At 64.5% G+C, this 45,064-nt stretch carries 30 protein-coding genes and 1 riboswitch; of the genes, 15 read left to right on the plus strand and 15 right to left on the minus strand.

Annotated elements, in window-relative coordinates:
- Positions 1-125: 125 nt before the first annotated feature.
- The 7 genes from BSZ40_RS12520 to BSZ40_RS12110 form a co-directional block, all read right to left on the minus strand.
- Positions 126-446 carry a helix-turn-helix domain-containing protein gene (locus tag BSZ40_RS12520; RefSeq protein ID WP_124913399.1) on the minus strand — a complete coding sequence of 107 codons (321 nt, stop codon included), beginning with the start codon at positions 444-446 and terminating at the stop codon, positions 126-128.
- 346 nt (positions 447-792) lie between these two features.
- Complete coding sequence (locus tag BSZ40_RS11730) at positions 793-1,785, minus strand: hypothetical protein (protein WP_124913397.1); 993 nt, start codon at positions 1,783-1,785, stop codon at positions 793-795.
- A gap of 1 nt (position 1,786) precedes the next feature.
- Positions 1,787-3,361, minus strand: coding sequence for a prolyl oligopeptidase family serine peptidase (locus tag BSZ40_RS11380; RefSeq protein ID WP_158020903.1), 1,575 nt, complete (start codon positions 3,359-3,361; stop codon positions 1,787-1,789).
- 510 nt (positions 3,362-3,871) lie between these two features.
- Entirely contained in the window at positions 3,872-4,993 is a 1,122-nt protein-coding gene (locus BSZ40_RS10585) for a YcaO-like family protein (RefSeq protein WP_073826213.1), read from the minus strand.
- A gap of 10 nt (positions 4,994-5,003) precedes the next feature.
- Positions 5,004-6,224 (minus strand): nitroreductase family protein, encoded by a 1,221-nt coding sequence (locus BSZ40_RS11385; RefSeq protein ID WP_143180958.1) that lies wholly within the window; start codon positions 6,222-6,224, stop codon positions 5,004-5,006.
- A 66-nt stretch (positions 6,225-6,290) separates the two neighbouring features.
- Positions 6,291-7,385 carry a HesA/MoeB/ThiF family protein gene (locus tag BSZ40_RS10595; protein WP_084542814.1) on the minus strand — a complete coding sequence of 365 codons (1,095 nt, stop codon included), beginning with the start codon at positions 7,383-7,385 and terminating at the stop codon, positions 6,291-6,293.
- Positions 7,386-7,898: 513 nt separating this feature from the next.
- Positions 7,899-8,147: an integrase core domain-containing protein gene (locus BSZ40_RS12110; RefSeq protein ID WP_222842782.1), complete on the minus strand. Its 249-nt coding sequence runs from the start codon at positions 8,145-8,147 to the stop codon at positions 7,899-7,901.
- A gap of 54 nt (positions 8,148-8,201) precedes the next feature.
- On the opposite strand from BSZ40_RS12110, the gene BSZ40_RS10605 reads away from it, so the two are divergent.
- Positions 8,202-9,062 (plus strand): MFS transporter, encoded by an 861-nt coding sequence (locus tag BSZ40_RS10605; protein WP_169832941.1) that lies wholly within the window; start codon positions 8,202-8,204, stop codon positions 9,060-9,062.
- Between the two features lie 33 nt (positions 9,063-9,095).
- Positions 9,096-11,633, plus strand: coding sequence for an RCC1 domain-containing protein (locus BSZ40_RS10610; protein WP_073826222.1), 2,538 nt, complete (start codon positions 9,096-9,098; stop codon positions 11,631-11,633).
- 104 nt (positions 11,634-11,737) lie between these two features.
- Here BSZ40_RS10610 and metE read toward each other — a convergent pair whose 3' ends face one another.
- The 4 genes from metE to BSZ40_RS10630 all read right to left on the minus strand — a co-directional run bounded on the left by metE (position 11,738) and on the right by BSZ40_RS10630 (position 16,797).
- On the minus strand, positions 11,738-14,071 hold the full coding sequence (metE, locus tag BSZ40_RS10615) for a 5-methyltetrahydropteroyltriglutamate--homocysteine S-methyltransferase (RefSeq protein ID WP_084542815.1): 2,334 nt from the start codon (positions 14,069-14,071) through the stop codon (positions 11,738-11,740).
- A 13-nt stretch (positions 14,072-14,084) separates the two neighbouring features.
- Positions 14,085-15,056, minus strand: a complete 972-nt coding sequence (locus tag BSZ40_RS10620; protein WP_073826226.1) for a methylenetetrahydrofolate reductase — start codon at positions 15,054-15,056, stop codon at positions 14,085-14,087.
- 5 nt (positions 15,057-15,061) lie between these two features.
- A riboswitch (SAM riboswitch) is annotated at positions 15,062-15,144 on the minus strand.
- 53 nt (positions 15,145-15,197) lie between these two features.
- Positions 15,198-16,430, minus strand: a complete 1,233-nt coding sequence (locus BSZ40_RS10625) for an endonuclease/exonuclease/phosphatase family protein (protein ID WP_143180960.1) — start codon at positions 16,428-16,430, stop codon at positions 15,198-15,200.
- A gap of 4 nt (positions 16,431-16,434) precedes the next feature.
- Positions 16,435-16,797 carry a nucleotidyl cyclase domain-containing protein gene (locus BSZ40_RS10630; RefSeq protein ID WP_073826230.1) on the minus strand — a complete coding sequence of 121 codons (363 nt, stop codon included), beginning with the start codon at positions 16,795-16,797 and terminating at the stop codon, positions 16,435-16,437.
- Positions 16,798-17,263: 466 nt separating this feature from the next.
- Here BSZ40_RS10630 and hrpA point away from each other — a divergent pair, with 466 nt between their 5' ends.
- The 3 genes from hrpA (at position 17,264) to BSZ40_RS10645 (ending at position 24,871) form a co-directional block, all read left to right on the plus strand.
- The gene (gene hrpA / locus BSZ40_RS10635; protein ID WP_245794023.1) at positions 17,264-21,952 is read left to right on the plus strand and encodes an ATP-dependent RNA helicase HrpA; all 4,689 of its coding nucleotides are present in this window, start codon (positions 17,264-17,266) and stop codon (positions 21,950-21,952) included.
- A 265-nt stretch (positions 21,953-22,217) separates the two neighbouring features.
- Positions 22,218-23,981, plus strand: a complete 1,764-nt coding sequence (locus BSZ40_RS10640; protein ID WP_245794026.1) for an ATP-binding protein — start codon at positions 22,218-22,220, stop codon at positions 23,979-23,981.
- Between the two features lie 131 nt (positions 23,982-24,112).
- Positions 24,113-24,871, plus strand: a complete 759-nt coding sequence (locus BSZ40_RS10645) for a Rossmann-like domain-containing protein (protein ID WP_073826234.1) — start codon at positions 24,113-24,115, stop codon at positions 24,869-24,871.
- A 69-nt stretch (positions 24,872-24,940) separates the two neighbouring features.
- Here the strand turns inward: BSZ40_RS10645 and BSZ40_RS10650 are convergent, their stop codons facing one another.
- On the minus strand, positions 24,941-26,158 hold the full coding sequence (locus BSZ40_RS10650) for a pentapeptide repeat-containing protein (RefSeq protein ID WP_073826235.1): 1,218 nt from the start codon (positions 26,156-26,158) through the stop codon (positions 24,941-24,943).
- A 325-nt stretch (positions 26,159-26,483) separates the two neighbouring features.
- Here BSZ40_RS10650 and BSZ40_RS10655 point away from each other — a divergent pair, with 325 nt between their 5' ends.
- Genes BSZ40_RS10655 through BSZ40_RS10665 form a run of 3 tightly spaced genes read left to right on the plus strand, consistent with a single transcriptional unit; the run spans position 26,484 to position 32,007 of the window.
- A complete protein-coding gene (locus BSZ40_RS10655) occupies positions 26,484-28,739 on the plus strand; it encodes a DUF5682 family protein (protein ID WP_073826238.1) in 2,256 nt (751 codons plus the stop codon).
- Positions 28,739-29,833, plus strand: a complete 1,095-nt coding sequence (locus BSZ40_RS10660) for a VWA domain-containing protein (protein ID WP_073826239.1) — start codon at positions 28,739-28,741, stop codon at positions 29,831-29,833. The genes BSZ40_RS10655 and BSZ40_RS10660 overlap by 1 nt, the downstream gene beginning before the upstream one ends.
- Complete coding sequence (locus tag BSZ40_RS10665) at positions 29,830-32,007, plus strand: SWIM zinc finger family protein (RefSeq protein WP_073826242.1); 2,178 nt, start codon at positions 29,830-29,832, stop codon at positions 32,005-32,007. Before BSZ40_RS10660 ends, BSZ40_RS10665 begins: the two co-directional genes overlap by 4 nt.
- Before the next feature lie 186 nt (positions 32,008-32,193).
- Here BSZ40_RS10665 and BSZ40_RS11735 read toward each other — a convergent pair whose 3' ends face one another.
- The 3 genes from BSZ40_RS11735 to BSZ40_RS10685 all read right to left on the minus strand — a co-directional run bounded on the left by BSZ40_RS11735 (position 32,194) and on the right by BSZ40_RS10685 (position 35,820).
- Positions 32,194-33,660, minus strand: coding sequence for a hypothetical protein (locus tag BSZ40_RS11735; protein WP_143180961.1), 1,467 nt, complete (start codon positions 33,658-33,660; stop codon positions 32,194-32,196).
- 61 nt (positions 33,661-33,721) lie between these two features.
- Complete coding sequence (locus BSZ40_RS10680) at positions 33,722-35,152, minus strand: sensor histidine kinase (protein WP_245794028.1); 1,431 nt, start codon at positions 35,150-35,152, stop codon at positions 33,722-33,724.
- Positions 35,149-35,820, minus strand: a complete 672-nt coding sequence (locus BSZ40_RS10685; protein WP_073826251.1) for a response regulator transcription factor — start codon at positions 35,818-35,820, stop codon at positions 35,149-35,151. Before BSZ40_RS10685 ends, BSZ40_RS10680 begins: the two co-directional genes overlap by 4 nt.
- Before the next feature lie 150 nt (positions 35,821-35,970).
- Here BSZ40_RS10685 and BSZ40_RS12320 point away from each other — a divergent pair, with 150 nt between their 5' ends.
- The 7 genes from BSZ40_RS12320 to BSZ40_RS10720 all read left to right on the plus strand — a co-directional run.
- Positions 35,971-36,459, plus strand: a complete 489-nt coding sequence (locus BSZ40_RS12320) for a hypothetical protein (protein ID WP_245794030.1) — start codon at positions 35,971-35,973, stop codon at positions 36,457-36,459.
- A complete protein-coding gene (locus tag BSZ40_RS10695; RefSeq protein ID WP_073826254.1) occupies positions 36,456-37,547 on the plus strand; it encodes an efflux RND transporter periplasmic adaptor subunit in 1,092 nt (363 codons plus the stop codon). The genes BSZ40_RS12320 and BSZ40_RS10695 overlap by 4 nt, the downstream gene beginning before the upstream one ends.
- The gene (locus BSZ40_RS10700) at positions 37,544-38,248 is read left to right on the plus strand and encodes an ABC transporter ATP-binding protein (protein WP_073826256.1); all 705 of its coding nucleotides are present in this window, start codon (positions 37,544-37,546) and stop codon (positions 38,246-38,248) included. Before BSZ40_RS10695 ends, BSZ40_RS10700 begins: the two co-directional genes overlap by 4 nt.
- Entirely contained in the window at positions 38,238-39,437 is a 1,200-nt protein-coding gene (locus BSZ40_RS10705; RefSeq protein WP_073826259.1) for an ABC transporter permease, read from the plus strand. The genes BSZ40_RS10700 and BSZ40_RS10705 overlap by 11 nt, the downstream gene beginning before the upstream one ends.
- A gap of 316 nt (positions 39,438-39,753) precedes the next feature.
- Complete coding sequence (locus BSZ40_RS10710) at positions 39,754-40,200, plus strand: hypothetical protein (protein WP_143180962.1); 447 nt, start codon at positions 39,754-39,756, stop codon at positions 40,198-40,200.
- A gap of 74 nt (positions 40,201-40,274) precedes the next feature.
- On the plus strand, positions 40,275-43,256 hold the full coding sequence (locus tag BSZ40_RS10715) for a DUF4132 domain-containing protein (RefSeq protein ID WP_073826264.1): 2,982 nt from the start codon (positions 40,275-40,277) through the stop codon (positions 43,254-43,256).
- 124 nt (positions 43,257-43,380) lie between these two features.
- On the plus strand, positions 43,381-45,064 hold a 1,684-nt coding region (locus BSZ40_RS10720), incomplete at its 3' end, for a hypothetical protein (RefSeq protein ID WP_143180963.1).

Genomic DNA, 45,064 nt, shown 5'->3' on the forward strand with positions numbered 1-45,064 from the left:
ATCGCCACCGCATCAACCTTAAAATCAGCAGAATACCGCTTACGCGGCCTTCCCCTCAAAAACCAGACATCAAAAATCCTCCTCAATCAACCACCTGTCCACAAACCAGCATGCACCTCCGTCAATCAACCTTTCGAAGATCGACCACTTACACAAACAATCTGACACCTTCTCTGCCGCGGCGAGCAAGAACGGGCCAGATCTTGGCGTACTCGTGCTTCTGGCACTGGATTGGCTGCAACTTTGCGCGCCTTGGGGCGACAACGCCGCTTCCTAGCCCACGTGTTGACAGCAACGATCCGGTACCCGCCTGCCGCAGTCCCATTACGCTTAATCTCCCGGCAGACCACCGACGGATCCCGACCGATCCGCCTCGCGATCTCACGCACCCCCAGACCCGCCTGCAAACCAGCCCCAATCTCAACCCGATCCTCAAACGTCAACATCCTGCACACAACACCTCCCACCAAAGCGTTGCTTCCACACTATGACACCACCCTATCCTAGCAATACACGCCCCCAATCACACCTGAATAGCCCTCAACATTGAGCGATCAACTCCAACAAAATCAATAGAATCCACAAAGCACATAAACAAAAAATTATCACAACTTGCGAAAAGTCCTGCAAGAGACAATGGCACAAATCGCAATTTACAATATTGACACCTCGACATCCCTCAAGACCCTAAAATACAAGCAACCCACCACCAGCCCCCAAAATCTCTACGAAAAAATAACCAAAGAGCTGCAGGGTGCCCGTCGACAATGGCGTACATCAAAACTCAACAAGTCACAAAGAGTAATTATTGCAGCCCCCATCAACAACCTTCTTAACAAGACGCATGACCCTAGTAAATTCGCGCCTCCCCTGCAAAGCGTAGTGCCGAAAGCCGGGATTGCTATTAACATCTATCACTACACAATCGGAAATAATGTCTGCGCCACGTGCAAAAAAATCAATCGCGCAAAGTCGCAATCCAAGGCCTTCAGCAACTCTTTTACCTAATTCGCGCCAACTTTGCTCGACCCTATCACTAGCATCCACTGCCAAGCCCCCCAGACTCAAATTTGCAATTTTGGATGGAGACCATCTCACACCTAAATCAAGAACCTCCCCGTAATCATGCGACATTCCTTCAACAATTAAATCTGCCGCAAGAGAATTGCCTACCTGCCTTCTAACAAGCTCTTCTTTGGAATGGACTCCATCACCAAAGATGGTCACCACGTCCTTGGCGTAAGCAATTTGGACCTCATCCTCAAACACAATAATTCGATACTCGGGCCACGATATATAAGATTCTACTAAAGCCTCCCCGTAGCCGGCATCAAAAATGTTACTCAACGCTATAATAAGCTCATCAATACAGTTTACGATACTTACACAGTGGCCTAAGGAACCGCAGGCGGGCTTAGCCACGACAGGGAAGGCAATCGCACTTACAAAGCACTCGATCCTTTCCTTAACGTTAAAGTCCATACCCTCCTCAGCACATACTGTCACAAAGTCTGGGACTGCTACATTGCAATCAGTTAACCTGCGATTCGCACTAATTTTATTCTCAGCAACAAGGCAGGCTGCAGCAGAATTGATGAAAAAGCCGCCATTGGCTACAAGAAGCGACCTAACGCCGTCCCCTGAACAGACATACAAAAAGCCTGCCTCCTCGTCCCATTCAATCGACTTAACACTAGACAAAAACCCATTGCAAAACATCCAATAAACCAAATCCGACAAAAAACATTTGCCTGCCCATGGAGCCATAATCCACTCTACACCCACACTAGACCTCGATATTTAAAGTCTTGCAAATAAATGCCTTCTGAATCGCCCAAGTCATGTAATGACAAGTTCGCGATGAAGGACCTTCATGCCCTCCATCATAAAGAACAATAATCCTCGCCACATACTTACAACTTCCACTGCTCGAGCTGTCAATATTTCTACACCATTCCAAGACATCATTTAGTCGCACTTTGGTATCACTCTTACCAGCAACAACCAAAATCGGAGGATAGCTGCAATTATTACGAACGTTTAGCAAAGGGTCGTATGCCTCTATAGTCTCACAACCTTGAAGATCGCTACTAATACCAAGTTCAGCCCGCTCAAATTCCACGTAAGCGTCGGACTCATTTCTAACAGTTCTTAAAGGGCACACGTAAGGAGCGGTCAATATTACCGAATCAAACAAGTCGGTACGAATATTTATTGCGGCCGCAACCAAAAGTCCCCCCGCCGACCCAGCTTCGACCGCCAGCATCGGCCTGCAATTTTTGTATTTCTGCCGTAATCTGTCCACAATCTGAATTAGATCTAGGACTCCCCTGATCTTATTCTTCCCCGAGCCAGCCGCGTGCCATGAACTTCCCCGATCGCCGCCACCTCTAACGCGGGCAATCGCATACACAACCCCTCTCCTGATAAGGGACTGCCGATGTGAGGCATAACTAGACACAATGGTTACACCGTAAGCACCGTATACTGTAAGCATCAAGGCCTTAGGTGCAAGCATGTCCTCAGAGTTACCAAATAGTGTTACTGGAAGTTTTTCACCATCATCAGCCAACACTGTGTCCTCAACTACTATTCTCCTATGCTTCTCGCTGTCGCATTGTTCGAAATATATCATCTCCGATGCGCAGTCGACAAGCGCTGGCTCCGGGGAATCAACAAACGACTCACATCGAACCTCAAGCCTGCACGCATGAAAATCAATATCTGTACAGGAGACTGATTCATCCCAAGGATATCTGCGAATCTCCTGCCATTCATAGCCAGCGCGTTGCAGCTTCAACTGCCCGATACACCTTCTCTGAAAAAATGTGCCAAACGTTAATATATGATCCCCGAGCGCAACAGCGCGACTGATATTAACCTCCCCGAATTGCCTTATGATTTGCTCTTGGATCAAATTTATGCCTCTAAGTATAAAGACTATATCCTCTGCACCCATCCGAACTGTACAGCACACCATCTCACTAGTAGCGCTCACCGATTTTAGCTTGCCCCTTATGACTTCATGCGACACGGGACCCAAACCATCATCGGACAATCCATAAATATTCAACTCATTTTCTCTCTGCTCCATGAACACTACGCCGGTGGCTAGCGAGATTGCCTCATATGCATTTCCTTTTACAGCAACTCCCTCCTTGCACAGAAGAACAGCACCGCCGTCGTGGTGTACTACGTTAATAAGAAGCTTGCCATCACCACTTATACAAAAACACCTAGAGACTCTAGCGCCACTCGACACTATTTTTGCGTCTTTGGGTACCAGATGTTCACCGACCAAAACCACGCCCCCACAGCCAATTAGATAGCCCCATGCCATTATATGCCGCTTATCGTTCACTGCTTGAAATAACAGAGTAATACCTGCTGTGGGCCAGTAAACGTCTACGCTGATAAGAATCAGATCTCGTCGCCTAGCGGCACTAATCGAAGGCAGATACCGCACGCGCAAACGTCGGTCGTATAACCGAAAATGTTCCGGGCCGTTAATCCGGCCACTGATTGCAAGCCCCCGATAGAATCCTTTTTTATCGGTAAATGTGCGAAACGATCCCCACCTTTGCTTCATGAAGCTTAGCTGCTTGTCTCGGACTGGAATGGTTGTCGGAGTCACCTCCCGGTACAGTTCATCGGCCATCTTCATCAAGAAATCGACGTGAGACGTACCGGAAATATTTTCTCCTGAAAAGGACATAATTTGCAGATTGCAGTGCGCCGCTTTCCGATGGCACTCTAATGTTGGCGAGTTAATCAATTTCAGTCTCCTTATTTACGCATTCCGAGAACCAAACGGCAAACTATCATAATAGACAGGCATATATGCTTAACTGGGACTCAGGTTTCGTTCGTTTCAGTAAATGGGGTGCGGGCTCAGTCCGTCAAAAAAGCAAAGGCTCGATCTGGATACGTCACACCCTGCCCCATCCGGAAACACATTTATTGGGTCAAGATCCAATGGAATATATCGTGGACACAAAGCTCTAAGAACGTAAGCGCCGCACGCGCGGCCTAGATCTAGGAATATCAAATCTTCCGGCAGTCCCGGCACACTCTTCTCGCTGTCAGATCGATCTTGTAACAATCCACCTCGAACTGGGCTTACAGCGAATTTAAAAGGGAGCAGATGACGACGATTATGATAGAACTGTCTTTCGGAGAGAGACTTCGGCCTAGCAGCAATCCATGGGATTTCTTCATTCCTGGATACCACGTATGCTAGCACAGCCTCCTTTAGAGCTTTATTTAAAGCAGTTTTTGTACTCCATCCAGAACCCGAGCCAAAAAAGGATAACCGATCCTTTCTTAGGGTTACCACCACAGTGAGGACATCGTTTTCGGCACCGATAACAAGTGCATCGAAAGCCTCGAAGTTTTCTGATGGTTGATCAAGCCCTAAGCTAGCAAGATCAGCTTGGCCAATCCGTGCCCCTTCTTGCAAACCCCACCACCACCGCAGCACCGCATCGCGTTCAACCAATTCGTGAAATGCGTTTTCCCTCGCCATCTGTAGAGTATTTCCCGCCGCTAGCCCATTTGAAGTTCTTCTAACGCTTTTTAATTCAACACCGTTTTTAAAAGTGTCAAGCCAGACTAAGTCTGCAGGTATATCAACATCTTTATCTCGGCCATAAAAGTATCCAGGCATCCAAGGAATAGCTACTTCCTCTCGAGCGACCTCAGAATTTACGCTGCTCAATAGCTGCATTTGCATGTCTGAAAGAACAAAGCAATTACCCGCCTTCAGCACTGACGCAACAGTCCTCCATTGAAATTCCTCAGCGTTCCAATTCAGAGCCAATCTTCGCTCAATACATTCACCTATGAAGCTATTTTCACATTCTTCTTCACTCCATCCCGAGCCGAAAATTAAGGCTTTTGATCCAGTGATAGTTCCGTCACGTAGAGTCTGTATTGCAGAGATTTCTGCCAGTCTATAATACAAATTCCATTCCGGCGCAAAACCGTACTCCATGATGCTATTATTAACTAACATACCCAAACGCCATTTCGCCAACTAGTTGCAGTTCAGCATCCTGGTGCATCAAGCTTTCTTCAAATAGGTCTGTCGGCGAGGAGCCCAGGGGACATAATCCTATATTTAGCTGTCTACCGACCAGCTGCAGCGCCATCATTAGCGCCCCGACCTGTTTCAGCATGGACGCATACGAAATTCCGCTATATTTTTTACGTAGCTCCTCTAGATTTCCAGCAATTAATAATATGCCTGGTGGACATGTCTTAATATTTAAGCTCGCAGACGCAAACTTGTTTAGACGACGCAGGAGCTCATCTGACATAATGTCAAGGCGTTTCAACTCGTGGGTCCGCCAATCATAACGATATGATAAGGCCTCTGGCCTTGAATTTAAGAGCAAAAATACCTCGATTGCGGCTAAGCCCCCTGCGCCTGGTATACCTCGGTGAACAATTTCCAGTCCCTGTTCATTACACCAAACTTTTCTAGCGAACATTATTGGCCCAAGAAGATACCCTAGATCTTCCAAATTTATGTCTTTGTCAAGATAGTCTCTCCGAGACATTCTGTCATCTAGCAGGTCGCTTTTTCTTCGCCAATCTGGCAGCTTAATGCTTTTAAGATCACTTCGATCCTGATATTGCGTCTGTACTTTTTCTAGTTCAGAGTACGTCGCTCCGTACTCGATGCCAAGCTGCGTTGAGCGCCATAAACGTGAATATACATGAAATAGCTGTTCGGGCCAGCCATGGTCCGGAGTCTCAAGAATCGCTCTAGATGCTCCAAAGCTAACGTTAAACATGAGGTCAATTAGTGTTGACATGGTATCAATTTGTCGCGTTTCACTATCAGCTATCAAGTATTGGAAAGCTTCGATAGGTATTTCCACCCAACCTGTGTGCCCTACTCCCTGAATTCGAACGCGATCATTTATTCGATATACAATATGTCCACAGTTTTTAGATCTAATTATTTGGCCGAGGGGAGATGGCAGGCAGCTAATTTTTATAAGTTCCTCCGACCACCCCTTTTCTTCAGTGATCATTATATGCATTTCTGCTAACCCTGTTTGTAATAGCCCCTGCAGCAATTCTACTTTACTGATTAGGTCCGGTACAGAATCGACCTTTACTTCTATGGAACGAGGGCTATTGTGCCATCGTAAGGCTTCCCATATTGCGGAAAGATTTACTTGCACTGGTGAGTAGGGCCAGTTTTCTAGCTCCACTGTTTCTTCTCTGATTCTTACCTTTACCTGTACCTGCGGACGCAGTATTATTGTGCCTGTCAAAGTTCACGCCTCTTCCGGGTGGTTGACGCACTCCGGGTGCCTAAATATTTTTTCCTGCACTACAGTGGAGGTGCCCGGCTGCCACGCTAATATGGTTCCTAATGTGTTTGGTTCTTGGATTGAAGTGATCAACTTTATCATCTCCGTAGTCAGGAGTCCGGCCATCATAGAATGATAACCCGGCATGATAGGCTGAGGCAGCCCATTCCGGCTGGGGGCATCCAACTCTTGCATCCAGTTTTCAACTTCAGGATAGAGAGATTCTAGGTACTTTTTTTGGCATTCCCAACAGGGTGTTTCATGGTTGGGAATTATTAAAGGTCCGATCCCTCCTGACGCCACCATTATTAGTTTCGACCCCATCTTTAAGCATGCATCCGCTACCCATGCCCGGAGCTTGAGCAGGGGTTCATCAGCAGCTAGAACTACGATGGCGCCTGGGCACTCGGATAATATTTTTTCAGCGCAGCTTTGAGAACTCACATAGCTCTGAATACATTTAAACTGCACGTCATCATTTATTTTTTCTAGTGCTTCTTTGGCTGCTTCAGCTTTAGGTCTGCCGAGATCGCCTTCATGGTACAGAATTTGACGATTTAAGTTTGATAATTCAACGTGGTCGCCGTCGACCAAGGTTATTGTCCCTATTCCTGCCATAGTTAAGTTTGCTGCAATCCAACTGCCGAGACCACCTACGCCTATAATTACCACGGATGCAGATCTCAGTTTTTCTTGGAAGTGAAACCTAGAAATCTTGTCTGTTTCATACTGTGCAAATTGATCGATTTGTCGAGCATACCGTGCATCTGCTTTTTTTTCGCGCTGACACTCCCGCTCTTCAAAGATAAGGCCTTTCTTTATCATCTTATCCAGGCAGCCCGCGGCAGCCTCTTTTGATACATTCGCCGCTAAGGACAGATTTTCCACAATTTGCTGAATTGGAGTTGCTTTTGTCAGCAAACTCACCAACGAATCAAGAGACTTTCCACCCCTGACACGCAAAGGATTGCCCGGCCGTAAAAATAGCCACAACCCACTCTCTACTTTAACAGGGATAACAGATGTTTGCAGTCGCAGCGTCGAATTTTCTGCGAGCATAGACTCTACACTTCGCAACAGATGCCCTTTTCCTCACTATTTTGCTTAGAACTAAGGTGGGGGTGCGAGACAGGCCCGCACCCCCTGCTGAAACTCAGCGCTCAAACGTTTCCTCGTAGGAAAGTCGCGCGAACACCGGAACAGCTGACACGTCAACCTCCTCGAACAAGATCTCGTTGGAGTCTGTTGTCTTGTCACGTCCTACCATGACACTCTCCCATCACTTGTGCTAACACCGGGAAACACACCTTTCCACACTCAGACAAATTGGCTACATGCGGATTCGGCAATTTCGATGGTAGCGACTGTTCGTAAAGACGCGTTTGGGACTTTGGTCCCGACTTTCTGGAGACGGCCGCTGCTAGGAGCTGTGTGCTCCAGAGTCTCGATCGGCACCAATAGCTGCACGCAGTGGATTCGCCACCCAGGTTACGGCTGCCCGTTCAGTTGGAAACTGGCAACTGTAGTTTCAACAGGTAGTATGCGGTTCCCCCTGGATCGTGGAGGGTTTCCTTAAGCGACTTGCCGGTAGGGGGCCGCGGTGTTCTCGTAGTTGATGGGGCTCATCATGCCCGCTGAGCTGTGTTGATGCTTGTGGTTGTAGAACCCGTAGCACCAGTACAACACGACGACTTGGGCCTGGTGGATGTCATTGAAGTCATGGCGTGAGAGGACTTCCCACTCCACGCTGGTGAAGAACGCTTCAGCTACGGCGTTGTCGAAGCAGGACCCGACCCTGCCCATTGACTGTCTGATCCCCATTTGGCGACACGACCTGGTATGGGCTTTGGCCGTGTAAGTCAAGCGCTTGTCGGTGTGGAAGACGACCCGCTGGGCTTCATCCTCGCGCCATATTGCCTCCCGGCCACCACGCGCCGCAATGGCCATCTTGATCGCCGAGCAACTCAGCTGCGCGTCGGGGCGGTGCTGAGCGTGGTGACGTTCTTGAGCGCGTGGCGGCTGCCGCGCTACCGGGAGGCCGCCGCGCCCCAGGCGGGCGTCCGGGACATGTTCGGCGGCTTGGCGTTCGTGGCGCGCAACCGCTTCCTGCGCGTGGCGACCCTGGTGGCGGCGCCGATCTTCGCCCTGCTGTCCGCTGCGGCCCTGGTGGCGATGCTCGACCTGGCGGGGCGCGGCCACTCCCAGACCGCCATCGCCCTGTTGAGCACGGCCATGGCGGCGGGCACCCTGGCCGGGGCGCTCCTCGCTCAGCCGCTGCTGCGCCGCTTTACCGGCGGTTTCCTGCTGTTTGTCCAGCTGGGGCTGATCGTCGCCTTCCTGTTCGCGTTCGCGTTTACGGCTGGGCTGTGGGGCCGGGCGGCCCTGCTGCTGCCGGTGCTGCTGCTGACTCCCGCCGCCAACGGCACGTTCATGGGCTTCATGATGGCGGCGGTGCCCGGGCACATGACCGGCCGGTTTGTCGCCGCCCTCGGCATCGTCGGCACCGGCCAGATGGCCCTCATCACCGCTGCGGCGGGCTGGGCGCTGGAGAGTTACGGCTACCGCCCGACCGTGCTGACGATGGGCACCCTCTGCGCTGCGGCCACCGTTGCCCTCTTCCTGGAGGGCTCGCTGCGGCACCTGCCCAAGCCCGAGGGCTTCGCGGACTACGCGCGCCAGGTGGGCCTGGGGGAGGCGGCCGACGACCCCGGTTCGGGGCCGGGCGCGGGCGGCTAGACTGGCGGGAGTCGGTAGCGCAGAGAGGGGACGATGGTGTTCTTGGTGGACGCGGCCATGCTGCAGGACTGGTTGACAGCCAAGCGCGGCGACTCCTTCCGGGTGGAAGACACCCGCGCCTTCAACCTCCGTAACCCGGGGAAGTCGCGCCTCACCAACCTCGATTTGCGGATCGAGGTGCTGGATCATCGGGTGGCCAAGGGCGGGCAGGCCGCCGTCGCCCGCGCCCGAGTTCACGGGCATCCCACATTGAGCAGTGCTACTCCGGTAGCGGTGCGGCTGGCCGCGCCCCTGCGGGACAGCTTCCGCAACATCGAACTGTGCCAGCAAAGCCTGCGAATCGCCGCCTTGTCGCGCGAGGAAGCCACGCACTATCCCGCGCTCCTGCGGGTGCACGAGAGCTTCGAGCTCCGCCTGCCGACTACTCGCTTGGCGGGCGTCACCGCCGGGCGCGGCGACTATGTTCCCGTGTGGGGCGAGATCATGGAGTGGGGCACTCCCCTGCAACATGACTTGCGCGACGGATGTTTGAGCGAGCGGCAGGCGGTGGAGCTGTTGCTGCCCGTCCTGGTCACCGTGGGTCGGCTCGCGGAGAAATTGCACATAGTCCACCGCGACATCGACGAGGGCAATGTGTTTCTCGTCGACGGGCAACTGAAGCTGGGCGACTTCGGGGCAGCGACCACCTTCGCTGAGGACGCCCCCTACACCAAGACGCGGCTCCTGGGGAAGAAAGGGCAGTGCCCGCCGGAGTATCTCTACTCTCCCGATGACCAAGAGGGGCCGGAAGGGGTCACGGGCCAGATGACGGACGCCTGGCTGCTGGGCCGCCTCTTGCTCCGCATGACTACCGGCGCCAGAAATCCCTATCAGTCGGATAAGCCGCTCGGCGAGAAATACCACCCGAGCCTCGAACGGCTCTCCTCACCGTTGCAGGACGTGGTGCGAGGGCTGTGTGCGCCGCAATGGGATGAGCGCCTCGCCTGCGCGGCCGCCGCACAAATGCTGAGCGCTCAACTTCCGGCACTCGCCACGGGCGTCCCGTCGCCCGCCCCGCTGGAGTCCGGTAGCACGCGACCACCGGCAGAAGCCGGGCCAGCGGTGCCACCGACTCTGCTTTTCCCCGCAGGTCAGGCCCCTACCGAGTCTTTCCAGGTCGCACCCACCAAGCACCTGCCACCCCCGCAGCCAGACCCACAAGAGCCAGCCCCCTCCCCACAGTCTGAGCCGCAGGAGTCGGGTAGCACGCAAACACCGGCAGAAGCCGTGCCAGCGGTGCCACCGACTCTGCTTTTCTCCACGGACCAGGCCCCTACCGAGTCTTTCCAGGTCGCACCCACCAAGCACCTGCCACCCCCGCAGCCAGACCCACAAGAGCCAGCCCCCTCCCCACAGTCTAAGCCGCAGGAGTCCGGTAGCACGCAAACACCGGCAGTTGCCTCCCGCCCGCTCACTGCGCACGAGTTTTTTCGCCACTGGATGTTTGACGGCCAGGATCCCGCCCAGCCTGCACCTCGCTGCCTTTCCATACTCAGCGCTCCCTCTAAATATTTACTTAGTGCAGAAGGGCACCTCTACACCTGGGGACACAACAGCGATGGCCAGATGGGGAACTACACCACCCCCGCGCGCGTCCCGCTGGACAGCGTCACCGCCATCGCCGCCGGCAACCGGCACAGCATGGCACTGACCAGCGACGGCCACCTCTACACCTGGGGACACAACCGCTTCGGCCAGTTGGGGAACTACACCACCGATAACCGGCTCACCCCCGCGCGCGTCCCGCTGGACAGCGTCGCCGCCATCGCCGCCGGAGACTGGCACAGCATGGCACTGACCAGCGACGGCCACCTCTACACCTGGGGACACAACAGCGACGGCCAGTTGGGGAACTACACCACCAATGTCCGGCTCACCCCCGCGCGCGTCCCGCTGGACAGCGTCACCGCCATCGCCGCCGGAGACTGGCACAGCATGGCACTGACCAGCGACGGCCACCTCTACACCTGGGGACGCAACCGCTACGGGCAGTTAGGGGTCGGCACTATCAAATACCGGCCCACCCCCACTCTCAAATCCCGGTCCACTCCCACCCGCGTCCCGCTGGACAGCGTCACCGCCATCGCCGCTGGCGACTCGCACAGCATGGCACTGACCAGCGACGGCCACCTCTACACCTGGGGACGCAACCACTACGGCCAGTTGGGCGACGGCACCACCGAAAATTACCCCACCCCCACCCGCGCCCCGTTAAACAGCCTCGCCGCCATCGCCACCGGTGCGAATCACAGCATGGCCTTAACCAGCGACGGCCACCTCTACACCTGGGGACGCAACCACTACGGACAGTTGGGCGACGGCACCACCGAAAACCGCTCCACCCCCACCCGCGTCCCGCTGGACAACGTCATTGCCATCGCCGCTGGCGACTCGCACAGCATGGCACTGACTCGCGACGGACATCTCTATGCCTGGGGCAGCAATGGAGACTTGCACTGCGCTTACATATACATATTCGTCGGCATCGAAATAGGACCCACGACAAGCAAGGTCCCCATTCGCCTAAGCTGACAGGCCAAGCAACACTTAGCGGCTTCCCGGACCGCCGCGCGAAAGCGAGCGCGGGGGCCGCCCGGCGGCGCTCCCAACGCGCCCGGCGGCCCCCGCCCGCTCCGCTACTGCGCTGCGAGTTCAGCCCGCACCTGCCGCGCGGCGGCCACCATGTTCGTCAACGCGGCCTTGGTTTCGGCGTAGCCGCGGGTCTTCAGGCCGCAGTCGGGGTTGACCCACAGTTGGCGCGGGGCGACGGCGGCGGCCGCGGCCCGCAGCAGCTCGGCCTGCTCGGCGGTCGACGGCACCCGCGGGGAGTGGATGTCGTAGACGCCCGGGCCGATGCCGCGCTGGTAGCCGTGGGCGCCAACCGCGGGCAGAATCTCCATGCGGGAGCGCGCCGCCTCGATCGAGGTGACGTCGGCCTCCAGGGCGTCGATCGCGCCGATGACGACGTTGAACTCCGAGTAGCACAGGTGCGTGTGGATCTGGGTGTCGGGCCGCACCCCGCAGGTGGCCAGCCGAAAGGCCCCGACGGACCACTCCAGGTAGGCGGCCTGGTCGCGCTCCTCCAGGGGCAGCAGCTCCCGCAGCGCCGGCTCGTCGACCTGGATGACCGCGATCCCCGCCGCCTCCAGGTCGGCGATCTCCTCGCGCAGCGCCAACGCCACCTGGTCGGCGGTCTGCCCGAGCGGCTGGTCGTCGCGCACGAAGCTCCACGCCAAGATCGTCACCGGCCCGGTCAGCATGCCCTTGACGGGCTTGGCGGTCAGCGACTGAGCGTAGCGCGCCCACTCCAACGTCATCGGCGCGGGCCGCGACACGTCGCCCCACAGGATGGAGGGACGGGTGCAGCGCGAACCGTAGCTTTGCACCCACCCGTGCTGGGTGACGGCGAACCCGTCGAGCAGCTCGGCGAAATACTGCACCATGTCGTTGCGTTCGGCCTCCCCGTGCACCAGCACGTCCAGGCCCAGCTCCTCCTGCAGCGCGATCACGGCCGCGATCTCGGCGCGCATGGCCTGCGTGTAGGCCGCCGCGTCCAGCTCGCCGCGCCGGTGTGCCGCCCGCGCCACGCGAATGTCGGTGGTCTGCGGGAACGAACCGATCGTCGTGGTGGGCAGCAGCGGCAGGTCCAGGCGGGCGCGCTGGGCCGCGTCCCGCTGTCCGAAGTCCTCCCGACGCCGCTGCTGCGGCGTCACGGAGTCCACCGCGGCGCGCACCTGCGCCCGCCGCACCCCCGGGTGCGCCGCCCGGCCAGCCCGGGCTGCCGCGTCGGCCGCCAGCTCTGCCGCCACCGCCTCCCGCCCCTCGGCCAGGGCGCGGGCCAGCACCTGCACCTCGCCGACCTTCTGGTCGGCAAACGCCAGCCAACTACGCAGCTCAGCGTCCAGCTCGTGCTCGCGGGTAACGTCGTGGGGCACGTGCAGCAGCGACGTCGAAGTGGACACGACGACGCGCCCCTCCGGCCCCACCCCCGCCTGCACCCGCTGCAGCACCTCCAGGGCCCGCTCCAAGTCGGTGCGCCAAATGTTGCGCCCCGAGACGACCCCGGCCAGCACCGTGCGCCCCGCCCACGCCGCCAACTCGGCCGCCTCCGGCACCTCGCCGCGCACCAAATCCAGGGCCACGCCCTCCACCCCGGCCCGCGCCAGCTCCCCCAGGGCGCTGCGCGCACTGCCGTACGGGGTGGCCACCAGCAGCGCCGGACGCTGCGAGGCGGCCGCCAACTGCCGATAGGCGCGGCCCGCGGCCGCCGCCAGGGCCGCGCGGTCAACCCCCGTCAGGTCCGCCACTAGCGCCGGTTCGTCCAGCTGCACCCAGGCCGCGCCCGCCGCGTGCAGGTCCGCCAGCAGCTGCCCGTAGGCCTCCACCAGCTCATCCAAGCGGGTCAGCGGGTCGAAGCCGGGGGCGTCGGCGGCCGCCTTCGCCAAGGCCAGGAACGTCACCGGCCCCACCACGACGGGCCGCCCCGCCACCCCCGCCGCGGCCGCCCGCCGCACCTGGTCGGCCAGGTCCCCCTCCACGTAGCGCAGCGGAGTGTCCGGGCCGATCTCGGGCACCAGGTAGTGGTAATTGGAGTCGAACCACTTCGTCATCTCCAGCGGCGCCAGCTCGCCGTGGCCGCGCGCCAGCGTGAAGTACCCGGCCAGGTCCACCGCGCCGCGCGCGTCGGCCAGGTGGGCAAACCGCGACGGCAGGGCCCCGAACGTCGTCAGGGCCGAAAGCATCTGGTCGTAGTACGTGAAGTCCAGCGGCACGGCCCCGCCCGCGGCCGCGAGCCCCAGGTCGGTCAAGCGCCCCCAGGTGGCGGCCTGCAGCTGCTCGGCGGCCGCCCGCAGCTGCTCGGCGGTGATTTTGTCGGCCCAGAAGGCCTCCACGGCCCGCTTCAGTTGCCGGTCGGGGCCGATGCGGGGGTAGCCGAGGATGGTGGCGGTGGGCAAGGTCTGGCTGGTCATGGTGCGGCTTCTTTCAGCCCACAGGCGTGAGCGTGTCGAGGGTGGCTTCGACGAGGTCTTCGACGACGTCTCGGTCGGCAGGACAGGACAAGAAACGGGTGGCGTGCAGGTATTCGAGAATGTCGAGGCTCGGGCGTGGCCGGTTGAACGTGTACAGGTGCACCCCCGGGGCCCCGGCCGCCAGGGTCTGCCCGATCAGGTCGAGGGTGGCGCGCAGCCCGGCCCGCAACCGGTCACGCGGGTTGGCGATGCACAGCGCCGCGGCCAAGTGCGTCGGCACCTCGATGCCCGCCAGTTCGGCGACCCGTTGGACGCGCCGCGCGTCGGTCAGCGGCACGAAGCCCGGTAGTAGCGGCGCCTGCACGCCGACGGCGGCGGCCTGCTCCCGCAGGCGGGCGTAGTGGCTGGCCTCCAGGAACACCTGGGTGATGGCGTAGTCGGCGCCCGCCGCGACCTTGTCGCGCAGCGCCGCCAGGTCGTTGGCGAACCGGGGACTGTCCGGGCCGGGGTAGGCAGCCACCGCGATCGACACCTCGCGCGGGTCGGGCAGGCAGGCGGCCGCCGTGTCCCGGATGAGCTCCACCAGCTGCACGGCCCGGTTCAGCTCGTCGACGCCCGGGGTGTAGGTGGCGGGCGTGGCCCCCTGCGGTAGGTCCCCGCGCAGGGCCAGGAAACTGCGCACCCCCAGCTGCAGCAGGTCACGCACCGTCTGAGCCAGCTGGTCGCGTGTGGTCCCGATGCAGGTCAGGTGCGCCACCGCCGGGACGCTGGTGCTGTGCCGAATGTGCCGCCACACGTCCACCGATTGGCTGCGCGTCGAGCCGCCCGCCCCATAAGTGACAGTGACGAAGTCAGGGGCCGCGGCCAGCAGCTTGTCGATGCCCGCCCACGTCAGCGACAGGTTGCCACTGCGACGCGGCGGAAAGAACTCGAACGACACCAGGGGGCGCGGCCGGGGGCCGGTGAACAACAGTTTGGTCGACATGACCTCTCCCATCGGTCCTGGCGGAAGCACCCTCCGGGGTTGCTGCGACGTCATCGAGCCAGGTCTCTCGGTCGCTCTGGATGGTGAGATCAGCCTCCCAAAGTCGCCCGCCCGTCGCAGCAGGCGTCCATCATCTGGACGCTAGCGGCCGGGGCGCAACCGCACCAGCACCGCCCGGTGGTCAGCGAACTTCGTCTCCACCACCCCGGCTTCCCGCACCTGGAAGTCGCCCGTCCCGCCGTACACCCCGTCGATCGGCACCGCCAGGAAGGAAGGCAGCGCCACCGGCCACGTCCCAACCGCTCCCGCTCCAGCCGCCTGCAGCAAGTTCGTGCACGGGGAGCCCGCCAAAGTGGCGTGATCGACCGTGGCGTTGATGGTGCCCGCCACCAGCAGCGACCGGTCGCGGTAGTCGCGACAAGCCCGGGCGAGCAGGCCCTGGTCGTGGCGCCACTGATTCATCAAGTTGTGGCGGGGCGCCCCAGCGTGCAGGGCCGCCACCACCGGGCCGGTGCCGGTGACCGGCTCCAGCACCGCCGCCCCGTTGTGCATCTCCAACGTCTCGGCAATGCGGTACGGCCCGAAGGCGGCACTGACCAGCACGACCGTGGTCGAGCCGATCATACCCGGCCCGTCAGGCTCCGGGGCATCAAGCTGCGCGGGCCGCCCCACCAACTGAAATAACGAGAAGGCCCCCACCCGCGCCCCGACGGCCTGGTCCTCAAACACTGACTGGTCGAAGGTGGGCACCGCCTCCGGGTTGGAGATCCGGCCCGTCAACACGTTGGCGACCTGCGTGCCGAAATCGCGCGTGGTCTCCGGCAACACCACGATGTCCGCGCCCGCGCGCTCCACCAGGTCCGCCACCTCCTCCACCCGCGAGATGCTGCCACCCATGTTGAGCACCAGCACCGTGACGTCGCCGGTGGGACGCGTTACCGACATACCCCGATCGACACTGAGCATGCCCGGGTTGACGTAGCCGCGGTTGTACAGCACCGCCCCGTGGCTGGCTGCACACACCGCCAGCACCAACGCCAACACCCCCAAATGCTTACCCGCCCCGATAGTCAGGGAGCGGCGCACCGCGAAGAAGGCCGTAATAAAAAACGCCAACGTGAGGCCCACCACCAGTAGGCCCCGCAGTGCGATGAGCTGCGCGAACGGCACCTGCATCGTTGGCGCCGCCCCACCCGGCACCAGTGGGCTGAGCAGATCGAAACGCAACGTGGCCAGGAACAAGGCCGCTACCACGGCAGTGACCACTGCTCCCACGACTGCCCCCGGCCGCGGTCGCCATCGCGCCGACCTCGGCGCAGTGGGCGCGGCGGCGGGAGGTGATGACGGTTGCAGCGGGCCAGAAGCGTTCGTCATTCGCTCATTGTGGCACGCCCCGCTCGCCGTCGCTGTCCTCCTGGAACTCTGGGTGTCCCTCTTCGCGCAGGCGCTGCTGCGCCAACTGCTGCGCCCGCGCCAGGTGAATCAGGCGCTGGTCCGCCTCGCGGCTGCGCTGCCGCAAAACCAGTTGGAAGTTCTCCAGCTCTTCGACCAGTTTCCTGCCTACCTCACGCATCTTTGCCTGCGCCTGCTCCACCAACGCCCCCGGATCAGCCCCCGGCATGGCCGCAAACAGCGAGGACGCCTGGAAGCTGGCATACAAGTCGTGCAGCTCCTGCTTCAATGCATCAATGCGCTGGGCGTGTTCTTCTAAATCCTTGCCCAGATCCGGTAGATCAAACATGCCGCTCCCCTCGGTCTGCCTCTCTTTGATACCGCGCCAACTGCCCGGAGGCAACCGTTGGCTGAGCCAGGGCCGACCCTGCGCGCGCCGGGTTGCCCCAACTACGCACCACCCCTACCCGCGCGGGCCCGCCGCCCCAGCTACGCGCCACCGCTTCCCACGTGGGCACCGCCCTAGTTGGCCACCAGGAAAGGACAAGCGCCAAATACACCGGATAAGGCTCCCCCACTGCCAGTTAGGGCGAGCCCCCGCCAGCACGGCCCCCAGCCGCGGCCACCCCTACCCGCGCGGGCACCGCCCTAGTTGGCCACCAGGGAAGGACAAGCGCCAAATACACCGGATAAGGCTCCCCCACTGCCAGTTAGGGCGAGCCCCCGCCGGTACAACCCTGGCTGGGAGCGGTCCGGCCCGCGCCGAACCCCCACCCAGCACGGCCCCGGCCCGGGAGCGCCATAAGATGGCGGGCATGCATAGTTCTGCCTCCGCCGAGCGGTCGCGGCGCGGGCAGCGCCGCTCACCCCGCCCCGCCGCCCGCTTTACGCCCGCCCAGGTGGCGGCGCGCGCCGCCGCGGTGCCTGCCATCAGCTACCCGCCGCAGCTGCCGGTCTCGGCCAGGCACGAGGAAATCATGGCGGCACTGGCAGCGCACCAGGTGGTGATCGTGGCGGGGGCGACCGGTTCGGGCAAAACCACCCAGCTACCAAAGATGTGCCTAGAACTCGGACGCGGGATCAAAGGCCTGATCGGCCACACCCAGCCCCGGCGCATCGCCGCCCGCTCGGTTGCCGAACGCCTGGCCTTCGAGCTGGATACGGAGATCGGGCAGACTGTCGGCTACCAGGTGCGGTTCACGGACGAGGTGGGGCCGAACACCCTGGTCAAGCTCATGACTGACGGCATCTTGCTGGCCGAGGTGCAGCGCGACCCGCTGCTGCGCCGCTACGACACGATCATCGTTGACGAAGCGCACGAACGCAGCCTCAACATCGATTTCATCCTCGGCTACCTGGCGCGCCTGGCCCCGCAACGCCCAGACCTGAAGATCATCATCACCTCGGCCACGATCGATGCGCAGCGTTTCGCCGACCACTTCTCCCAGTTCACTGCCGAACCGGTGCCCATCATTGAGGTCTCGGGACGCACCTACCCGGTGGAGATCCGCTACCGTCCCCTGCTGCCCGAGTCAGCAGACGACGCGGACGAAACAGAGGAGACTGACAGCTCAACCTCGCTGCTGCCCGCCGACCCCGCCCGCCTGGACGGCGGCGAGATAGCGCCCGCCGAGGAAATCGATCAGGTCACCGGCATCCTGGGGGCGGTCGACGAACTGCTGGCGGAGGGCGACGGAGACATCCTGGTGTTCCTTGCCGGGGAGCGCGACATTCGGGACACACACCGGGCACTCATCGACCACTTGGGGTCTCGCTACGCCCCGGAGGGGGCCGCGCGGGCGGTGCGCCCCGACGCGGTGGAGGTGCTGCCGTTGTTCGCCCGCTTGACGAGTGCCGAGCAGCATCGGGTCTTCGCTCCACATTCGCGGCAGCGGATCGTGTTGGCCACCAACGTGGCGGAGACGTCGCTGACGGTGCCGGGCATTCGCTACGTCATCGACCCCGGCCTAGCCCGCATCTCTCGCTTCTCGCACCGCACGAAGGTGCAGCGCCTCCCGATCGAACCGGTCTCGCGGGCCAGCGCGGATCAGCGAGCCGGGCGGTGTGGACGGGTGGCGGACGGGATTGCCATCCGCTTGTATTCGGCGCGCGATTTTGCCTCCCGCCCCGAGTTCACCGAGCCGGAGATTTTGCGCACCTCGCTGGCGAGCGTCATCCTGCAAATGACCGCCCTGGGCCTGGGCAGGGTGGAGGACTTTCCGTTCGTGGACCCGCCAGAAAAACGGGCAGTGCGCGACGGGGTGGCGCTGCTGACCGAGATCGGGGCGCTGGAACTGGACGGGGCCGAGCCGCGGCTGACAAAGATTGGTCGCCGTTTGGCCTCCCTGCCGATCGATCCGCGCCTGGCCCGCATGCTGTTGGCGGCCGCCGAGTTGGGGTGTGCGGCCGAGGTGCTGGTGATCGTGGCGGCCCTGTCGATGCAGGATGTGCGCGAGCGCCCGGCCGAGCGGGCCGCCGAGGCCGACGCCGCCCACCGTCGTTTCACCAACCCGCACAGCGACTTCCTGACCTACGTGACGCTGTGGCGTTATATCCGCACGCAGCAGCGGGAGTTGTCGGGCAGCGCGTTTCGCCGCATGTGCCGCGCCGAGTTCTTGCACTACCTGCGGGTGCGCGAGTGGCAGGATCTCGTCACGCAGTTGCGGAGCCTGGCCCGGCCGCTCGGCTTGCAGCTGGCGCCGCTCCCCCTGCCGGACACCGAGGATTTGGTGCGTGCCGCGCTCGCGGCCGGGGAGCTGACGGGCGGGGCGGGCACGTCGTCGGCGGTGGCGGCGGCTGTCGTGCAGTTCGCGGCGTCGGCGCGCGGCGGGGATCCCGACGCCATCCACCAGGCCCTCTTAACTGGCTTGCTGTCCAACATTGGTTCGTGGGACGAGCGGCGCAGCGAATACACGGGGCCGCGTGGCACCCGGTTCGTCATCTGGCCGGGTTCGGGGCTGGCCAAGGCGAAGAAGAATCCCAGCTGGGTGATGACCGCGGAGCTGGTGGAGACTTCGCGCCTGTTCGCTCGCACCGTGGCGCGTATTGACCCGGGGTGGGTGGAGAAGTTGGCGGGGCCGTTGCTGGCCCGCTCGTACGACGCACCCCACTGGTCCAAGCGCAACGGCGCGGCCATGATCAACGAGAAGGTCATGCTGTATGGACTGACGTTGGCGGCGGGCCGCCCGGTGTTGCTGGGGCGGCTGGGCAGTGAACTGATCGGGGACGTGACGGCCCAGGAGTTGGCGCGCGAGATGTTCATTCGCCACGCCTTGGTGGAGGGGCAGTGGCACGGGCGGCACGCGTTCGTGGCCGAGAACGCTCGCCGGGTGGCGCAGGCCGAGGAGGTGGAGCGGCGCTCGCGCACGCACGGGCTGGTGGCTGACGCCGAGGCCCGCTGCGCGTTCTTTGCCGCCCGGGTGCCGCCGGACATTATTTCGGCGCGTCACTTCGATGCTTGGTGGAAGACTGCCCGCCGCCGCGAACCCGACTTGTTGACGTACCCGCCGGAGTTGCTGGCTCCCCGGGGGGCGGGCGTGGAGGGGTTCCCTGACGTGTGGCGGCAGGGCGAGCACGAACTGGAGTTGCGTTACGAGTTCACGCCGGGGCGGCACGACGACGGTGTCACTGTCGTCATTCCCGTCGAGGTGCTGCCGCAGTTGACCCCGGCGGGTTTCGACTGGATGGTGCCGGGGCTGTTGAACGAGCTGGTAGTGGCTACCGTGCGGGCTTTGCCGAAGGCGGTGCGCCGGGAGCTGGTGCCCGCCCCCGATGTGGCCGCCGCGGTGGCCGCCTGGTTGCGGCAGCGCGGCTACGGCCCCGCCGGGGCGGGCTTTGGTGGAGAGGTATTGTCGGCGGCGGACGCGGCGGACCCAGCGACGGCCGGGTCGAACGCGGCGGAGGCCGGGTCAGACGCGGCGGGGGATGATCTCGCCCCGACCGGAGCGGATGCGGCGCGCAGCCAAGGGGCGACCGCGGGCGCTGCTGGGGCCGGGGCCGCTGGGCCTGGGGGCGCCGACGGCGGCCGAGCGGGCCGCGTGACCTTAGTGCCGGGCAATTCGATGCGCGACGCCTGGGCCGCCTTGCGGGCCGAGGCCGAGGCCCGTGAGGCAGCCAAGGCGGCGGCTCGGCGGCAGGCGGCGCGCGCCGTCGACCCCGCGCCCGCCGCCACCGACCCGAGTTTCCGGGCGGCGTTTACCCGCGCGGTGCAGGCCGTGCGGGGCGTGAGCATCCCGGAGTCCGCGTGGCGCTCGGTGTCCCTGCCCGCCCACCTGACGATGACTTTCCGGATCGTCTCCGGTCGCGGGGCAGTGCTTGGCGAGGGCAAGGACCTGGCCGAGCTCCAGCGGGAGCTGGCGCCGAGCGCCCGCAGCGCCGTCCGGCAGGTCGTGCGCGGGGCGCTGGCATTGGCGTTGGAGGAGGCCACCGCCCAGCGGGCAGCCGGGCAGGCGCAACGCAATGCTGCCCGCAAGCCGGGGAAGGGCGAGCGCGCCCAGCGCCCGGGAGCCCCGGGCGGACCGGCGGCGGAGCCTGCCGCTCCGGCCGTTCCCGCCGCGGACGCCGCGGCGGCTGCCGCGCCTGCCGGTGCCCAGCTGCCGCACCAGGGGGAGGTCGTGCAGGCCACCGGCCTGACTCGCTTCCCGGATGCGCCGCTGCCGCGCGTGGTCAGCCGGTCCGTCGGCGGGTTGACCGTGCGCGGTTACCCCGCCCTGACGGCCCAAGCGGGGGGCCGGATGGCCGACGTCGTCGTCCACTCGACGCAGTCCGCTGCCCTGGCCGCCCACCCGGGCGGGCTGCGGGCACTGCTGCTGGCGCAGCTGGAGCTGCCGGTGGCGCGGGTGACGAGCCGGTGGTCGGGAGCGCAGGCCCTGTCGCTGGCGGCCAGTCCCTACCCGCACACCGAGGCGTTGGTGGCCGATGCCCAGTGGGCGGCAACGGGCATCGTGCTGGATCAGTGGGCACAGCGCACCGGGGTCGCGTTAGACGAAGTGCGGGACGCCCAACAGTTTGCGCCGCTGCTGGACTTCGCCCGCCAGGCGTTGGAGGACGAGGTCTATCGGGTCCTGCGGTGGTGCGCGGCGGCTTTCGACGAGGCACGCGCCGTGGACAGGGCGCTGGCGGCCACTAAGTCGCTGGCTTTGCTGGGGGTGGCCAGTAGTGTGCGGGAGCACGTGCGAGGCCTCTTGTCGCCGACCTTCCTGCGGCAGGTGCCGGTCGGGCAGCTGGTGCATCTGCCGCGCTACCTCAAGGGCGCCTTGCGGCGATTGCAACGCGCCGAGGGTGATCCGCGCGCCGACGACCAGGCGGCCTGGGTCATCGACCAGTTGACCGAGGAGCTGGAGGCCGCCCGCGCCGCCGCAGCGGGGGACGACGCCCGCCAGGCCTGCCTAGAGCAGGTGCGGTGGCTGATTGAGGAGTTGCGCGTCAGTCTGTTCGCGCAACAGCTGGGCACTCCCGTGAAGGTCAGCGAGAAACGAGTGCGGGCGGCGCTGGCGGCCTGCTGACCGGGGCCGCGCCGGTGGGAGCCGATCGGACGCCGGGTGGGCGTCTCAGTGTATACAGTGAGCCCCTCAGTGAACTACACTGAGACCGTCAGTGTATACACTGAGAACATCACTGTATACAGTGAGCCCCTCAGTGAACTACACTGAGGCCGTCACTGAATGCACTGAAGGCAGCGGCGGGGCCCGCTGGGCAAATAGCCCACGAGGAGCCCAAAAACAACCCCCTTGTCCCACGTTTCCCAGACAGGGCACGGAAGGAGTGTCAGTGAGCAGCAACGACATCGATTCCTACGTGACGAGCACGATCGCCCGCCTCCGCCTGCTGGGAAGTGACGACTCTCGAGTGGAAGTAAAGTCTGCCGCGAAGGGCCTGCCTAAATCCACCTGGGAAACAGTCTCTGCATTTGCCAACACCGAGGGCGGCATGCTGATATTCGGCATCGACGAAGAGCAGGGATTCTCTCCGAGCGCCACCTTCGACCCCGAGGCGATAGTTAATCAAATAGAGGCGGGCTTACGCGCGGGGGCAGACGCGAAGGTCACTCCTCCACCACCCCACGACATTCAGACCGCAGTCTTTGAAGATTCTCCCGTGGTGACACTCGAGGTAGCTTCCCTCCGGGAGGATATCGGCGCCCAGCTCCCCTGTTTTGTGACCAAGAGGGGCATTAAAGATGGAAGCTATAAACGGGTGCATGACCAGGACAAGCGCCTATCCCCTTACGAGATATACAGTCTGCAAAACCTGCACCTGCCCACCGACACCGACAGCCAAGCCGTCCCTGATACCAGCTTGGCGGACTTGGCTGAAGAACAGGTGCAAGCGGTATTGCGGACGCTTCGTTCCCAGGGCTCTCGCGCGCTGGATGGCATTGCGGACGGTGACATGGCGGCCGCCCTGCAACGCATAAACATCCTAACCAGTGCTGGCGACTGCACACTGGCGGGCTTTCTCTCTCTCAGCCGTTACCCGCAACAGCGCTTCCCCCAGCTGACTGTGGATGTGGCCAGCTATCCAACCACCAGGAAGTCTGCAGAAGCGGGAGTGCGCACGCTGGATCGCCGCACATGTGATGGCCCGCTTCCACTCATGATCGAAGATGCGGTTCACGCGGTGGCCAGAAACCTAAAACATAAACGCCGGATTGTGGGAGCTGAGAGCGAAGACGTGCTCGAGATCCCACTAGAGGTTCTCCGAGAAGCAATCACTAATGCCGTCACCCATCGGGACTACTCTCCACTGGCGACCGGGCAGCAGGTCGCGGTCGACATATACCCCGACCGGGTAGAGGTTATTAACCCAGGAGGTTTGCGAGGCACACGCACCATCGCCAATATCGATGAGGGTCGTTCCGATTCCCGCAACCCCAACCTGGCAAAACTCCTCACTCACGTACCCAGTGCCAGCAACGCTGGCCCAGTTTGCGAGAATCTGGGTTCCGGCGTACCACGCATGATGAACGCCATGCGCGAGCACGGTCTACCCACCCCCGATTACACGCACTCAACTCTCGAAAACGTGCACGTGGTGCTGCATCGCTTCGGCCTGCTCGACCCAGAGATCAACAGCTGGCTGGCCAGTTTGCCAAATAGCCCACAGGACGAGGGACTACGAAAATGTTTGGCGCTGACGAAACGAGATGGGAGCATCTCTGTCCCCCAGCTGCGCCAACAGCTGGGACTAGATTCCGACGTCGCCCGCGACATGCTCTCCCAGCTAGTTGCTGACAACCTGCTCATTGGCCGGGGCGACGGCCCCTTCACTCTGGCCGCCCCGTCCCAAACGCTAGCGAGTAGCGGACTGCGGTGGGCGGTCCTCAACGCGCTCAGCAAGCGGGAGGCGCGCACGATCCACGAGGTGGCACAGGAGACTGGAAAGTCCCCCGGTACTTTGCGGCCGGTGCTGCGCGCCCTGGTAGCAGCTGGCCTGGTGCAGGCCACCGCGCCACCGTCCAGCCGCAACCGGGCGTACCTGCTAGCCAGCGAGAATACTTCGACGCTGGGAGCCACCGATCAGATAGACGCATGACACGAAAGTGCACTCTCGCGGAAGAGAGACACGGACAAATCCCACGCATGCACACTCCATGCTCGAAAGCTCGCCAACACAGGCAGAGCTTGAGTTAGGGTTACCTAAATACCCACAGGGAGAGGGCCACAGTGAGCGACGCTTGGGAAATCTACGACCGGTTAATCGAACCCATTCCGGCTGGGGTGCGGGTGGACAGTGCCGGGGTGGGCGAGAAATGGTGCTGGGTCCTCAGCAGTGAGGGTGGCCTCGGTGTTGCCCTGAAGATGCCCCTCACCACCCGCCCGGCTCGCTTGCCCTTGACGGAGCTGACTGGTCGCGACCTGCGGGAAGTCGCCCAGTTGGCGAAGAGCTGGAACTTCTTGGAGGCGGGACTCGGCATGGCGGCCATCAACGCCTGGTGGGGCCAGCCGGAGCGGGTTGCCGCCCACGGCTACCAGCCGTGCGTCGAGAACAATTGGGCCCGGACCTTCCACGCCTTCCAAGACCAGACGGCAGGCAAACGGGTGGCGATAATTGGCCATTTTCCCTTCGCCCCGGCGGCTCTGCCGCACGTCGCCGAACTGGCCATCCTGGAGCGTTTCCCCGTGGCGGGCGACTACCCCGACCCGGCCAGCGAATATCTGCTCCCCGCAATGGACTACGTTTTCATCACCGGCTCGGTCTTTGTCAACAAAACGGCGCCGCGCCTGCTAGAACTCAGCCGCGCCGCGCACACGGTGCTGGTGGGCCCCTCCACGCCTGCCGCGCCGTGGCTGCACGAGTACGGCGTGGACGAGTTGACCGCGTTCGTTACCCACTCCCCCGCGCCGATGAGCCGCATCTTGGAGTCCGGGGTGCACGACGGCTGGTACGCCTACGGCCACCGCATGCAGCATCTGCCCACCTGACCGCGTGAACTCGGCCGGTCTGGGGACCAAACCTCCCAGCCGCACCAGGGGCCAAGCCTCCCGCCCCGCCTAGCTAACGACGCTTGCCCCCGTGGCGGCGGTGACGCTCACGCGGGAGGCGAAGTTGGCGCCCGCAAAGGTCGCCCCCGGGCCGAATTTGGCCGTGTCGAAGGAGGTGAGTTGCGCGTCCAGTAGGTCGTCGAGGTAGCGGGGCCGCTGCCGTCCGGGCAGGAAGGTTGTGTCGCGAAAATCGGCGGCAGCTCCCAGGCGCGCGCCGTAGAAGCTGGCGGCCAACTCGAAACGTGCGGCACGGAAGCAGGGGGCGGCAGCGAACCGGGCGAACGGGAACATGGCGTAGCCGCGAAACACGGCCCGGTGAAAGCTCACCTCCGGGCCAAAGCGGGCGGACGAGAAGTAGGTGTCGGAGGGCGGCGGCTGATAGCCGTCGACCGCCGGGCCGCCGGGCGGCGCTGCGGCGAAGAGACAATCGGAGAAGTCAGCGCGCGCCCCAAAGCGACTGTGGGCAAAGGTGGTGCGGCGGGCAAAGCTGGCCTGCCGGAAACTGGCAGCCGCACCGAACTTCGCCTGCGAGCAGTCGACCGCGGAGCGGAAGCGGGCCGACGAAAAGTCCGGCCCATCCCGGAAGGTTGCCCCACGCAGTTGCACCTCGCCGTCCAACACGGCGCCCGCGAAACACACGGGCCCGGCAAAGTAGCAATCGGCCCAGTTCACGTTGGCCGTCAAGTGGACGCCGCGCAGATCAAAGCCGCACTGTGCCCAGGACGACGCGGGGACTACGGGTTCCTTCGGCGCGGCGCCCGCCGACGGCACCCCCGTCGCCGACGCGCTCGGCTGGCGACTGGCGGCTCGCATAGCCCGCCCCCGCGCCAGATGCCGCGCGATCTCGGCTAGGACGAGGGCCTGCACGGGGTCGGCCGGGGCGGAGACACCAGGCTCCGCCGTCCTCGGGGGCACCGCGCCTGCCGCCACCGCGTTATTTTCTTGCGGCGCCTCGGCCCGCACCGTCCCCGGCCCTGCCGCCGTCCCGGCGCGCAGGTGGGCGCACAGCAGGTCAACCACGCGCTGTTTGTAGCGACCCTGGTAAGTGTCAGCAATTGCCACCAGCTCCCGCACTGCGGATAGGCGCGCGGGGGTGGCCGCAGCCCCGCGCGTCAGCTGTTGTTCGGCCGCCTGCAGTCGGCATGCGGCCGTGCGTCGCCGGGCGGGTGCCAGCCGCAGCCAGCCCGCGGCCAACCAGCTGGTCAGCTGCCGCCACCGCGCAGTCATCGGCCTCCTCCCACGGGTGTCGTGGCGCGCGGGTTAATCTCGGCACCCCGTCTTGGGGCCGGGCTCTTTGCTCGTCCCATACGCCAGTTTCTAGCAGAATCATCCCGCCGCCGACGCCGACGCCCGCAGCCTGCGGATCCGCCGCGAGCGCTGGCCCCCTGTGCCCGCGCTGCACAGCCCCTCCTCTGCGCCCACCCAGGTTTCCCGCCCCGACACAGCGGCCGCGTCCCGGGGCAGCCGCCAGTCCAGAAAGACCGCTGGGCTGCGCACCGGCCGCGTCCCGGGGTGGCCACCGAATGTTGGCGGTAGGGGGCACAATGTGCGGGTGGTTGAGTTCTTTGGAGTGCGGCACCATTCGCCGAGCGCTGCCCGGTTGGTGGCCGAGAGGATCGCGCAGTCCCCGCCTGCGGCGGTCCTCATTGAGGGCCCCACCGAGTTCAACCCGCACCTGGAGGAGCTGTTCCTGGACCACGAGTTGCCGGTGATGCTCTACTCGTGGGCGCCGCTCAATCCGGATGCCCCCGAGGGCTCTGCCGAGTGGGGGGCGCGGCGCGGCAGTTTCTATCCGCTCACGCAGTACTGCCCCGAGTGGACGGCTTTGCGGGCCGCACACACTGCCGGGGTGCCGGTGGAGTTCATGGATTTGCCGTGGTTGGCGTTCGCGCAGACGGCCCGCGCCGAGAACCGCTACGCAGAGGCGGCGCCCGACGAATCCGTGGCCGCCGCCCTGGATACGTTGCTGCACGAGTTCGGGGTCGATGATCTGGCGGCCCTCTCGGACGAACTGTTCGACATTGATCCGCACTTGGACTTGCAGACCTACCAGTTGCGCGCGGGCCTGCTCGGTTCGGTGCTGCGCGGCCCGGCCGATGCGGAAACCGAGGCCCGCGAGGCTCACATGGCGGCCCGCATCGTCGAGGCCACGGACCGTTTCGGCCCCGACATTCTGGTGGTGTGCGGGGCGGCGCACATTGACGGCCTGCGCGCGCGCCTGGCCCGCTCGCCGGAGCCGGTGGCGCCTTGGTATCCCCCGAACGACGACGAGCGGTACGGCATCGCGTTGACGCCGACGTCGTACGCCGCCTTGGATGCGTTGGAGGGCTACGACGCTGGCCAACCTCACCCCGGGTTCTATGACGAGCTGTTCACCGATCGGGCCACCGGGCGGCACAACACGGCCGAGCGGCTGCTGGGCCGCGTGGTGGCCGGGCTGCGCCGCAAGAAGCAGCACATCTCGTCGGCGGATCTGATCGCGGTGCGGGCTACGGCCGGGGCGCTGGCGCAGCTGCGCAATCACCCCCAGGTGTGGCGCACCGATCTGGTCGAGGCCATCGCCACGGCTCTGGTGAAGGACGATTCCGGCAGCGAGCATCCGCTGCTGCGGCAGGTGCAGTATCTGCTGCGCGGCGACAAGGTCGGCAAGTTGGCGGCCGGGACCCGCCAGCCGCCCCTGACGGTGGAGCTGCGCACCTCCCTGGACGCCCTGGAGCTGACGCCCACGCCGCAGGGACGGCAGGAGTTGGCGGACTTGGCTACCGACGTGGGCCTGGCCCGCTCCCGCCTGGCCCACAGCCTGGTGGAGCTGCAGGTGCCCGGTTTCGCGCTGACGGCGTCGGCCGACGAAGACGGCGTGGAACGTTGGCAGGTGCGGTGGTCGCCGTCCTTCGAGGGGGCACTCGTGGAGGCGGCCCGCTACGGCGGCACGCGGGAGCAGGCGGTGACGGCGCGGCTGCTGGAGCGGGCGGCGGGCGTCGTCGACGATCCGCAGGCCGCCGCCGAGCTGGTGCTGGATGCGGCCCTGTGCGGGGTGGCCCAGCTGTCTACGAGCCTGCAGGCCCGCACCGAGACGCTGCTGGCGGCGTCGCTGAGCGTGCGGTCTGTGGCGGCGGCCGTGGCGGTGCTGATGCGGCTGTACCGCTACGACCCGATCCTGCGCGCCACTGGGCGGGCGGACCTCGGTCGCCTGGTGGCTACCGGGTTTGACCGGGGGGTGCGGCTGCTGGAGCGGCTGCAGCCGGTGCCGGAGGGCCCCGACCTGGAGGGTTTCATCACCGCGCTCCGGCAGCTGACGGACACCGCCGAGCGGGTGGGTAGCGAGCTGGGGCTGGACCGGGAGGGCTTCCACACGGCGCTCAGCGTGGTGGTGGGCGACGACCGCCAGGCCCCGACCGTGCGCGGCGCGGCCCTGGGGGCGCAGTGGCTGGCGGCCATGCGACCGGAGGAGGAGATCGCCGAACTGCTCGGGGTTATCGCGGTGCCGAGCCAGCTGGGGGACTTCGTGGCGGGGCTGCTGGGGGTGGCGCGGGAGGCGGCGCTGCGCCAACCGACCGCCATGCAGCGCCTGGACGAGCTGCTGACCGCGCTGTCTAGTGACGAGTTTTTCGATGCCTTGCCGGGCCTGCGGCGCGCGTTCAGCCGGTACACGCCGCGAGAACGCGCCCAGGTGGCTGACATCGTGTTGGGGGAAGACGCCAACGCGTGGGCGCTGTCGTTTGCGGGCAGTGTCGAGGACGCGGCGGAGATCGCGCATTTTGAGGCCGCCTTGGCGGGGGCGTTAGAGAAGTTCTTGGGAGTGAAGTGATGGACGAGCGCTTTACCCGGTGGCGCCTGGTGTTGGGCCACGGCTCGGAAAAACTCGGGGAGCTGGAGGAGGAGGATGCGGCGCGCGCGGGCGCGCTGGCCTATCTGTACGACCGCGAGGGCACGGGCGGCCGGGCGGGCGGCAGCGGGGCGTCGGCGCTCACTGTGCCGGACTGGATCAATCAGATCCACGAGCTGTTCCCGCGCCGGGTGGTGCGCACGATCGAGTCCGACGCCCTGGACCGGTACGGCATGATCGAGCTGGTGACCAACAAGGAGCTGTTGGAACGCGTCGAGCCGTCCGAGCAGCTGTTGCAGGCCGTGTTGAAGACTAAGCATCTGATGAGCGACGACGTGCTGGCCGCGGCCCGGCAGATCGTGCGCCGGGTGGTGGAGCAGCTGGTGGCCAAGCTCAAGCCCCGCATCAAGCGGACTTTGACGGGCCGCAAGGATCCGTTCCGTCGCAGTTTTTTCAAGGTGGCGGCCAACTTTGACCCTAAGCGCACCGTGCGGGCGAACCTCAAGAACTACGACGCGGCCACCGGCCAGCTGGTGATCTCGGAGCCGATCTTTGTCTCGCGGACGCGCCGCCACTCAGATAAGTGGCAGTTCGTGGTGTTGGTGGACCAGTCCGGGTCGATGGCGGACTCGCTGATTCACTCGGCGGTGACGGCCTCGATCTTCCACTCGATGCCCGCCTTGCGCACCCACCTGATCGCCTTCGACACGGCCGTGGTTGACCTGACTTCCAACATTCAGGATCCGGTGGAGACGTTGATGAAGGTGCAGCTGGGGGGCGGGACCGATATCGCCAAGGCGGTGCGGTACGCCGAGCAGCTGCTGGAGGTGCCGCGGCGCTCCATCGTGGTGATCATTACCGACCTGTTCGAGGGCGGTAACGTCACCGCGCTGCGCCAAACCGTTAAGCGACTGATTGGGGCCGGGGCGCGGGTGTTGATCCTGGGGGCGCTGACGACGTCGGGCTACGAGTCTTTCGACGAGCGGCTGGGGGCACAACTGGCCAGCTACGGGGCATTCGTGGGTGTGATGACGCCGCACGAGTTGGCCGACTGGGTGGCGGAGGTGATCGCGTGACCCGCAGCGACCTGTTGGCCCTGACTGACTTGGTGTTAGAGGACCTGACGAACAAGGGCACGGTGCGGCGGGCCCGCAAGGAGCTGGCCGGCACCACGTTCACGCTCACCACGGCCGCCGACGGCACCATCACGGTGAACAGCGACGACGGGGTGCAGTGCATCCTGGCGGCCGACCGGCCGTTCGCGGACTGGCAGTGCACCTGTCTAGCGACCTACAAGTGCCGCCACATTGTGCGTGCGATCCTGCACTACCAGGAGTTGGCGGCCACCGCAGGCGGGGCGGACGCGGGCGAGGTGGCGCCGAGCGGCGCGGGCGACGTCGGCGGCGCCGGGAGCCACGAAGGCGCGGCGGGCACGGTGGCGGCGGGCGCGACGGGTGAGCCCGATGGGGCCGCGGCGGCCCCCGCCCCAGGCCCCGGGACGACGGGCACCGCGCCGGGCGAGAGCCACGAAGGCACGGCGACGCCGAGCGGCGGGGGTGGCGTCGGCGGCGGGATGCATACAGACGAGGCCGAGGCCTTCGACCCGGCGACCATGACTGAGGAACAGCTGGCGACGTTCTTGAAGCCCACCCAGCTGCGGCAGGCCGCCCGGTGGGCGGCGCGCGGGGTCTTGGCGCACGTGGGCACGATGCGGGGCATCACGGTGGTGCGCGTGCACCACCCGGTGCCGGTGTCGGTGCGGTTCCTGGCGGGCGCGAACCTGAACTACGTGCGTTGCACCTGCCAGGACCCGGACCCGTGCGCGCACGTGGCTTTGGCGGTGACGGCAGCGGGCGGGCAGCTGTATGCCGCGTCGGGGCTGCGGTCCGTGCCGGGGGATCAGTGGGAGCCGGACCGCCAGGTGCTCGACGCGCTGGAGGGGGTGTTGGCGGAGCTGTTCACGATCGGGGCGGAGTCGGCATACCGCAACTTGCGGGGCGTGTGGCGGCGCCACAGCACCCAGGCGCGGGCCGCCGAGCTGCACCACCTGGCGGACCTCGTCGACGAGCTGCTCGACGAGTTGGAACGGTACGACTCGCGTCATCACGACTTCACGCCGTCACGGCTGGTGAGTTTGGCTGGCGAGCTGGCGGCCCGGTGTGCCTCGCTGCGCAACCCGGCCGCCACGCGGATTCCGGACCGGCTCGTGGCCGGCTCTCCGGCGGCCGAGACGCGGGTGGGCAAAGCCCGCCTGATTGGCATGGGCACCGAGCTGGTGGAGGTGGACGAGGATTGCCGCCTGGTGGCCTACCTGGTTGATGCGCGCTCTGGTGCCCCCCTGCGGGTAACTAAACGGGTGACGGACCCGGACGGGACGGAGGCCTCCCGCCTGGCGAACTCGCTGGTGGCGGGCATTTCGATTAAGCAGTGGGGCGGCGGCCAGGTGATGACGGTGGGCGGCCGCATGTTCGGGCACGGCGACTTCGCGCACACTAACCGCTCCGCGGTTGGGATGCCCGCCGGGGCGTTGGACCAGTTGGCGGCCCCGTTCCGCGTGGAGTCGATTGAGGAACTGGCGGCGCACCAGACCCGGCTACCTCCCGTGTTGGACGACCGGGCGGCGGGCGCGGACCTGGCCGCCTGCCGGGCGACGTCGCTCACCGACGTCGGCTTCGACGCGGTGCTGGGCGCGGTGGTCGCCTGGTTCACGGACGCGCAGGGCGCGCCGTTCCGCCTGGTGTTGCGCACGACGCCGCGGCGTGCCGGGGCGGTGCGGGCCACCGTGGCGTGGCTGCGCAGTTGGGCGGAGTCCTTCCCGGCGGAGGCATACGTGTGTGGGCGGTGGCGGTGGCGCGGCAACAACGCCACCGTCGATCCCTTGCTGCTGGTGGGTGACGGCGTACCGTTTCAACCGCAGGTGGCCGACGCGGTCGACACGGCGCTTGAGGTGGCGGCCAGCGAACAGCAAGACGAACTGACCTCGCCGGGGGCGCTCCTGCTGGAGTTAGATGACCGTTTAGGCGAGCTGCTGGTGGCGGGCGTGGACCGGCTTGAGCGTGATACCCGCGCCTGGCACGACTTCGCGGCCCGGGCCCGCCGGGCAGGCTCCAGCCTGGTGGCCGACGCCGTCGAAAAGTTCGTGGCGAGCATCGACCAGACGCAGGGCAGCGCCGCAGACAGAACCGAGACTGTTGGCCACCTGGCCCGCCAGCTCCTGCTGCTCACCGCCCTGGGGCACCCCCTGGCGTGATGCGGGGGGTGCCCTGGGGCGCGGTGGCTGCTGCACCCCACCGCCAGTACAGACATCAGCTACTAAAAAGTCCTTTGCCGACGGATACACATCCAAAACATGTTTTTGACATCACGCGCCATCTCAGGAGACCAAAGACTTAAGCACCCACAATACTTAAGTCCTCGCCTCTAAAGATCCCTCTCTTTAAATCGGGTCGTCTGGTCGCGGACCCTTCTCCTTGAAGTCACCAATCGCCTCTTCGAGTGTCACTTTCAAATCGTCATACTTTTCTTGCTGTTGCTCTTCGGTTCGCCGAAATTCTCGCGATACAGCAAGAAGCATTTTACTGCCACTCTCCATTTCATCACCAAACTCCTTTGCATAGTCCAAAATAATACCCGCAACTTCTGAAAATTTATGCGCTGCACCATATTGCCCGAGTCCAATTCGGGCATCTCTAGCAATCGCACCATGAAAACCCAAGTCGATGCCAGTTGCGTACAAATTTTTAAAAGCTGCAGCTATGGGCGGCATATGAGACCTTGCCACCTTATCCATATGCTCACAGTCCGCATCTATGGTTTCGGGACTATATTCAGCAGATACATCCTTGCTTTCTCTAACCTGATCCAGGGTGATCGCTTGCACCGATATGTCATACCGGTCTACATTCATAGAAATGTAACTTGCCAGCTTATTCAGATACGTCTCACACCCTTTCTCCACCTGCAGCACCTTATCGCTCAATTCCTGGAGGAGATCGACAAAAACACTTACGGTCTGCTCATATGAGCCGCCGCCCGAAACACTTACACCCCCAGCCTCACCTATATGCTTGTCTGCATCAACAACCGCATCCCCAACGGCAATCAAATTACCGACATTCACATCAACAAAAAGCTTAAACGCCGCCCTCGCCAACTTTACCACACTAAGAAAAGCTTCGAGAGGGATGCTAACCGGAGATTGAGATTTGAATGCCTCCGTAACCTTACCTACAATTTCCGGCAAGGCCCTCCGCACGGCTACTACTGCCCCCTTTTCAGCGGCAATTACACAGCCACATGCCCCCAGGGCTGCGCAAATATTTTCAGCAACCACCTTTCCCCCCTCGACAAATTTGGTACGAAAAGCGGTACCCGACAAACCCAGCCAAGGCCTCTCAGTATTTTTCATCGAATCAAAATCGGACCAAAATCGCGCCGCACTTACAAACCCCACCCCCTCCGGGAAAGTTAGATCTATCTCGTCACCCGCACCACCTTCCGCCACACTAGATCCAGCGCCCGCCCCATTGGATACTCCATTCATAAGCCCCGCAAACCGCGACAAGACCGCATCAACATCCGCCTCTTCGGGCATGCTCATCCAAGGCTTAAGAATCTCATCCATGCCATTTTTAATCTGCATAAACGCCTTAGAAAAATCAGAGTCTAGATACTCTCGAGCACCGACCACTCCCCCACTAAAATCAACCTTAAAACGCTCACCACCCCCCGAGGCCTCTTCGTCTGGCGCAAACACTTCATAATAACACCCCTCATAGTCATTCCCATCAAAATGCATATATACATCCCCTTGCCTGCCGTAATTCTGATCAGACATATACGCATCAATTGCAGCTATCTTCAGCGCAGCAATGGCTTCCTTAGAGATCACAGGCTCGGACATAACAGGCCTCCCACATCGACAACATTAGTGACACTCGCCACATTCTGCCAGAATCTTGACTTCAGTGGGGGCGTTTCGCTGTACCAATCTGCATCAGTCCTGGCACTTGCTCTAGCGCCTTCGCTCCCCCTTCCCCCACCCGCAGCACCACCGTCAGCCCGCCCTCGGGGTTGGCGCGCAGCTCCAGGGTGCCCTGGTGGGCGGTGGCCACGGCCTGGACGAGGGCGAGTCCGAGGCCGTGGCCGCGACCCCGCGTGGCGGCTCGGCCTGCTCCCCGCACGAACGGTTCGCACAGGGATTGCAGGTCGACCGCCGCGACGTGGGGTCCGGTGTTGCACACCGTCACCTCTGCCGTCCCCGCCGTCACCAGCACCTGGCCGCCGGGTTCGTTGTGGATGATGCCGTTACGCACCAGATTGGACACGGCCTGGCGCAGCAATACCACATCCCCCTGCACCACCCGGCGCCCTGACTTAGCAAACGTATCGACTCCACCCTCAGCCGCCGCGGCGTCGTCGCCCCCAGCCAGTTGCACCGTCACCTGGTGCTCGGCGGCCAGCGGCTCCAGGTCCGCACACACGTCGCCCGCCAGTTCGGCTAACTCCACCGGTTGGGTCTCCAACGTCCCAGCCTGGGCGGCCGCCAGGTCCAGCAACCCATCGATCGTTTCGGCCTCTGCCTGATTTACCTCCCGTACCCGCCGCAGCAGCGCCTTAGCGTCGCCCAGTGTCAGCTCTGGGTCGGCCAGCGCCACGTCGATCATGGTTTGGGTGGTGGCCACTGGGGTGCGCAGCTCGTGGGAAGCGTTGGCGGCGAAGCGTTGATGCACCGCGAACGATTCCTCCAGCGACCCCAACATGGAATCAAACGTGTCAGCAAGCTGCCGCACCTCGTCCCGCGGCCCACCCAGCGTCAAACGCTGCGACAGGTCACCGGCAGCCGCCCGCCGCGCGGCCGCACTCACCACTCCCAGCGGCCGCAACACCCGGCCCGCCACCAACCACCCTATTCCCGCCGAGACCACGGTCATCACCAGCAGCACGCCCGCCGCCACGGTGGTCAGTCGCCACAGGAAAGCCGACCACAGCTCGTTTGCCCACGCATCTATCTCGGGCGGCACCTCCTGCGGCCACACCTCGACGGCCTGCACCACCGTGTCAGATCCCAGTTCGCAAGGCAGGACCTCCAATAGTTCCAGCTCCTCCTGCCCCAGCACCGGATCGATCGCCTCTCCGCGGGCCACCACCCAAAGCACCAGTCCGATCATGGTTATCCCAAATAAGACGAACAGGATGCAGTACGACGCCGTCAGCTGCCACCGCAACGGCAGGCGCCGCCCGCGCGCCCCTAGCTCTCTGCGCCGCCGCCAAACCCGCCAAACCCACGCGCGCCGCCCCACTGACGGCCCCGCCGACGGTTTAGTTTCCCGCCCTTCCGACGGCCCCGCCTCCCGCTCCGCCGACGGCTCTGTCGGCTGCCCGGCGGGCCTCACGGTGCCTCCGGGGCGCCAAAACGGTAGCCAGCACCGGGCACGGTATGGATGACCCACGGGTCACCGAGCTTGCGACGCAGGTGCGAGATGGTGACCCGGATGGAGTTGGTAAACGGATCGGCGTTAGCGTCCCACGCCTTCTCCAGTAGCGTCTCGGCGGACAGCACGCCGCCGTCGGCCGCCATGAGCACGTGCAACACCGCGAATTCTTTCGGACTTAAGCGCACCACCAGCCCGTCGCGCGTCACCTCCCGCCGAAACGAGTCCAGGCGCACCCCCGCCTGCTCCAGCACCGGGGCGGTGGCCTGCCCGAGCCGGCGGCCGAGGGCCCGCACCCGCGCCACCAGTTCGGGGAACTCAAAGGGTTTGACGAGGTAGTCGTCGGCGCCCAGCTCAAAACCACCCACGCGCGCCCCCAGGGTGCGGGCCGCGGTCAGCATCAGCACGCGCACCGTCGGCTGGGTACGGGTCAGGTGCGCGCACACTTCGTCGCCGTGCACCTGCGGCAGGTCCCGGTCGAGCACGACGACGTCGTAGGCATTGACCGCTACCTCAGCGAGGGCGGTGGCCCCGTCGTAGGCCACGTCCACAGCGAAAGCCTCGCGCCGCAGCCCGGTGGCAATAGCGTCGGCCAAGTAGGTCTCGTCCTCGACCACTAACACCCGCATTCCTTCACTCCTTCTGCCGCGCTCAGGGTAGCGCCGGGCCAGGTTGCCGCAACGTAAACGTTTTTCTTCACCGGCTGGCAACACGGCAGCGCGTTTAGTGGACGTAGTGGCGGCCAAGAGGCAGCCAAGGCAACAGAAAGGCAAAGAGCTATGCGTATCCGACAGTTGGGGACGGTAGCAGCGGTACTGGGATGTGTGCTGGGGTTGGCGGCGTGCGGGCAGCAGGCCGACGCCGGGAGCGCGGCCACAGCTGGCGCCACTTCGTGGACAGATGAGACGGACCTGGCCCTCGTCCAGTGCCTACGAGACGAGGGCATCGCGATCTCCGACCCGCAACCGGGCGGGCTACCGGTCTTCGAATCAGACGAAAACTTGGACCCTGCCGCCTTCGAGGCGGCAGCGAAGAAGTGCGGGGAGAAACTGGGGCTGCCGCCGGATTCCTTCGCCCCGATCAGCGACCAGGAGTCCCTGGATCTGGCGGTGCAAATGGCCGAATGCCTGCGCACCAAGGGCCACGACGTGCCCGATCCGCTGGCGGGGCAGGATCTGCAGATAGCCGAAAGTGTCCCCCAGTCCGACTTGGAGGCCTGCTTCCAGCAGGTCGACTCCCAGCGGCCGGGCGGGGAGGAAACCAAGTGAGGCGCAAAGCTGGGCTGGTCGCTGGGGCGGCACTGGTAGCGGTGGCCCTCACCGGCGGCGGCATCTATCTTGCCGGGTGGCGGCCGGGTGGCGCCCCCGCCCCCGCGGCGACCGCGTCGCTACCGGGGAAGACCGACACGATCTCCCGGGGAGATTTGACGGGCACTGTCAGCGCCACCGGCACGTTGCGCTTCGCTGACTCGTACACGTTCAAGCTGCCGCTGGAAGGGGTGGTGGTCTCGCTGCCCACCCCCGGCACCACCTTGGAGGCCGGGCAGCGAATCGCCACCATCGGCGATAAGCAGGCGTATTTGTGGGCAGGCAGCCTCCCGGCCTGGCGGGAGTTCAACATCGACATGACCGACGGGGCCGACGTTGCTCAACTGGAGACAGCCCTGCGGGACATGGGGCATTTTTCTGGCGAACCGAATGAACGCTTTGACTGGGCCACCCATAATGCGGTCAAGAGCTGGCAGAAGTCGGTGGGGCTGCCACAAAACGGGGAGTTGCCGCTTGGCACCGTCGTTTTTTCGGACTCGGCGTTGCGGGTGGGTAGTCTGCGCAGCCGGGTCGGCGCTCTCCAGCAGGCTGGCGGCGAGCTGTTCGAAGCGTCGCGCGCCAACCAGGTGGTCAACGTGCAACTAAAACTGCAAGACCAGGCGGTGGCGCAGCTTAACAATCCCGTCACCATTCGCCTCCCCGGGGGCGAGACGGCCACCGGGAAGATCACGGAGGTTGGCACCCCGCTGGAGAAGAACACGGGAGCTGGCAACGCTGGGCAGGACGATGAGCGGAAAGAACGCATCATCCCGGTGACCGTCACCCCGGACGACGCGGCCGCCACCGCCAAATACCAGGAGATCACGGTCACCGTGGACCTGCCGAGCGAGTCCCGCCCTGACGTGTTGTCCGTCCCGGTGGGGGCACTCTTGGTGTACGACGCGCAGCGCTTCGGAGTCGAAATCGTGGAAGACGATGGCCGCACCCGCCGCGTCCCCGTCACCACCGGCCTGTTCGCGGCGGGCCGGGTGGAAATCAGCGGCCCCGACGTGCAGGCGGGGCAGCGCGTGGTGGTGCCGAGCCGATGAGCACCTTGTTGTCACTCCGCGACGTGCGCCGCACCTACGGCCAACCGCCAGTGGCGGCCTGCGCTGGCGTGAGCCTGGAAATTGCCCGCGGGGAACTGGTGGCGATAGTTGGACCGTCCGGTTCTGGCAAATCGACGCTGCTGAACCTGATTGGCACCCTCGACCGTCCCACCAGTGGCCAAGTACTGCTGCACGGCACCGACGTCGGGCAATTGTCGGATGCCGCACTGTCTGCCATCCGTGCCCACGAAATCGGCTTCGTCTTCCAGTCCTTCCACCTGGCGCAGGGCGTCAGCGCGCTCGATAACGTCGCCGACGGGTTGCTCTACCTGGGGGTCGGACGTGCCGAGCGGCGGCGACGCGCCCGCGCCGCCCTCACCCAGGTGGGGCTGGCCGAGCGGCTGACCCACCGCCCGCACCAGCTGTCGGGTGGGGAACAGCAGCGGGTGGCGATCGCCCGCGCCGTCGTCGGCTCCCCGGCACTCCTGTTGGCCGACGAACCAACCGGCAACCTGGATTCCCAGGCCGGGGCCACCGTCATGGAGGTGTTGCGGGGCCTGCACGAGACCGGCACCACCATTGTCATCATCACCCACGACACGGAACTGGCCGCTACTCTGCCGCGCCAGATCACGATCCGGGACGGCCGGGTCGTCCGCGACTCTGCCGCAGCGACGGAAGGAGAACGCGATGCGCACTGATATGTCTGCGCGCCGGGCCAAGCTGCGGCTGGTCGACCTGCTGCGGCTCGGTATCGCCGGGATCAAGGCCCGCCCCACGCGGGCCGTGCTGTCCGCCTTCGGTATCGCGATCGGCATTGCGGCCATGATCGCGGTGGTGGGGGTATCCGCCTCCAGCCGGGCACAACTGGATCGCGAGCTCACCAAGTTGGGGACCAACCTGCTGCGCATCTCGGCGGGCCAGGACCTTTTCGGCAAGCAGACCAAACTGCCGACCGACACCGTTGGCAAAGTGCAACTCGTTGACGGCGTGCAGTCAGCGTCGTCCATCGCGACCCTGCAGCAACCCGTCTACCGGTCGCCGCTCGTGGACCGCGCCGCCACCGGCGGTATCGCCCCGACAGTGGCCGAATTGTCGCTGCCGCAGGTGGTGGGGGCACGGGTGCGCAGCGGCACCTGGCTGAATGACGCCACGGCTACCTTCCCGGCTACCGTGCTCGGCGACAGGGCAGCCCGCCGCCTGGGAGTCGTCTCGCCCGGCACCCAAGTGTGGCTCGGCGGCAGCTATTTCACGGTCATCGGCATCCTGGAGCCCGCCAAACTGGCTCCAGAGCTGGATGCGGCGGCCCTCATCGGGGCGCCCATTGCTACCCATCTCTTCGGCTACGACGGTTCCCCCACCACCGTCTATGAACGGAGTGAGGAGGCACTCGTGGAACGAGTGCGTGGCGTCCTGGCCCGCACCGTCGCGCCCGATAATCCGCAAAACGTACAAGTCTCACGGCCGTCAGACGTGCTGGCCGCGAAAGCCGCCGCCGATCAGGCCTTCACCGCGCTGCTGGTGGGCGTGGGATCTATCGCCCTGTTTGTGGGCGGTATCGGGGTGGCCAACACGATGATCATCTCGGTGCTGGAACGCCGCCGAGAGATCGGGCTGCGGCGCTCCCTGGGGGCGCGCTGGCAGCACATTCTGTCCCAGTTCTTGGCCGAGGCGCTCACGCTGGCCGGGCTGGGCGGCCTGACCGGTTGCGTGCTGGGGGTCGGGGTGACCGCGGTGGTTGCCAACGCACACGGGTGGCCGTTCGCCCTGCCCGCCTACATTGTGGCGGCCGGTTTCGGGGCGACGGTCGTGATTGGGGCGCTGGCCGGGCTGTATCCCGCCGTGCGCGCGGCCCGCATTCCGCCCACCGCGGCCCTCATGCTGCAATAGTTCCGGCGAGCCCGGGCGCCTGGGCGCAGGCGCCCGGGGGCGGCGCGGGCCGGGGCGGCGCGGGCCGGGGGCGGAGGCGCCCTAGATGTCTACCCACGCGCCTCATCCGGTGTATATGGCGCCTGTGCCCTGCCCATGGCAAGTTAGGGCGGCTCATCGAGTGGAACCGCTGCGGTAACCTGCCTACCAACTCGACACCACTGTCTCCATCGCGACCGGAATCAGGATCTGTGGTGCTGTCAAGGCGGAGAAAGACTTTCCGCTCTACCACGACCCACAGTTCATCGCTGACGAGGACACCTGCTATTCCGCCACCGTGAAGCATTTTGGGGAACCAGATAGCACCGAGGGCACGGAGGATGGCGTGGCGTACTGGCAGACCGGTTCGGGGCGCAGCCCTGATCTGGGCGGGGACCGCCTGCGGCAGGCGTTGGAGCAGTGGCGGCAGTGCATGGCCCCACTCGGGATTGCCTACTTAACCACTCCGCTGGAGTTTCCCACTCCCGCGCTGGCAAACCAGTGGCAGTTGAATAGCGATATTCCGCTGCTGGAACTTGGCGATTCCCCGTCGGCTGACGAGGTGCGGATCGCGGTCCACGACGCCACCTGCCAGGAGTCCTCCGGCTGGGCGCAGGCCTACTACGAGGAATCGTGGCGCGTCGACGAGGAGTTCGTGCGGGAGAACTACGCCGAGCTGGAGGCGTTGCAGGCCGAGTACGCGGATTTGGGCCGCCGCTACGAGGCCGCCATCGCGGCGCGGTGACGGGGGCGGGCCGTCGCTAGGTTGCGACACGGCGCGGCGCTAACGTGTTGGCTCTCACCTCTAGGCTGTGGGCCATGCAGAGACAGCTCATCTTCCAAGACAGCAAATCGGACAAGTTTTGGCACGTGCAGACCGATGGCACGCAGGTCACTGTGTGTTACGGCCGTCGTGGCACCGCGGGCACCACGAAAACCAAGGAGTACGCCAGCGAGGAAGCTGCCGTCGCCGAGGCGGAGAAGCTGGTGGCCCAGAAGATGAAGAAGGGCTACGTCGACGACCCGCACCCCACCCCGCACCGCCTCACCCCCGTCACGCCGACCCCGCCAAGCACCGGTAAAAAATCGGCCAAAAAATCGGCAGCTGAGCCCGCTCCGCCTGGCGACGAGCCCGCGGCACAGGCCCCGGCGGCGGAGCCCGAGCCCGCCCCGGCTCCACTGGAGGTCTCCGACGCTGCCGCCGAGGACCTGGGGCTGCTGCTGTCGCCGTTTGAGCAGCTGTACGACAGCAACGCCGAGGTCACCCTCGACGTGGAAGATGACCCGTTCGACCCGCAGGCGGAAGCTGAGCGCGCGGCCCGCATACTGGAGGTGGTGACGTACTCCGACGGTTACAGCAAGCAGGAGCGCTGGCAGTTCCTTCAGCCACTGTTCACGAAGTTCCCGAGCCAGGGGCGTCGGGATTGGTGGCGGGCGTATTTCAAGGAGCACGAGGTGAAGACCCGCTCGTGGCGGACTTCCGATTCTGGTATTCCCACGTGGGCGCACGAGCTGTTGCGCATCAAATGGGACAAGGACGTGTGGAAGATCTTGGCCAGCGAACAGCGAAGGTTGACGACTTACCTGTGGATGCGGGCCCTGTTGCCGTCCCTGCCCGCTGAACAGGTGGAGTCCGCCCGCGCGCACCTGCCGAGCGAGGTCCCGAGTCTCCACCAACCCAACCGGTGGGGCGGGGCGTCGGTCGATGGGCGGAAGCTGTTTGAGGCCTGGGCATTGGGGGCAGTCGATCCGGACACAGTGCGGGCGCGCCTGGCGGAGGTAGAAAGCGGCTACTTCACCGACGACTGGGACAACCGGGCGCTCATTGCCTTGCTCGCGCCGACGCCAACGGAGCGAGTGGCGTGGGCGCGCCGCACCCGGGCACGCATCGTCGAGTGGGACGGCGTCGTGCCGTGGCTGGTGGGCACCGGCCGGGAGGGCTTTGGCCTGCTCCTGCACTGGATCGAGGGGCAAAGCCGAGACATCGCCCAAGCGCTGCTCGCCAAGGCCGCCGACACCGCGCACGGCCCCGGGGCGGCGAGCCTCTTCCTGGACGCGATGTCGACCAAGGCCGGGCCGGTAGCCGAGCAGTGGATTCGCACGCACCTGCCCCAGTGTTTGGCCGCCCGGCTGACTCCCAGCCAGGCCGACGCCCTGATTCCGTTCCTGCGCAAGCTGCCGGTCGAGCAGCTCCGGTCCTTGCAGGACAGCACTGCGGGAACGACGCGCACGGCGATCGAACGGGTGCTGCACGAGGCGACGCTGCCGTTCCTGCCCGCGGAGACGGAGTGGTGGCAGCAGGCCGCCACCGAGCTGCCTACCCCGCCGAAGAAGACGCAGTTCACCCCCACGGGCCTGCCTCCGTTGCTGGTTGACGGCAGTCAGCGTCTCACCGAGGCCCAGACGGCTGCCCTGTTGCTGGCGCTGCGCAGCGCCACCGAGCACCCGTTGGTGACCGCGGTGCGACAGCACACCAGCCGCGCCAACCGCGATGAGTTTGCGCTCGCGCTTTTCCGGGCCTGGATCGCCGCCGGGGCCCCGGCGAAGGAGTCGTGGGCGATGGAGAACGCGGGCTGGCTGGGCGATAGCGCCTTCGTCCAACACTTGACGCCGCTGATCCGGCAGTGGCCGGGCGAGAGTCAACATCAGCGGGCCGTCAAGGGCTTGACGGCGTTGCGCAACGTCGCCACCGACGAGGCCTTGCAGCAGATCTCCGGTATCGCGGCCAAGGTCAAGTTCGCTGGGTTGAAGCGGCGAGCCGGGGAGGCGATGGATGAGATCGCGGCGCAGCGGGGCCTGACCCGCGACGAGCTGGAGGACCGGGTGCTGGCCGACGGCGGCCTGGACGCGCGCGGGCAACGCACGTTTGACTACGGGGCCCGCCAGTTCTTGGCCTACGTCACCTCGGCGGGCAAGCTCGCCGCTCGCTTGCTGGACGGCGACGGCCGCCCCACCGGCAAGGTGCTCACCAACTTGCCTGCCGCCAACAAGAGCGACGACGCTGAGGCCGCCAAGGCCGCGAAGGCCGAGTTCACGGCGGTGAAGAAGACGGTCGCCACTCTCGCCAAGGTGCAGTTGGAGCGGTTCGAGCGGGCTATGATCACTGGCCGCAGTTGGAACGCCACCGACTTCACGACCCTGATCGCTCCGCACCCGGTGCTGCGGGGCTTGTTGGCGGGGATCGTGTGGGCGTTGTGGAGCCCAGACGGTGCCTTGGCCGCCACCGCCCGCATTGAGGACGGCGAGCTGCTTGACGCGACCGACGAACCGGTGGATGCCACGGGCTTGACCATCACCGTCGCCCATCCGCTCGACCTGTCGCCCGCGGATCGTGCCGCATGGGCCCAGTCCCTGGCCGACTACGAGCTAACCACCCCGTTTAAGCAGTTGGACCGGCCGGTGCTGACGTTGTCGCCCGCGCAGGGGGATCAGACCCTGCTGGTGGATATCCCGAAGCAGAAGATTGCACCCGGCAAGCTGTTCGGCACGTTCACGAAGAACGGCTGGCAACGCGGTGCCGTCTTGGATGCTGGGGGCTACACCGTTTTCGGGCTGCCGGTGCCTGCGGCGGGTATCACGGCGATCGCCACGTTCGATCCGGGCCTGTGGATCGGCAACCCGCTGGAGATGGAGGACCAGCAGCTCGACGAGGTCTACCTCGTTGAGGGGGCTATTGATCCGGCGGAGCTGGATTACGGCTGGCGGCACGACCGCGTCGACTTCAAGCTGGTTCCCTGGAGTCAGGCCCCGGCCAAGATCGTGAGCGAGGTGCTGAGCACCTTGGAGCAGATGATCGCCTGACGTTGGGGGAGGGGCAGTCTGCGGGCTGTCCCTCCCCCGCGCCCCTGTTTCTTGTCTCAGCGCCTCAGCGCGAGCCCTTGCCGGGCCGCGGGTTTCCTGCGGCCGTGACCGAACTGGAGTTGTCGTGCCCCTCACCCCCACCGATCTGGATCTGCGGCTGCATGTTTTCGAGCAGCTCTACGACGCCGACTGCGGCCTGCAGTTGGGGCTGGACGACACTCCGTTCGACCCCGAGACCGAGCAGCAGCGGGCAGCGCAGGTGGCGCAGCGGCGGCGGACGCCACTGGGTTGGGATACGGAACGGCTGTGGCATTTTACGACCGCGCCATTCGACGGTTTTCCGCGCCAGGACCGGCAGGCCTGGTGGCGGGACTATCTCGGGTTTACTAAGCCTTCCCGGCGGGGGGCGCTCTTCCGGGATAACTCTCACATTCCCCCGTGGATGCTGACCTTGCTGGTCGTGAACTGGCACGCCGCGCCCCGGGATTTGGTGCGGCAGTTGCGTCACTTCGGTACCGAGGGTTTGTTTTTACGGGCTTTGCTGCACCAGTGGAGTGCCGCTGAGCTGGCCGCCGCCCCCGCTTGGTTCCCGGCTGCGTATCCGACTCCGGCCGAGGACTTTAACGGGGAGTCCTGCTTCAGCGTCCTGGACACCTGCCTGCGTTCTGTGTGCGGCGCGTTGCCGCCGGGTTCCACCCGGCAGTTGTTTCGGGGCGTGCCGCGCAAGCTGCTGGATCGCGACCGAGACACGGAGGGCATTTTCAACCGCGCTCTGTTGGGGCTGGGCTTGCCGACCCCCGCCGATCGGGTCCATTTCGCCAAGGTGACCGGCAGCTCGGTTACTTACGCGACCGGGATTGTGCCGTGGCTGGCAGGGACGGGAGTGGCGGGCCTGGAGTTGCTGGCCAAGTGGCTGACTAAGGGCTCGGCGGATAACTGCCGGGAGATGCTGCGGGAAGTGGCGCGGGTGGCGCACGGCCCAGGCATCGCCGGGTTCTTCCTCGACGCCCTAGATTCACGGGCGGCCACCGTCGCGGCCGAGTGGTTGCAGGCCCACCCGCAGGCCCTGCTGCACGCCGAACTCTCCCAAACCCAAGCAGACAAAGCCCTACAGTTCCTGCGCGGCGTCGAGCTACCAGACCTCGACCCCGACGCCCCGGGGGCCGGGCTCGTCAAGCGCCTGCGGGCCGAGGCGGCGGCCCCCGTGCTGGCTGACCCGCCGAGGTGGTGGCCGACGACTCCGCCGAGCCCGGCCGTCGTCCCGTTCGCGCTGGCGGACCTGCCACCGTTGCCGGTGGAGGGGGGCCAGCTGGCTGCCGCCCAAGTGGCGCAGCTGCTTGGCGCACTGTACGAGGAGCCGACCGGGCCGCTGGTGGCGAGCGTCCGTCAGCACGTCGACGCCGAAGCGCGTGACGTGTTCGCGACCGGAGTGTTGGCGGCCTGGGTGAACGTGGGGGCGCCCTATAAGACGCGCTGGCTGCTGGAGGCTTTGGCCGAGATCGCGGGCGCGCGGTTCGTGGAGCAGTTGACGCCCCTGGTGTCGCTGTGGCCGAAGCGTTCCCGCCACCCACTGGCGTTCGCGGGAGTGGCGGCCTTGGAGCGGATCGGCTCGCGGGAGGCGGCGTACGCGTTGGTGCAGTTGGCCTGCAGCGGTCGGGGCACGAAGCTGGAGAACACGGCCCGCGACGCGATTGCGGGTTTGGCGGCCGCCCGCGGGCAAACCCCCACACAAATCCACGACTGGGCCCTAACCACCACCCCCCTCACCCCCCAAGGACACACCCACCTAACCAACGGCACCCACACCT

The sequence above is a fragment of the Buchananella hordeovulneris genome, from assembly GCF_001907235.1.
In the GTDB taxonomy this organism is placed as follows: Bacteria; Actinomycetota; Actinomycetes; order Actinomycetales; family Actinomycetaceae; genus Buchananella; species Buchananella hordeovulneris.

What these genes read in the sequence shown, in the direction of transcription:
- BSZ40_RS10685 (WP_073826251.1), bottom strand. Translation starts at nt 35,820, where the DNA reads ATGCGGGTGTTAGTGGTCGAGGACGAGACCTACTTGGCCGACGCTATT.
- BSZ40_RS12320 (WP_245794030.1), top strand. Translation starts at nt 35,971, where the DNA reads ATGCGTATCCGACAGTTGGGGACGGTAGCAGCGGTACTGGGATGTGTG.
- hrpA (WP_245794023.1), top strand. Translation starts at nt 17,264, where the DNA reads ATGCATAGTTCTGCCTCCGCCGAGCGGTCGCGGCGCGGGCAGCGCCGC.
- BSZ40_RS10620 (WP_073826226.1), bottom strand. Translation starts at nt 15,056, where the DNA reads ATGTCGACCAAACTGTTGTTCACCGGCCCCCGGCCGCGCCCCCTGGTG.
- BSZ40_RS10715 (WP_073826264.1), top strand. Translation starts at nt 40,275, where the DNA reads ATGCAGAGACAGCTCATCTTCCAAGACAGCAAATCGGACAAGTTTTGG.
- BSZ40_RS10660 (WP_073826239.1), top strand. Translation starts at nt 28,739, where the DNA reads ATGGACGAGCGCTTTACCCGGTGGCGCCTGGTGTTGGGCCACGGCTCG.
- metE (WP_084542815.1), bottom strand. Translation starts at nt 14,071, where the DNA reads ATGACCAGCCAGACCTTGCCCACCGCCACCATCCTCGGCTACCCCCGC.
- BSZ40_RS10585 (WP_073826213.1), bottom strand. Translation starts at nt 4,993, where the DNA reads ATGGAGTACGGTTTTGCGCCGGAATGGAATTTGTATTATAGACTGGCA.
- BSZ40_RS10625 (WP_143180960.1), bottom strand. Translation starts at nt 16,430, where the DNA reads ATGACGAACGCTTCTGGCCCGCTGCAACCGTCATCACCTCCCGCCGCC.
- BSZ40_RS11735 (WP_143180961.1), bottom strand. Translation starts at nt 33,660, where the DNA reads ATGTCCGAGCCTGTGATCTCTAAGGAAGCCATTGCTGCGCTGAAGATA.
- BSZ40_RS10650 (WP_073826235.1), bottom strand. Translation starts at nt 26,158, where the DNA reads ATGACTGCGCGGTGGCGGCAGCTGACCAGCTGGTTGGCCGCGGGCTGG.
- BSZ40_RS10610 (WP_073826222.1), top strand. Translation starts at nt 9,096, where the DNA reads ATGGTGTTCTTGGTGGACGCGGCCATGCTGCAGGACTGGTTGACAGCC.
- BSZ40_RS10700 (WP_073826256.1), top strand. Translation starts at nt 37,544, where the DNA reads ATGAGCACCTTGTTGTCACTCCGCGACGTGCGCCGCACCTACGGCCAA.
- BSZ40_RS10705 (WP_073826259.1), top strand. Translation starts at nt 38,238, where the DNA reads ATGCGCACTGATATGTCTGCGCGCCGGGCCAAGCTGCGGCTGGTCGAC.
- BSZ40_RS10630 (WP_073826230.1), bottom strand. Translation starts at nt 16,797, where the DNA reads ATGTTTGATCTACCGGATCTGGGCAAGGATTTAGAAGAACACGCCCAG.
- BSZ40_RS10595 (WP_084542814.1), bottom strand. Translation starts at nt 7,385, where the DNA reads ATGCTCGCAGAAAATTCGACGCTGCGACTGCAAACATCTGTTATCCCT.
- BSZ40_RS12110 (WP_222842782.1), bottom strand. Translation starts at nt 8,147, where the DNA reads ATGGGGATCAGACAGTCAATGGGCAGGGTCGGGTCCTGCTTCGACAAC.
- BSZ40_RS12520 (WP_124913399.1), bottom strand. Translation starts at nt 446, where the DNA reads ATGTTGACGTTTGAGGATCGGGTTGAGATTGGGGCTGGTTTGCAGGCG.